A 49,391-nucleotide genomic window follows, 5' to 3' on the forward strand; every position below is an offset into this window, starting at 1 on the left:
CGCGAGCGTTTCATTTCAGATTCATTATCGTGGAAGGGCGCAGCGATCCACGACGGACCATCAACGCCGTTACGGACTTCCACAGCTTCCCAGTCCACGCAAGAGTTTGTCCTGTTGCGTCCCACATTCTGTCGAACATACCCTTGAGCGCTGAAATGCGAAGAGGTTCGGTGATGAAATTGCTGAAACGACGCCCGATCAGCCGCTTTGCCTTCATCGTTGGGGCGCTTCTATTCGTCGCGGCGCCCGCTCGCGTCGTCTTCGCCGGCGAACTGTCACGCGCGCAGCTCGAACAAAAACTTGCTGAGACGCATGGCAAGCCGATCGACCTCGCAAATCTAGATCTCTCAGGCGTGGATCTTTCTGGCCTCGACCTGCACGGCGCAGACTTCCTCTCAGCCAAGCTTGTGGGCGCAAAGCTTGGGAAGGCCGATCTTTCGGGGGCCAACTTCACGCGCGCCGATTTACAGAACGCAGACTTCTCGGGCTCCCAGATGAAGGCCGCGACGCTCTATGCTGCGCTTCTCGACGGCGCGAATTTCGCGGCGGCCGACCTTTCAGATGCGCGGATCATCGGCGGCGGAAAGCGCGTGAATTTTCGCAACGCGAAGCTGATCGGAGCCGATCTCGGCGCCGATCCTGCCAATCAAGGCATGGTTCCGGTGCGCGCGGAACTGCCCGAGGCCAATTTCGATGGCGCCAACCTTACGCGAGCCAATCTCACGCATGCGGTTCTAACGGACGCGACATTCACCGGCGCGGTCGTGACTGGCGCGCGTTTCGACTATGCTGTGCTCGACGGCTCGAACCTCTCTGTCGGCCGATAGTTCACGCGGCGCTGATTGTCGCTTATTCCTGATTTTGTCAGGAATTTCTCCGCGAGACGCGAAGAGAGAGCTGCATTAAGAGCACTCCACTATCAACGACGTATCGCCATCATGGACTCCAATCGCTTACGATCGACGCTCGCTAGGCCAATCGCATTGTTTGCATCCTGGTTGATCGGCGCTTCAGCCTATGCGGGCGATGTCGAGCGCGGCCGTTATCTCGTTGAAGCGCTGACGGCCTGTGACAATTGTCATACGCCGCGCGGAGTCTCGGGTTACGATCTCGCCAATCGCTTTTCCGGCGGCGCGCAGACATTCTCCGACAAGACCTATATCGTGCGGGGTTCAAACATCTCGCCAGATAGGGAGACGGGCGTTGGCGGATGGACTGATGAAGAATTGCGCGCTGCTATCGTCGACGGCGTCAGCCGGGAAGGCCGGCTTGCGCCTGTCATGCCGTCGGACTCGTATAAGCCGCTGACCGCGAGCGATCTTGATGCGATCATCGCCTTTCTGCGTTCGGCAAGGCCGATCCGCGCGCCGCTTCAGACGCCACAGCGACGAAACGGCGAATGGGCGCCGCATCCGATGCCCGGCGCGGCGACGGCATTTGACGACGCATCGCTCGCAGACAAAAATACGCGCGGCCTCTATGTCGCATCGCTCGCCCGCTGCATGTCATGTCACGCCGAGGAAATTGACGGCGCGCCCGATTACCGCGATCGCCTTGGCTCGGGCGGCAAAATTTTTCGTAACGCCGCCGGCGTCGTCGTCGCCTCGAACATCACGTCGCATGCAGTGAAGGGCGTCGGCGCCTGGTCAGACGATGAGCTGAAGCGGGCGATCACTGAGGGCGTCTCGCGTGACGGCGCCCCGCTCAGGCCGCCGATGTCAACGCTCTCCAAGGCGCATTTCTCGAAATTGTCGCGCGATGATCTCGATGCGCTCATCGCTTGGATACGGACTATTCCGCCAAAAGAATGAGTTAGCGCGGTCTTGAGGCTGCGTCGCGGATCGCCTCGGCGAGTTCGCCTTCGAACAGCATCGCCGAACCGTAATGCGTTTCGATGTCGAAGGGCCGCTTCTGATTCATGTCGAGCGAAGCGCTATGCATGGCGATCAGCCGACCATCTTCGGTAAAGAGGCCCGAGCCTGAGCCGCCATAGCCGTCATTGCAGTCGTGACGCACGCGACGGACGTGACCTTCAGTCGGTTCGTCGACGCGATAAACGTCGCATGACTCGGTTGTGGCCGGGAGACGGGTGTTTGAATGTCCGGCCGGCGATACCATCACGACCTTTAGTCGTGCGCCGGTAATGATATCGCTGACGTCTGGCGCGGGCTGAGGTCGCACGGCTTCCGGCGTCGGCTGCAGCAGGCGCGCCAAGGCCCAATCGTCGGTGATATGCAGTCCTTTCGATTCGACGGAAGCGCCGATGCGTAAACTCTCCTCATCGAAATAATAGTCACTGCCCGCAATCCTAAAAAAGCAATTCGTCACCGGATGCGTAGGGACCAATCCTCGGTTGACGAAATTATGCGCATTCATCACGACAAGATCGTGCGAACCGACCAGCCAGGCCGCCGCCGCGCGCTCCAGCGTGCCGTAATCGGAGTAGCACATGAGTACGCCGGCGCCGGCGAAGCGATTCATGTCCGCTTCCGTCATCGCTCGCCGCCTATCGTCAGCGTAAAGCGCTGCATGGGCGGTTTGTGCGCCAATGCGGGCAAATGACGCGCCGATGAGCATCAACGCTACCAGGACCATGGCGCAATGAACGCCTGACGAGCTCAGGCTGAGCCGAGGCTTTGCGTAACGACCAGACGTAGATGAATTCCTTGGCGCAAGAGCTTTCAACATTCGATTCTAGATGGGGCAGAGACGGGCTCTCAACAAAATCCGCCAGAAACTCCACGTCAAGCATTCGCTGCGCCGGGAATAATCGGGAGTAAACATGCCAATCTTTCCCGAGACACATTACCGATAAATCGTGAAGACTCGGCCTTGCGCTTAAATTTATATGCCGGCGGATCGTCTCTCGAATTTGCGCGCCGACGCGCAGCGGGAATAAGCGACCATCAAATAAACCATGACGGCTGCATTTTAAGCCGTCTATCTGCGAGGCGATGTCGCCGTCCAAGAAGCCATGAAGGCGTCCGGGCGACGTTGCAGGAGGACTCGTCCATGAGGAAACTGCTGAATTCCGTGTCCCTGTTGTCCGTGCTGCTCGCGGCGCCGGTCGTGACGATGTCCGCCGCGGTCGCCGAAGATAAGCTCGAAGCTCTGACGAAGAGCGAAAACAACTGGGCAATGCAGGGCAAGAACTACAGCTCCAACCACTACAGCACGCTGAACCAGGTCAACGCCGACAACGTAAAGAATTTGAAGGTAGCCTGGTCGTTCTCGACCGGTCTGTTGAGCGGTCACGAAGGGTCGCCGATCGTCATCGACGGCAAAATGTATGTTCACACGTCATTCCCCAACAATACTTTCGCGCTCAACCTCGACGATCCGACCCGCATTCTCTGGCAGCATAAGCCCAAGCAAAACGCCGCGGCGCGCGCCGTCGCGTGCTGCGACATCGTCAACCGCGGTCTTGCATACTGGCCCGGCGACGGCAAGACGCCCTCGCTCATCGTGAAGACGCTGCTTGATGGCCATGTCGTCGCGCTGAACGCCGACACTGGCGAGGAATATTGGAAGATCGAAAACTCCGATTTCAAGGTCGGCTCGACGCTGACCGTCGCGCCGCATGTCTATAAGGACATTGTGCTCATCGGCAGCTCGGGCGCCGAGCTCGGCGTTCGCGGCTATATGACCGCCTATGACGTGCGCACTGGCGAACAGAAGTGGCGCGCCTATGCGACCGGTCCGGATTCGGATGTGCTGATCGGCGACGACTTCAACAAGGCCAATCCGCATTACGGCCAGAAGGGCCTCGGCACGGCGACTTGGGAAGGCGACGCCTGGAAGATCGGAGGCGGCACCAATTGGGGCTGGTTCGCTTACGATCCGGGCACCAACCTTGTCTACTACGGCAGCGGCAATCCGGCGCCGTGGAACGAGACGATGCGGCCCGGCGACAATAAGTGGACGATGACCATTTGGGGCCGCGATCTCAACACCGGCGAGGCGAAGTTCGGCTATCAGAAGACGCCGCACGACGAATGGGACTACGCCGGCATCAACTTCATGATGCTCAGCGAGCAGAAGGACAAGGACGGCAAGGCGCGCAAGCTCTTAACCCATCCGGACCGCAACGGTATCGTCTACACGCTCGATCGCACCGACGGCACGCTGATCTCCGCCGACAAGATCGACGACACGGTCAATGTATTCAAGAAGGTCGATCTGAAGAGCGGCCTGCCGGTGCGCGATCCGGAATATGGCACGCGCATGGACCATCTCGCCAAGGACGTTTGCCCGTCGGCGATGGGCTATCACAACCAGGGTCTCGACTCCTATGACCCGACGAAGGAGCTGTTCTTCCTCGGCGTGAATCACATCTGCATGGACTGGGAGCCCTTCCTGCTTCCCTATCGCGCCGGTCAGTTCTTCGTCGGCGCGACGCTGAACATGTATCCGGGTCCCAAGGGCGATCGCCAGAAGGGTGAAGGCCTCGGCCAGATCAAGGCCTACAACGCCATCACCGGCAAGTTCAAATGGGAGAAGATGGAGCGCTTCGCCGTTTGGGGCGGCACCGCCGCCACCGCCGGCAACGTCGTCTTCTACGGAACGCTCGACGGCTTCATCAAGGCCCGTCACAGCGACACCGGCGAACTGCTGTGGAAGTTCAAGCTTCCGTCGGGCGTCATCGGCCATCCGATCGTCTATCAGCACAAGGGCGTCGAATATGTCGCCATCATGTATGGCGTCGGCGGTTGGCCGGGAGTTGGTCTCGTGTTCGACCTGCAGGATCCGACGGCCGGTCTCGGCGCGGTCGGCGCGTTCAAGCAGCTCGCCAACTACACCCAGATGGGCGGCGGCGTGATGGTGTTCTCGCTCGACGGCAAGAGCCCCTACGACGATCTGAGCGTGGGCGAATACAAGGCGAACTAATCGCCCGTCGCTCCATCGATCTCTCCAGCCGCAAGCGGCTGCGAGACGCCTGCTCGGACGCGCGCCCCCGAGCGTCCGAGCAAGCGACCGAAATGATTACGGAAAAAAGCCATGTCGCGTATCACTCGCTTGTCTTTCGGCAGCGCGCTCTTCATCGCTCTCGCGAGCATCGGCGCGAAAGGCGCTTCATTTGGCGGCTCCGGCGACGCCGTGTCGAATAACGCGCCTTCGTCAGCAGTGGAGCAGGCGCCGCCGGCCGATCCCAATGCGCTGCGCATCTGCGCGGCGAAGAATCAGCCGCCGCTGTCGATGGAAGACGGCTCCGGACTGGAGAACAAGATTGGCGTGGCGCTGGCGGACGCCATGAAGCGCAAGGCGCAGTTCGTATGGTCGCAGCGGCCAGCGATCTATCTCGTGCGCGATTCTCTGGACAAGAAGCTCTGCGACGCGATCATCGGCCTCGACACGGGCGATCCACGCGTCGCGACGTCAAAGCCCTATTATCGCACCGGCTATGTCTTCGTGAGCCGCGCCGATCGCGACCTCGACGTCAAATCCTGGTCGGACGCTCGGCTAAAAAAACTCGGCCACATCGTCGTCGCATTCGGTTCTCCCGGCGAAACGCTGCTCAAAGACATGGGCCAGTATGAAGACAACATGACCTATCTCTATTCGCTGGTGAACTTCAAATCGCCGCGCAATCAATACACGCAGATTGACCCAGCCCGCATGGTCGGCGAGGTGGTCAGCGGCGCAGCCGACATCGCGGTCGGCTTCGCGCCCGACGTCGCCCGCTACGTCAAATCGTCGACCACGTCTCTGCGTATGAGTTTGATCGAAGACGACGCGGCGAAAAGCAACGGCGAAAAAGTCACGCAGCGTTTCGACCAATCGGTCGGCGTTCGGCGCGACGACAAAGCGCTGCTCGCCGAAATCGATCAGGCGCTTATCGCGGCGCGGCCGAAGATCGACGAAATCCTTAAGGCGGAAGGCGTTCCCCTTCTTCCCATCACCCAATAGATGCGCGGCGCACCAACGAAAACAGGACGAGAATTAAGTGTTGAAAAGCAAAAGAAGACTTTCCCTGTCCCTGATGGGCGCCGCGGCATCTCTCGTTGCGCTCGGCGCCATCGCGCAGACCGCAGGGATTACGTTCCGCAACACCATCACCGGCGAAGTGCTCAAGTTCGACGATGCGCTGCCTGAAGGAAAGGACACTGCGGGCGTCAAGCAGTTCATGGAGACCGGCAAGAATCCCTATAACGAGGATGCGAGCTGCCTCAAACAAGGCGAGCAAATCTTCCTTTCCGCCTGCTCCGGCTGTCACGGTCATATTGCAGAGGGAAAAATCGGTCCCGGTCTCAATGACGCCTATTGGACCTATCCGCAAAACGAAACCGACGAAGGTTTGTTCTCGACGATCTATGGCGGCGCGCAGGCATCGATGGGACCACAGTACCAGAACCTGACGCTCGACGAGATGCTCAAGGTGATGGCCTGGATCCGGCATCTCTTCAAGGAAGCGCCTGAAAAGGCAAGTTGGCTGACGGACGACCAGCGCAAGGCCTTCAAACCGTACGCTGGCCACGAGACGCTGCCGGACAACCCGCCAGGGAAGTGTCAGGCGAAATAAGTTCCGCGCCGCCGTCGCCGGGGGCGAAAACAAGGGGCGCAAGCCTCGTAAATGGAGGAAACTGGGATGCGTAAGATGCATTTCGCCGCGGCGCTCACCGTCGGCATTTTGTTTAGCGCCGGCAGCGCGCTCGCCTATGACGGCACCAAGTGCAAAGCGCCTGGAAACTGCTGGGAGCCGAAGCCCGGTTTCCCCGACAAGGTTGAGGGCTCGAAATATGATCCCAAGCACGATCCGAAGGAGCTCGCCAAGCAGCAAGCGTCGATCCAGGGCATGGAAGAGCGCAATAAGAAGCGGGTCGAGAGCTTCAAAAAGACCGGCAAGTGGGAATATGACGTGAGCAAGATCGCTCAATAAGTTTCATCGCGAGGGCGCGATGAATCTAGCGGCCACGATCTGGAGCCAGCGTATTCGACAACAGCGCAACGGCTCCATTCCCGAGATCGTGGCCGCCTTTTCCTTTCCGCGGCTAAGGTCAGGCCTTGAACGATACGCTGCACGTCGTCCAGAAGCTTTCCGATTGGCGCGAACGCGCCCTTGAATTCGAGCAAGAAATTCAAAAGGCGGTCGTCGGGCAAGCGCGCGTCATCAGGCTTGTGACGATCTGTATCTTCGCCCGCGGCCATGTGTTGATCGAAGGCGATGTCGGCGTCGGCAAGACGACGTTGTTGCGTTCAGTGTCGCGCGCGCTTGGCGGCGATTTCGCTCGTGTCGAAGGCACGGTCGACATGATGCCGAGCGACATTCTCTATCATACCTACATTGGCGAAGACGGTCGCCCGCGCGTCGATCCATCCGAGCTGCTGAGGTTGGCGGAAACGCTGCCCGTGTTCTTTTTCAACGAGATCAATCGCGCGCGCCCGCAGGTTCACTCGCTGTTGCTGCGGCTCATGGCCGAGCGAAGCGTGTCGGCGTTCAATCACGTGCATCATTTTCCATATCTTAATGTGTTCGCCGACCGGAACATGGTCGAGCGAGAAGAAACATTTGAACTGCCGGCCGCCGCTCGCGACAGATTCTTCATGGAAATCCCTATGAGGGCGCCGACTGATGAAGAAGCGCGGCGCAGACTCGTCTTCGATCCGGCGTTCCATGATACGGAAACGCTTATCGAGAGGGTGAGCTCTGGTTCATTTGATTACCGGAAGACGCCTGAAGTCGCGCGCGCGATTCAGACGCATGTGAAATCGAGCGAGGCGCTCGAACGCTATGTGCTCAATCTTTGGCAGGCGCTTATCCAGCCCAGTTCCGCCGGCGTATCTCTGCCCGATATTGACCTCAGCGCTCTGATCAAGGGCGGCGCGAGCCCGCGTGGCCTTGCGGCGCTTGTGCGTGCCGCGCGCGTGCGCGCCTGGCTTGAGGGCCGCGATTATCTAATTCCCGAAGACGTGCGTGACGTGTTCATCGAGGTGATGTCCCACCGTATCTTTGTCGATCCGATCCATGCTTTGCGCGGCGACGACATCGTCAAGCGGCTGTGTCACGCAGCTTTCGACGCGACGCCAGTTCCATGAATAGCGTTGTAGATATTCTTTATCGACCGCGTGGACGTTTCGTGTCCAATCACGTCGGCGCGCATACGTCGAGCGAAGTCGGCGGCTTCGGAGTCTTTCGCGACCAGGCGCCTTTCATACGCTATCCCGACGCACGTCGCATCGACGTTCGTGCGACCTTGCGTGATCCGTTTGGCGGAACCTATGTGCGCCGCTTCGAGCAAAGAGCCGCGATCGACGTTTACGCGCTCGTCGACCTCTCAGCCTCCATGGGCTTCGTTGGCGCGGTGGATAGGTTTCGGGTCGCTGTGGACCTTTGCGCTGCGCTTGCCTATTCAACGACGCGAGTCGGCGATCGCTTTGGCCTGTTCGCTTTCGAGCGCAACTTGATTGATCGAGCCACGCTTCCCGCCACGCGTTCGAGAAAGGCCGCGCTCGGCGCCGTCGAAAGGCTGGCCCTTGAAACGCCGCGCGGATCGAGCGCTAAAGGCGTTCTCGGCGCCGCAGCGGCTCTCGGCGCCACGCGCAAGCTGGTATTTCTCATCTCCGACGTTCGATGGCCCGAGTCACTGATCGAGCAAGCCTTCGATGCGCTTGCGCTGCATGATGTCGCGCCGCTCGTTCTGATCGACTCGGTTGAGACGGCGCCCCCGAAATGGGGCTTGATGGAGCTGCGTGACAGCGAGAGCGGCCGCCGTGAACTCCTGTTGATGAGGCCCGCGCTCCAGCGGCGTTGGATCGAAGCCGAGCAGGCGCGTCGGCGAAGTCTCGCTCGTCTCTCGTCGCTACGCGGTCGTGCGCCGATCTATGTCAAGGACAGTTTCGACCCTATCGATCTCAGCATTCGTCTGACGGCGGCGTGAGGCGCGCGATGTGCATTGCATGTCTCGCTTTCGCGCTTTACACAGCGTTTTCCGCCTCCGCACAGGACGTGACGGTTCGCATCCACTTGGCGCGCCCGTTCGGCTATTTCGTCGGCGATCTCATTCATGCGCGCATCGACGTTTCGGCGCCTCCAGAGGCCTTACTCTCGCGCGCCTCCTTGCCAAATCCAGGTCCGCTTACCGGCTCGCTTGAGCTGCGGGACGTCAAACTTCGTGAGACGGTCGAACATGGCGCGCGCCTGTGGCGTCTCGATCTCACTTATCAAAATTTTTACGTCGCACTTGATGTGCGCGAAATCGAGATTCCTAGCTTCGATCTCGCCATTTCGACCGCCGCGGGCGCAGAGACCGTCAAAGTTCCGGCTTGGCGCGTAGGCGTCTCTCCCTTGCGTGAGATTACGCCGCAGAAGCAGGAGGAGGCGACCGATTATATGAGGCCGGACGGTTCGGCGGTTTTTGTCAACGAGACCACGCCGCGCAATCTCGCGATCGGCGCGGGCGCCGCCGCCCTGCTGGCGCTCGCTCTCGTTGCGCGCGATCGCGCCTGGCCTCCCTTTCAACGGCGCAAAGTGCGCGTCTTCTCGGCGCTCGCGAACGAACTTTCCGCGCGGCGCATTGAGTCTGGCGATGGCGATTTCGGCGCGGCGATCCAGTCGGTGCATCGCGCGCTTGATGCAGTCAATGGCGCAACTTTACTTTCCGCAGATCTTCCTGATTTCCTGCGCAGACGTTCTGAATTCGGGCCACTGCGGGCGGATTTCGAGCGGTTTTTCGCAGCGTCAAAACGACGCTTCTTCGGAGGCGAAAGGTCAAGTGATGATTTTCGCGCCGATGAGCTCACGCGATTCGTGAGCGCGCTCGCCAAGCGGGAGCGCGCAGGATGAACGGCTTCGGCTTCGATCACATTGAGCCGCTGTTCCTAGCGCCGCTGGCGTTGCTCCCGTTTCTGCGGTCCGTTTTGCGGGACTCGACGATACCCTCGCTCCTGTCCGCGCCCGTCGACGGACTTTCCGCTTTCGCCAGCAATATCGTGAAGCTCAGCGGCGCCGTTGCGATCGGCGCGAGTCTGCTGGGCGCCGCAGGACTTCATGTCGCGGGGACCGAAGTCGAACGTATCGCCGAAGGCGCTGAGATCGTCATGCTGATCGACCGCAGCGGCAGCATGAACGAAACCTTCGCGGGCCGAACGCCGTCCGGAGGAGAAGAATCGAAAGCGGCGGCGGCGAAACGCATTCTCAAGCGCTTCGTTGAAGCGCGTCGTCACGATCTCGTCGGGGTCGCGGCATTTTCGACGGCGCCGATGCTGGTGACGCCGATCTCTGATCATATCGACGCTACTGAGGCCGCTATCGACGCGATCGACCGTCCCGGTCTCGACTATACGAATATTGCGCGGGGTCTGGCGATGGCCTTGTCGATGTTCAAGACGAGCGAGGCCGATCTGTCGCGCGCAATTTTGCTCATTTCCGACGGCGCCGGCGTCATCGATCCGAAACAGCGCGATGACCTTAAGGCTGAGTTCCGCAAGACAAACGTCAGCCTCTACTGGTTGTTTCTGCGCACTGAGGGCAGTAGAGCCATCTCCGATCAACCGGCGGGCGAGGACGAGTCGCCGCAGGCCGCGCCAGAACGCCATCTCGATCTCTTCTTCAAATCGCTCGGCGTCCCTTACCGCGCCTTTGAGGTGGAAAGCGCCGAAGAGACTGAGGAGGCGTTAAAGCAGATCGACAAGCTAGAACGTCATCCCGTTCGCTACGTCGAAAAATCGCCGCGCACAGATTTGAGTGCGTCGGTTTTCGCGCTGGCGCTTGCCGCCGTGGGCCTCCTTGTCGTCGCGAAACTCGGCGAGGTTCAACTCGGCTTCGGAGACCGCGGGCGATGATGCCTATCGCTGAGAGGATTGCGGTCGGACGCGACAAAATGCGCGCGCTTTGGCGCCAAACGCGATCGTCGATTCTGGTTGCGCTTTGTCTGGCGCTCACTATGGCGACAGCCGCATCGCTCATCGACTGGCGCGGTGCGGTTGACGCCAATGACGCCGTTGAGTCGCTGCGGCAAGGCCGTGACGTCGCCGTCGACGTGAACGCCAGGCCGGAAGCGCTTGTCGCCCGCATCGCCTTTCTTTCGGCGCGAAGCGACATTGATCGAGCGCGCGCCCTGATCGAGGCGCTCGATCGAAGCGGAAGCATCGAATTGCGCGCGCGGGGACATTACCTCCTCGCGAACGCGCTGCTACGCAAGGCGTTGGATCAGATCCAACGCTCCGAGCTCGAAGCGGCCAATCCTTTTGTCAATCTGGCCAAACGCGAATATCGCCGAGCCTTGCAGCTCGCACCCGAATACTGGGACGCGAAATACAATCTCGACGTAGCCGCTCGCCTTGTCCGGGATTTTCGGGATTTCGAGAGAAAGAGCGGCGACGAACTGAGCGCCGACCCCAAAAAACTCTGGACCGATATTCCCGGCAAGCCAAAGGGGCTTCCGTGATGCGATCGGATTTGCGCGATCCACGACTCATTTTGCTTGCGCTGGCGATGCTGTCGCTAGTCGCCACCTTTTTGGCGCCGAAGATTACGATCCAGCGTCCGTCTTTCGATTTCGTCGCCATCGTCGACATTACCGGCAGCATGAACGTTCGCGATTATGCGGCGTCTGGCCGGCCGGTCAGCCGGCTCGAGGCCGTAAAGACGGCGCTTCGCACGACGCTCGCCGAATTGCCCTGTCCGTCGCGTGTTGGTCTGGGAATTTTCAGCGAACGCAGGACATTTCTGCTGTTTGCGCCGATCGACGTCTGCGCCGATTTCGCTCCGCTCGTATCCGCGATTGATGCGCTCGACTGGCGCATGGCCTGGGAAGGCGACAGTCGTGTGTCGGCTGGCCTTTTCCGCGCTATCGAAATCGCGCGTGATTTAAAAAGCGATCTCCTGTTCTTCACCGACGGACAGGAGGCGCCGCCGCTCCCGGCGCGTGGCGCGCCGTCTTTTGAAGGGCGCGCCGGCGAAGTGCGCGGGCTCATCGTCGGCGTCGGCGGTTATGATCTTTCGCCAATCCCGAAATTTGATGACAGAGGACGTGAGATTGGATTCCTCGGCGTGGACGACGTTCCACATGAGAGCCGCTTCGGATTGCCGCCTGAAGGCGCTGAGCGGCGCGAGGGCTACAACGCGCGCAACGCGCCATTCGGCGCAACTGCCGCAGTCGGCGTCGAGCATCTGTCTTCGGTGAAGGAAGACTATCTTCGTTCGCTCGCAGAGAAGACCGGTCTTTCCTATGCCTATCTCGAAGGCGGAAAGGGATTGTGGAAGGACTACGCCGCAGTAGCCTCCATTCGGCCGCGTGACGCGACGTTTGACTTAACTCCGTTCTTCGGCGCGGCGGCTGCGCTTTTTACTTTTTCGGCGGCGGCCGGACCTTTGCTCGCGCAAGCTTTCGCTCAAGCGCGCCGAACCGCGCCCTTCATCCATCATCCTCAGCTAGGGAGATCCAAATGAGAAAGTTGTTGGGGCTTGTCGCTCTTCTGATTTGCGCGCCCGCGCTCGCCCACGGGCCGACGCCGATCAAGGTCGACGAGTCGATCGTCATCGCCGCGGATCCCAAAGCCGTGTGGGCCGTTGCTGGAAAATTCGATGGGCTCGCAAAGTGGAATCCTGACGTTCAGAGCGTAAAGGCCACGGGCGGAGATGCCCCGGGCGCCGAGCGCGAAGTCACTTTCAAAAAAGGAGGCGTTTTGAAGGAAGGGCTCGATGAATATGATCCGGCGGCCTTCAAAATGTCGTGGCGTATGTCAGATCCAAACCTCGATGCGATGCCGGTGAGCTCCTATACGCTCACCGTCACGATCGCGCCCGCGTCGGGCGGAGCGAGTCTCGTGAAATGGTATGGCCGTCTCTATCGAGGCGATACGAGCAATGAGCCGCCGGAAAACCTCAATGACGATGCGGCGCGCGCGGCGATGTCGAGCTATTTGCACGATGGTCTTCAAGGTCTAAAGCAGAAAGTGGAAGGGAAATAGTGGCAGCAAATGCGTTTCCGCAGAGCGATCATTCTTGCAAGCGCCTGCGCGCTCCTCGCCTCTTGCGGCGAAGAGAAGCACGGCGCCGAACAGGATGATGTGATTGAGCCGGAGAGCCGCAAGGGCGCAGATATATGGCTGCGCCCAACCGATCGAACAGAGCCTGCGCTCTGGCTCGCACGGCGTGAAGCCGGCGCGGAGATCGAGGAAGGCGAACGCGTTGTCGAGCGGATACGCGCAGCCCTGCTCTTGGCGCAGGCGCATTTCTTGGAGACCGACCGCATGCTTGCCAATCGCACGGCGCAGGTCGGGGAGATGCTTGCGGCGGACGGTCACGCGGAAGACTTCGCGCGATTAATCAGATCGCTTGTCGAGGTCGCGGCGACGGCGGGACAAAAGCAGACCTATGGCGAACTCTGCCAACACTATTACAATCTGCGCCATAGCGGCGTTGAACGCGAGCTGGCGCTGCAGATGCTCGCTTCGCGCTATCGGACGCAAAAGCAATTTAGATAGCCGCCTAAACAAGCTTCATCGCGACTTTGTTTTCGACGGCGATGCGCAAAAGGTCCGCTTTGGAGCGCGCGCCGAGCTTGCGCTTCAGCAAAATGCAATTATTCGCCACGGTCTTGTAAGAGACCTTCAGAATATGGGCGATCTCGGTCATATCCTTGCCCTCGGCGAGATTACGCAGGATCTCGATTTCGCGGCCGTTCAGCGCGTCGAGGGGATTGCTGGCGTGGCTCTGATCGGCGAATGCGAGCTTTAGTGCGAGAGTGTTGGAGAGATAGCGTTCGCCCCCAGCTACGGCGCGGATCGCCTTGATGAAGACGCGCGGATCCTCGTTCTTTGCGACATAACCGCGTGCGCCGCCCTCTATGGCGCGCGCCGCAAATACCGGATCATCGTTCATGGTGAAGACGATGATTTTGGCGTTCACGTCCCGCTTCAAAATCCGCCGCAGCAATTCGAAGCCGGAGACGCCGGGCAGGTTGATGTCGAGCACCACAATGTCCGGCGGCGCAGAGGCATAGGCGTCAAGCGCGTCGTCGGCGTTATGCGCCTCCAGCACTTCGATGTCTTTTTGTCCCGAAAGCATGCCGCGGCAGCCCTCGATCACCATGGGGTGGTCGTCGACGATGAGAACGCGCATCCTTTTTTCGCTTGTTTGAGAGCCAGAACTTATGTTGTGGGTACCGGCAGTCTTGTCAATCGACTGTCGGCGTACGTCAACGGCAAAGCGTGGGACGCGGACGAGGGCGCTCATCATGCGCGGTTTTTCACTCAAGGCCAGACTCGGCTGGTTGATCGGCGTCGTGCTTGGCGCGACGTTGCTGAGCAATCTTGCAATACAGCTCCTTCACGCCGGACCGCGCGTGCGCGCGGAAGCGGGAAGCAATCTCAGATTGATGCGGGAAGTTGTCTTGGCGACGATAGCAAATCTTCCCGAAAATGAAGATCCGGCGCCGGCGTTGCAACGCCTCTATGCGTCGCTCGGCAACCTTCGCCATGCAGATGTTGAGATCCTCGCCGCGAATGCAACGCCGCCGGCGGATTGGCTGGAAAAAATCCGTCATTCCGATCGAGATGTTCCGGAATGGTTTGCGAAGCTGGTTGGCGCGTCGCCAAACGTGATGACAATCCCCGTAATCGTCGGTGGACGCGCTTATAGCAACATTTTGTTGATCTCGAATCCATTCGACGAACTCGGAGAGATCTGGTCGGATATGGTGTGGCTTGCGGCCATTAGCCTCGCAGTCATGCTCGTTTTCCTGACGATCGTTCTCCTGTTCCTGCGCCAATCGCTTGCGCCCTTCGACGCGCTAAAGTCCGGGCTGGCGCAATTGGAAACTGGCAAGAGCGGCGTACGCCTGCCGCTCAGCGGAGCGAGCGAATTCAGATCGATAGCCGCCGCTTTAAATTCGCTTGGCGCAACGCTCGACCGCATCAAGCAGGAGAACCGCGAACTCGTTGATAAGTTGATTCAAGTGCAGGAAGGCGAACGCAAGGAAATCGCGCGCGATTTGCATGATGAGGCGGGCCCTTGCCTGTTCTCCATACGCGCCACGTCGGCGGCGCTACAGGAGCTGGTCTCGCATCCCTCGCCAGACATCGGACGATTGAGACAGATGAGCGCAACGATCGACAAGGCGAGCGAGTCGCTTCAGTCGCTTTTCAGAGGCCTGCTTGGCCGGCTGCGGCCGAAAGGCCTCGAAGAACTCGGTCTAGAGCCGGCGCTGAAGGCGCTCTTTGCGTCATGGGCGCTCACCCATCCTGAGGTCGATCTACGACTCACCGTCCGTCACGATCTTTCTTCGCTCGATGAGGAGACGGCGCTCGCCGCTTATCGAGTCGTGCAGGAGGGCGTAACCAATATTTTTCGCCACTCCGGCGCGAATAGGGGCGCGGTCACTTTAGAATTCGGCTTGGAGGCGTCTTCCCATGAACAGGATGGCGACGCGCCGCAACTAAAAGTCACCATCGAGGACAACGGCGTCGGCATTTCAGAGCGCTTTGCGCCAGGCATGGGACTGCTCGGCATGAATGAACGCGTGCGCGCGCTGGGCGGCGAGCAGCGGATCGAAAGTCCGGAGTCCGGCGGCACGCGAATTATTGTATCGCTTCCTTTGCGGGACGACGAATGACGTGACGCAGTCCGCATGCCCCCATTTGCGAGGTGGGAAATTTTGAAAGCGCGAATGGCGAAAGTTTTGAAGGTGAAAGGATACGCGCCCCTCATTCTTCTCGACCGGAGCCGCCATCTCGGCGGCAACAAAAAAGCCCGGCCCGCAACCCGCCGCGCGTCATCTTGGAAAGGACAAGAGAACGAAATAGGTTATCGCAAGTTGGCGTCACTGTTCGCCGCTGGTGAAGGAAGCAGGATGCTGTCAAGAACTCGCTTGGCGCCTGAATTGATGTGCGTGGGGGCTTAATGTCGCAGGCGATTGAAGTTCAGCGCGTCGACGCATCCTGCCGCGCGGCGCTTGACGAAACAGCGGCCCTCCTCGTCGACGCTTTCCACGACGGCCCGCTGTTCGTGACCGCCTTTCCCAGCGAGCCGACGCGCGAGTCCGTATTACGGACGCTGTTCGACGCGCTTGTCGAGGACACTGCGCGTTTCGGCGGCCTCCATATCGCCTCCTGCGACGCGGCCATTGTCGGCGCGCTTCTGTGGTACCCGCCCGGCGCCTATCCGATGACTCTTTCGCGCATTTTAAGGCAGCTTCCGCGGTTCCTCGCCATCGCCGCGACGAGTCCGCGCGGCCTGCTCGAACTGCGACGCGCGCAGCAGGCCTTCGAGCTGCGCCGCCCCAAAGAGCCGCATGCGCAGGCCTGCTGGCTCGCCGGACGGGCGGGAGAACGCGTCGGCGTGCGGCTCGCGCGCGCGCTGATGCAGGAAGCCGACAACAATGACTGGTCGATTTATCTCGAAACGCAAAACGAGCGCACGATGAGTTTCTATCGCCGCATGGGCTGCGAACTCATGGCAGACGGCTTCGAGTGTTTTCCCGGCGCGCCGCTGACATGGATCATGTGGCGCCGGCCCGGCGCGGGACTCGCGCGCCACAGGCGACGTCAGGATTTGGCGCCGGCCGAACATCCGGAAAACGAGAAGATCGCGTGCTTCTAATCAGGGCCTGTTGGGATTCATCTTGAGTTTATTACGGCGCCGCCGCCGTCCCCTGGACCTTATGTCCTCCTGCATTGGGTAGCGGCCGCAGGGAAGATCGCTTCTGCTTTCAATCCGCGCCAGCCGGCGAATATCCCGTTTCGCGCGCCAAAAATTACATCTGTATTTCAATAACAGAGGTGTTCGCATCTTTGTCCTGACCTTAGCGCCAGCAAAACGCGATACGAAACGCCAGAGGACCGGCTCCCACTTGCGCGAAGATTGCCGCGCGACCTCGCCGAATTCGCTGGAAGTTAAATACAGTGATCAGGAGAGCAGCGCGCACGCCGCCCGGCCAGATTCACGGCTCCTCCTCGCGGCGCTTCTACTGCGGGGCGGTGATAATGCCGACGCCGCGGTCAAGCGGCGTAGCGGTCGCCGCCAGCTCTTTGGTGCGTGCGTGTGCGACCAGATTGTGAATCACGAGATTAGCCGATGCATTGACGTTCCCTGACGCGCGCAGCGATTGCCACCAAAGGGCGGACACGCCGGCGACGTGCGGACACGCCATGCTGGTGCCGCTCATCGTCATTAGGCCCCCGCCTGGCTGCGCCGAGAGAATGTCGACGCCCGGCGCAGCGATTTGAGCCATGGTATTCGAAAAGTGGGCCACATCGTACGTGCCATCGAAGTTTTTCGTCAGCGCAGCCACCGAGACGACATCATTGGCTGCGGCCGGTAGAGAGGCTGCGATTGTGTAATTTGGCCGGTCACTCTCATTTCCAGCGGCGGCGACAACGACCGCCGTGTCCTGAAAAGCCGCGCGCGCCTTGACCATCGTCATGAGCGCGTTGAAAAAAAGAAGGTTAGAGCGATACCCTTCAAGGGCCGTTGAAACCGCCGGCCTTTGCGCCATGCCCGTCATCACCATGCGATCGACCGCAGTGACGAAGTCAAAGCCAAGCGACATGGAAATCACATGAGCGCCCTCATTGAGCGCCGCTTTTTCAGAGCGCGCAATTTTTCGCGTATATATTGTAATATTTGCGGTTCCAAAGACTCACGGTTTCTCAAGCAGCGACTGTTTACAACGCATAGCGTGCGAACAGGCCACATTAGAAATTATGAAAGAGGATCTAGAAAAATGCAACTCACAGTTGATAAAAATTTTCCCTCTACTCAATTTGAATCATCAACTCGACATAGCGCGTCACCGCGGGCGCCCGTCAGGGTTTCTGAAGGCCGGAGCATTTTGACGGAAGCGCGCGTTAGGGCGTGTTTGATTGGAGCGTCAGTTGCGACGCCTGCAGCGCGTTGGATCTTGATCTCCGTACACTGACGTTTGCCGGGCGTTTACATTATGCGCCCAGTCAACACATCCCCTTTAAAGTTTGGTCGCCTCTGCTGATCGCCTTCAGTGTCGCGAGAACATGCACGCGCGCTTCTTTGCGCACTCATTTCGGCGATGGCGGGGATTCGAGCGGGCCGAGATAGACCGTAATCTATTCATGAGTTGAAGCGGGCGCGCATCACCGCCCTGCCGAATGTTCGGTTCAGTGAGCGCTGCTCGCCACGCCAAATTGGCGACAGCAGGTCACCGCAAAGAATCGCTGTTGCAGATTTGGCACATTCATCACGAAACGACGTAAAAGAGCGTTCGAAGAAGAACACTTGATTGCGAAAAGCCGCCGACCTTGCTCAGTTGCCATCCGAATTCGTTTGCAACGGCGAGGACCAGTTAATGGCCAATAGATTTTTCACGGGCGCGATAATGTCGCTGGCGCTGGCGACGGGATCGGCCCTCGCCGCAGATCTGCCTTCCCTCAAGGCGCCGCCGGCCTACATGCCGCCGCCGCCAATGTGGACCGGTTTCCATGTGGGTTTGAATGCGGGCGGCGCATGGGGCGCGAGCACGGCGACCAACTTCGCCTCGGCGCCTTTTCTAATCAATGGCGCCGATAACGTTCCGTGGGCGGCGGCTATGGCGATCGCAGGCACGGGCAGCCTCTCGACGAATAACGCCGGTTTCATCGGCGGCGGACAGCTCGGTTATGATCTGCAGGTTAGCGATCGCCTTCTTGCGGGAATTGAGACTGACGTTCAAGGACTCGCCGGCGCCGCCAACAACAACGCCGCCGCAGTGACGCTTTCGCCCACGCCATTGTCGTCGGCAGGGCTTAACCTCCTGACCAGCGTGGCGAGCGGCAAGTCGCTCGATTTTCTCGGCACGGTGCGTGGGCGGCTCGGCTATCTCATTACGCCGACATTGCTCGCCTATGCGACCGGCGGACTTGCTTACGGCCATGCGACGTCCACGACGAGTTTCTTCCAACACGTGCCCAATGATACGCCGGGCTTTTTGCTGATCGGCGCCAGCCAGGGACGATTTTCGGACATGCGGCTCGGTTGGACGGCCGGCGGCGGATTGGAATGGATGTTCTGGCCGCAGTGGAGCGCCAAGATCGAATATCTCTTTTACGATCTTGGCGTGGCCGCTTATCCAGTCGCGGTGACCACGGATTGGCATCTTACAAATCTCCAGGTCGCCAGCGCCACTCAAGCGCGCGTGCGCTTTGATGGTCATGTCGTTCGAGCGGGCGTGAACTATCACTTCAACTGGGGCGCCGCGCCGGTCGTTGCGAAATACTGAAGCTGGGCCAAAAAAAGCGCTCGGCCAGGTTGACCGAGCGCCAGTCCAAGGGGGAGAGGGAGCTCCTTACGGGTGAAAAACCCGGCGGGCTGGGGATTGTTCCAAAACGCGCAACATTCGCGTGTAAACGCCGCGACTCAGGTCGATTGCCTTTCCCGCGACTCCCCGTCTTCTTGACGAGACGGCTCCCTCTATGCCTTTTGGCCGCGATTAAGCCCGCGCCGGCGCACTGCGCCAGGGAGACATAAGCCCATGAATATCCATGAATATCAGGCCAAGGCCGTTCTGCGCGAATTCGGCGCGCCTGTCGCCGACGGCGTCGCCGTGCTGCGCGCCGAAGACGCGCGCACCGCCGCTGAAAAGCTCCCCGGCCCGGTCTATGTGGTGAAGGCGCAGATCCACGCTGGCGGGCGCGGCAAGGGCAAGTTCAAGGAAGCGAGCGCTGGCGAGAAGGGCGGCGTGCGCATCGCCAAATCCATCGACGAGGCCGAAGCTTTCGCCAAACAGATGCTCGGCGCGACGCTTGTCACGCTGCAGACCGGCGACGCCGGCAAGCAGGTCAATCGTCTCTACGTCGAAGACGGCGCCGACATCGACAAGGAATTCTATCTCTCGATGCTGATCGACCGCTCGACGTCGCGCATCGCCTATGTGGTTTCGACCGAAGGCGGCATGGACATTGAGAAAGTGGCACATGACACGCCTGAGAAGATCGTGACCTTCTCGGTCGATCCCGCGACGGGACTGATGCCGCATCACGGCCGCCGCGTCGCCGACGCCTTGGGCCTTAAGGGCGATCTCGCCAAACAGGCCGGGGAACTCACCGAAAAACTCTACGCAGCCTTCGTCGCCAAGGACATGGAGCTTCTCGAAATCAATCCGCTGATCGTCACCAAGGACGGCAAGCTGCGCTGCCTTGACGCCAAGGTGAGCTTCGAGAACAACGCGCTCTATCGCCATCCCGACATGGTCGAGCTGCGCGACAAGAGCGAGGAGGATGAAAAGGAGATCGAGGCGTCGAAATACGACCTCGCCTACATCTCGCTCCCCGGCAATATCGGCTGCATGGTCAATGGCGCCGGCCTCGCCATGGCCACGATGGACATCATCAAGCTCTATGGCGAGTTTCCGGCGAACTTCCTCGACGTCGGCGGCGGCGCCACGACCGAGAAGGTGACCGCCGCGTTCAAGATCATTACCGCCGATCCGAACGTGAGGGGCATTCTCGTCAACATCTTCGGCGGCATCATGCGTTGCGACACCATCGCTGAAGGCGTGATCGCAGCGGTGAAGGAAGTTGGCCTTAAGGTGCCGCTCGTGGTGCGGCTTGAGGGCACCAATGTCGATCTCGGCAAGAAGATCATCAATGAGTCGGGCTTGAACGTCATTCCCGCCGATGATCTCGATGACGCTGCGCAGAAGATCGTAGGCGCGATCCGGGCTGTGGCGCCGTAATTTAAGGAGCGACCTGCCGTCGCGGCAGGTAGTATAGATACCCGCAATAAATCGCGAAGCTCTCTCCGCCTTGCTTCGGGGGCTCAAAAGAGCCATGTTTGGGCGCGACCTTGGTTTTTCGGCCGCTTTCCCTTTCGGGAGGCGGCCTGTTCGCGCGATCGTCGCCTTTTAGGGAAGCGCCAGTGCCCAATTTAGCTATTTTGCCTGCGTCCTCGGCTAGCCGCGCGAGGCGTGTTCTGGCGCGTTTGTCATGCGCTCTGCTTGCCGGAACGGGCGCCTTCGCGCTCTCCTGCGACAGCAGCCTCGCGGCGCGGGAAAATATTGTCGTCGCCAGACCGTTTGAAGTCGGCTCTAGCCTTTCAGGCAATTATCTCGCCGCGATCGTCGCCGGCGCGCAGCGCGACACATTCGCCGCCTCGACGTTCTTCCGCGAGGCCTTGCGCGACGATCCAAAGAACACCGATCTCGCCGACCGCGCCTTCGTCGCCGCGCTCGCCAATGGCAATATGCCGGAGGCAATGGCGCTCACCGGCCGCGTGATCGCGCATGACCGCACGAATGGCCTCGCGCATCTGGCGCGCGGCGTCGACCAGATCAAGCAACGCAAATATGCCGCGGCGCGCGCCGAACTCACGAAGGGCGGCGGCGACCGCCGTCGTGACATCACTTCGACCCTGCTTACCGCTTGGAGCTACGCAGGCGCCAAGGATACGCGCAAGGCGCTCGCGACGCTTGATACGCTTACTGACGACGCGTTTCTGGTCTTCCGCGACTATCACGCGGCGCTCATCGCCGAGCTCGGCGGCGACAAGGCCGAGGCCGAAAAGCGCTTCAAGTCAGCCTATAGCGCAGAGAGAAACACGCTTCGACTTGTCGACGCCTATGCGCGTTTCCTCGCGACGCACGGACAGCGCGAGGAGGCGAAAAAACTCTACCTCGCCTTCGACGAAGTCGCGCCAAACCATCCGATCGTCCTCGCCGGCCTGGCCGCGCTCGACGAGGGCAAGCCGCTGCCGCCCTTCGTGCGTAGCGCCGAGGAGGGCGCTGGCGAAGTGCTTTACGGGCTGGGCGCCGTCGGCGGCCGCCAGGGCGACGAGCTCGCCTCGCTCATCTATCTGCGCCTCTCGCTTTTCCTTGCGCCGGAGAATGCGCTCGCGATCGTCACGCTCGGCGACGTCTATGAGCGCATGAAGCAAGAAGAGGCGGCGATCGATCTTTATCAAAGCGTGCCGAAAGACAGTCCGCTGCGCGTCAACGCCGACGTTCAGGCGGCGCTTCTTCTCGAGAGTCTCGGCAAATCGAAAGAGGCGAGCGAAAGCCTCGCGGCCATCGTCGCCGCCAATCCGAAAAATCAGGAAGCATTGACCGCGCTCGGCAATCTGCAGCGCTCGCGCAAGTCTTTCGCAGACGCCGCCGCGACCTATACGCGCGTGCTCGATCTGCACCCCAAGGCCGACAAGAGCCTGTGGCTGCTTTATTACTATCGCGGCATCGCCAATGAGCGGCGCAAGGACTGGCCGGCGGCCGAAGCCGATCTCAAGAAGGCCTTGGAGCTCAATCCCGACCAGCCGCTGGTGTTGAACTATCTCGGCTATTCATGGGTCGACAAAGGCTCGAACCTCGACGAAGCCTTCAAGATGCTGCGCCGCGCCGTCGATCTGCGCCAGCGCGACGGCTATGTCGTCGACAGTCTGGGCTGGGCCTATTACCGGCTCGGTCGCTATGACGACGCCGTGCGCGAATTGGAGAAGGCGATCGACCTGAAGCCGTCCGACCCGGTGATCAACGATCATCTTGGCGACGCCTATTGGCGCGTCGGCCGCAAGCTCGAAGCGCATTTCCAGTGGAACCATGCGCGCGATCTCAATCCTGACCCCGACGACCTGCCGAAGATCCTCGATAAGATCAAGAACGGCATGTCGGACGCGCCGACGGTCGTGAGCGACAAGGCGGCGCGAAACGGCGGCTGATCAAGCTTTCTCGCCCGCCATCTCTAAAACGACGCGCCACTCTTCGTCGCTCACCGGCTGCACGGACAAGCGCGAGTTGTTGACCAGCACCATGTCCTTAAGGCGCGGCTCGGCTTTGATCTGCGCAAGCGTCACCGGCTTTTTCAAAGCCTTCACCGCCTTCAAATCGACCATGCCGAATTTGCCGCTCTCGTCGGTGTGATCGGGATAATAGGTCTTGATGATCTCGACGATTCCGACGATCGCCTTGTCCTCGTTCGAATGATAGAAGAACCCTTTCTCGCCCTTCTTCATCGCCATCAGATTGAGTTTGGCCGAGTGGTTGCGCACGCCGTTCCAGAAGGTGCCCTTCTCGCCGGCCTTGACCTGCTGATCCCAGGACCAACTCGACGGCTCGCTTTTTAGTAGCCAGTGCGCCATCAGAGCTGCGCTCCCACCACGCGTTTCCAGGGTTTCAATTCCACCGAGCCGAAGAGACCGGCGACGGCGTAGGGGTCTTCACTGAGGAGCGCGCGCGCCGCCGCTTCGTTCTCGCAGTCGAGAATGAGCATCGAGCCGACGGGCGTTTCACCTTGGAGAAAAGGGCCGCCGAGTTTCACGCGCGAAGCATGTTTTTCGAGAAAGGCGAGATGCGCGGCGCGGGTCGACATGCGCAACTCGACGTGGTCGGGCTTGTCCAGGCAAAGGGCGACGAAGAGCACAAGCGGCCTCGGGTCAACAAAGTGAAGATGGAAGTTCTTCCAAAGCGCGCGCCGCTGGTCAACCGACCCGCCACGATATTCGCAGTCTGTCGGAGCCCCTAAAGAAAACGGCGCTTATTTCAGGCGCGTTTTGCCGGCGCTTCAAATTCCTGCGCGACTACACGGTCGCCGAATTCGATAATCGCTTCACGAAGCGAGGCGATTTCGGCGTCGCTCGCCGCGACCGGAACGACCGACAGCCCGCTGCCGCCGCGACGCAGATTGGCGCACTCCGCCCGCAGGGCCTCTACTGCGCCTTGCAGCATGGCGTTATCCGCGCGCGCCGATTCGAGCTTATTGGCGCTGTCGCTTACGGCGCGCAACGCGTCTTCCAATTGATCGGCGTCGCTCACTTCGCGTTCTTGTACGGCCTGGAGCTGCGCCCGCGCCTGGTTGAGCTCGACGGACAGCGTCTCGTCCAGCGCTCGTGTCGCGGCGAGTTCGCCTGAAACGTGAGCCAACTGATGTTCAAGCTCCGCCGCTCGCGCGCCCGATTGTTCGGCGCGCGCATAATCTTCGCGCAAAGCCTCCAGCGCGCGGTGCATATCGGCGTTATGCTTGTGCAATGCCGAGACGCGCGACTCATAGGCGGCGACGAGCCCGTCCAGCTGCGCCCGCGCCTTCTCGTCGAGCTGCGCCGTCTCCGATTGAATGAGGCGCAGCTGCGAGATGCGGCTTTCGGCGCGATCGGTCATTTCCTGAAGCGCCGCTTCAGTCGAGCGAAGAAGCTCGGTGCGTTCGCTGAAAGCCTTTTCCGCTTCCCGGACACGCATATTCATATCGCGGTTTTCGGCTTCTGCGTTCATGAGCTGCGTTTCGAGATCCACGATGCGCCCGACATGGCGGCCGATGGTCGCAAGGTCATTGGCGCGCACGCCCTGCGTTTCCTCCATCGCTTGTTCCAAGCGGCGCTCGCGGACGGCGAATTCAGCGCGCAGCAGATCACGCTCGGCGAAGACCTCCTCCATCGACATGGGCGCAAGCAATTGCAGCCGCCGCATCGAGAGCCGAAGCGCGCGCCGCCAGAAAGCGGGGAGGAACATCAAGGCGAAAAGCCCGGCGACGAGAAAGCCGAGCGCGAAATACATCGCTTGTTCGATCAAGACGCAGCAATCCTCGATTCGTCTCGGGGCGGACGGCGTGGCGGATTTTGCCACGTAAGCACGCGGAAGGCAAAGCGCGCCCTGGGCGAGGCCGACTCGTCCATTTGGATGACGACTTTGCCGCCGCCGCGTCGCAGAACACTGTTAATAACCCATTAAATCCCGTTGCGCGTGAAGCTCGCGGACCCGCTGGAGAGAGGCATATGGTTTTATTCGTTGGCGTTTCTTGCGACGGCGGCCGCTTGCGCGGCGCGCGGCGATTCGCGGAGCTCAGCCAATGAGCGCCATGCGCTGCCCCGGCGTTCCGGCGCTTATTATCGGCGATGCGCGTAGGAGCAGGGCGCGAGACGCCAATGCGAGAGCCTTCGCCACCACGCTGGCGGTCGACGAAGGCTTTCTCGCCGGGCGCCCGCAGGGCGCGCCGACCGCTCGCGCGCGATTCGCGCCAGCCTGCGTCGAAAATGACTGCGCGCATTGGGGCGATGGCGGATGCGAGCTGCTGGGCCGCATCGCGCAGCTCCTCGCTGAGGCGAGCGCGCCGGTGAGATCAACCCCTGCATATGACTGCAGCATCCGGCAGGATTGCCGCTGGCGCCGGCAGCGCGGCGATGACGCCTGCGGCATTTGCGGTTTCGTCGCGAGAGAGCCGCTCGAACCTTCTTCTGATCGGATCAGAACGGGTTCCAGGTCGATTCAGGCGTGAATTTCAGATAGCCGAGATTGAGACCGAGCCGCGCGCCAAGGCCGGAACGCACCGGCATGACGACGACCTCATCATTGTTGAGGGCGGTGAAGCCGAATCCGCCGACGAGATAGGCCGAGCCGTTGGCGCCTGAGAACCGCCGGTAGATGGCGTCCACCGCCGGCAGATTATAGACGAGCATCATCGTCCGATCGCCGTCGGCGCCGGCGTCGATGCCGATCGACGGTCCCTGCCAAAAGACGCGCTGCTGGCCGGCGTTGCGCGTATACATTGTCCCCTGGCCGTAGCGGAGCCCGCCGACAAAAGCGCCGCTCGCCTCCTCGCCGAGAATGTATGCGTTCGGACTGCCCCACTGGCGTGAAGCGCGTTCGACGCCTTCGGCAAGGCCACGGGAGATCGAGCCGAAAAAGCGGTGGCCGTTTTCGACGATTTCGCCGCTCGAATAAGTATCAGGCCGCTGAGCCGCGCGGGCGAAGGATTGAGGAGCCGCCCACGCGCAGGCCGAAGCGGCGGCGAGGCGAAACAGGTCGCGGCGCGAGGCGGCGTTGAAAGAAGGTTTGCTCATGGCGACGAAACTCCGGAACCGACGTGTTGGACGCAATGCGTCGGCGTCATCGATGGCCGACGCGCGGCGCAGTTGCGTCGCAAAGACGACGCGCAGCGTTGCTCACGCTAAAATCGCGCGCCGCAGTTAAGGAAGCGTTGCGTTTCCGTCGCGCCTGGATGCGTCCGCCCATGCGACGAACGGACCGTTGCGGTAGTCGACGTCTTTCTTGCCATAACGCAGCGGCGCGCCATGCGGATCGAGCGTCGCGCCGCCGGCCGCGCGCAGCACGGCGTCGCCCGCCGCCGTGTCCCATTCCATGGTGGGCCCGAAACGCGGATAGACGTCCGCCTCTCCCCGGGCCAGCAAACAGAATTTGACCGAGGAGCCGATCGGCGCGCTGCGCATAATCTGATGGCTGGAAAGGAACGACTTCGTCTCAGCGTCGAGGTGCGATTTCGAAATCAGCGCGACCAGTCCATCCGCAGGACGGGGCCGCACGCGCAGCGGACGCCAGTCCTGCGCGGGCGGCAGCGATCCGCCCGGGCCCGCCTCCGCCTCATAGCCCAGAGCGCCGGCAAACCAGACGCGCCCCTGCGCCGGCGCGTAAACGGCGCCCGCTCTTGGCGCGCCTTTCTCGGCGAGGGCCACATTGATGGTGAAATCAGAGCTGCGGGCGAGAAATTCGCGCGTGCCGTCAATCGGATCGATCAACAAGAAGACGTCGTTGACGTCGAGCGTTTTGCCGCGGGCGACGCTTTCCTCAGCCAAAAATGGCACGCCGGGCAGAGCGACTTCCAATTCGCGGAGCAAATAGGCCTCGACGCGTTCGTCCGCTTCCGTCACCGGCGACTTATCGCCCTTGAGCCGTGCTTCGATGTCTGGCTTGGCGAAGGTCTCCATAGCAAGCGCGCCCGCCGCAACGGCGATCGTCGCGAACAGCCGGGCGAGGTCTTCGCTTTCGGCGGACACGCCCTTCGATCGAAAACCCTTCTCCGCCGTCATTGCTCGATTTTCCTCAGTCTTTGTTTGCGTTTTAAGCTGCGCGTCATTTGCAATCCGTGCGGCGCCGGCTAGTTTCGTTTAGTCTGCGTGCAGTGATTCGCGCCGAGTCATTCCGCCGCATTCTACAGGAAGACTGAACCGAACTTCCCGTGAGAACATCTCCGCCTTGCCCGCTTTGGATGGCGTCATGACCAAATTTTCGCTCGATCCGCTCGACCTTGCCGCGCTCCTCTCGTCGCGGGTCTGCCACGACGTCATCTCGCCCGTGGGCGCGATCGTAAACGGCCTCGAGGTCCTCGAAGAGGAGAATGACGCCGAGATGCGCGGCCATGCGCTGGCGCTGATCAAATCGAGCGCCAACGAAGCCTCGGCGCGACTGCAGTTTTGCCGGCTCGCTTTCGGCGCGGCCGGATCGAAGGGCGCTTCGATCGACACGGGCGACGCTGAACTGGTGACGCGGCAGCTTATCGCCGACGAGCGCACTCAGCTCCATTGGAGCGTCCCGCGCGTTCTGATGTCCAAGAACAAAGTGAAGTTGCTGCTGAACCTGTGCCTTCTCGCCGACGCGGCCATTCCGCGGGGCGGCGTAATTTCGGTCAGCTCGACGGGCGAGGAAGATACGGTGGCTTTTCGGATCGAGGCAAAAGGCGTCAATGCGCGCGTCGCGTCGAACGTTCCTTGTCTTCTCGAAGGCGAAACGGAAGAGGGCGCAATCGACGCCCGCGCCATCCAGGCCTATTACGCGGGCCTCGTCGCCCAGTCTTGCGGCATGCGGGTCGTCGTTACGAGCGAGACCGAACTCGTGACGATCGACGCGGTTCCAATGCAAGCAGAGGCGGCCGCCGCAGTGAGCGCCGTCGCCTGAAACAAAGGACCCGCGCCAAACTTGGACGCGGGTCCCTCGATAAGCCAACCCTATATCGGCAAGCGCAAACTACTGCGCGGCGCGGGTGCTTCTTTCAACGCCGCGCGGAAGAGCCCTAGCGTCACGCAGGTGCTTCTCCAATGACGGAATGGCGTTCTGCGCCCATCGCTTCAGCTCTGCATTCTGTCCGTTTTTCGCGTAGCTCTCAAAAAGCTTCACCGCTTTTTCATGTCCGTCGATCTGCTGCGTGCGAAAGCGTTCCTCAAAGCGTGCGCCTGTCGTCGAAGACAATTGCTGCAGAAGGTTTTGGTGTTCCTGGTCGAGCGCGTTCGGCGCGTTGAGACCGTCCTTCTGCAGAATTGGTCCGAGGCTGTTGTCGAGGTTGGCGTGATCCCGCACGATCATGCGGGCATAGCTGATAAAATCTTGCGCGCTAGCCTTGTTCTGAGCCTCTCGACCGGCCTGGATCTCGAAGTTGTTGATGTTCCAGGCTTTGTTCACGAAGTTCTGGGTCTTCGCGTCGGGCTGAGTCGACTGCATGGCCGCGCCGGCCCTAGTCGAAGTCTTTGCGAGCAAGCAGTTGGGGGCTAGAAGCGCGAGCGCGATAGCGCCGGCCAGCAGGGGTTTCCTCATCTTCGTTTCCTTAGACGTTGCGCCCCCACTCTAAACCGATCGCGCGCATGGCTGTTCCGCGAGAAGGTTTGATTCACGAAAAGAAAAACGCCGCATCCTGAGACGCGGCGTTTTTTCTTAAGGCGCTGCGCTTGGGCTTTGGCGCCAGAATGCGCGAACTCAGGCGGTGATGCGCTCGTCGGCTTCGCTTGGCTCGCGCAGCACATAACCGCGGCCCCAGACGGTCTCGATATAATTTCTGCCTTCGCTCGCGTTCGCGAGCTTCTTGCGCAGCTTGCAGATGAACACGTCGATGATCTTCAGCTCCGGCTCGTCCATGCCGCCATAGAGATGATTGAGGAACATCTCCTTCGTCAGGGTCGTGCCCTTGCGCAGCGAGAGCAGTTCAAGCATCTGATATTCTTTGCCGGTCAGATGCACGCGGGCGCCGCCGACTTCCACCGTCTTCTGGTCGAGATTGACGGTGAGGTCGCCGGTGATGATGACGGATTGGGCGTGGCCCTTCGAGCGGCGAACGATAGCGTGAATGCGCGCGACGAGTTCGTCTTTGTGGAAGGGCTTGGTGAGATAGTCGTCGGCGCCGAAGCCCAGCCCCTTCACCTTGTCTTCGATGCCGGCGAGTCCGGAAAGAATGAGGATCGGCGTCTTCACCTTTGCGACGCGCAGTGTGCGCAGCACCTCATAGCCGGACATGTCGGGCAGATTGAGGTCGAGGAGAATGATGTCGTAGTCGTAGAGCTTGCCGAGATCGATGCCTTCTTCGCCGAGATCCGTCGTATAGACGTTGAAGTTCTCGGATTTGAGCATGAGCTCGATGCTTTGAGCCGTCGCGCTGTCGTCTTCGATCAATAAAACGCGCATGTTGGTTCCCCACCGAGCTCCATCGTCCGCGACCGGCCCGCGCGAAGGACGCGCGCCGACAGGCCGGCGAGTCCTCGCCCCAGCGACCTGACCGACCTTCCAGGGAAGGTAAGCGGGATTGGTTAATAAACCTTCACTTACGCCTCAAACGCGGCCCAAAGTCTTAATCCTGGGCGCCAAAGCAAGGCGGACGCATTACGCAACGTCTGGAAGGATACGGACGGCGACGCGAATCACGTCGTCGCCAATCTATACGCCGTCGAGAGTCCAGTGGGCAAAGATAAAATTGGCCGCGAAAAGAAATGGCTGCGCGCGCCTCTCAGTCGCAATCCTCGCCCAATGTGCGTCGTGATCTCGCCCAATGCGCGGCGCGAATGAGGCGTCGTTATCGGCACCCGTCCGATATGCGCTTGAAAGGGAAAGGGACCGCTCAACGCCGCGCCCGACTACGGCGGCCCAATACGGCCGGCGGCAACATTGACTTGAACGCGCCCTTTCTCCTATATGCCTGCGATCGGCGCCGCTCCAAAAGGGGCGGCGAATGTTTTGGGACGACTCCGCGTCGTCGCTGGCGCCGAACCATTTTGAGCCGTCTGCGGCGAGGCCGTCTGCGGCGACAGGCAAGACGAGAGCGGAAGCGGGCCAAGAAGTCCCTTTCGCCAGCGGAGAAGAACGGTGAAACGGACATTTCAGCCCAGCAAGATTGTGCGCAAGCGGCGTCACGGCTTTCGCGCCCGCATGGCCACGGTCGGCGGCCGCAACGTTATCGCCGCGCGGCGCGCACGCGGACGCAAGCGTCTCTCGGCCTAATCCGGCTTCTTAAGCGGACGAGGCGGATGGCTGCATGAAGGCGCAAGTCCCCGCCGAAGATGAGAATTCCCAGCGCCCGGAGATCCTCCGCCGTCGTGGAGATTTCGTGCGGGCGTCGCGCGGCGCGCGCGTCGCCCTCCCGGCATTTACAGTGCAGATGGCGCTGCGGGAGCAAACGGATTCCCACGCGCGGGCCCGTTTCGGCCTGACCGTCACGCGGAAGGTCGCAGGGGCGGTGGAGCGCAACCGCATTCGCCGCAGGCTGCGCGAGGCCCTTCGGCTCGGCGGCGCCCTTGGCGCGAAGCCCGGTCGCGACTACGTCTTCGTCGCGCGGCGCGCGGCCCTTTCTGCGCCATTTCCCGAACTGCTCGCGCAGATGACCGAAGGACTCGCCCGATTGAACGATCGGGGCGCGGCAAGTTCAAGACGCAAACAGGAAGACGGGCTCACGCGGCCATGAACGAGAACACCAAAAATATGATCCTCGCCGCCGCGGTGTCGCTGATCTTCATCGGCCTGTGGGATTATTTCTACGCCTTTCCTGAGATGGACAAGCAGCGCCGGGCGCAATCGGAGCAGGCGCGTCTCGCCAAGGTTCCGAAACTCGGCGCGCCCGAACAGAGGGCAGCGGCTGCGCCTCCCGCCAAGGTCGCGCCGAAGACCCGCGCCGAGGCGCTGGCGCTCAGCCCCCGGCTCGCCATCGACACAAGGTCAATCTTCGGCTCGATCGCATTGAAAGGCGCGCGGATCGACGACGTCTCGTTGAAAAACTATCACGAGACGGTCGACCCTTCGAGCCCGATCATCACGCTGCTCTCGCCCGAGGACGGGCCCAGCCCCTATTACGCCGAGCTCGGCTATCTGACCGGCGAGACAGAGAACGCGCCCCCTCTGCCGACAACCGAGACATTGTGGACGGCAGATTCCGATAAGCTCACGACGACGACTCCGGTGACGCTCACCTGGGACAACGGCCAGGGCCTCGTCTTCAAACGCGTCATCGCCGTCGACGACGAATATCTCTTCACCGTCAAGGACAGCGTCGAAAACAAAGCGGGCAAGCCGGTTACGCTTTACAACTACGCGCGCGTGAGCCGCGTCGGCCATCCGCCGTCCGCGGGCTACGCCGCGCTGCATGAGGGCTTTGTCGGCGTCGTCGGCGACGCCGGGCAGGAAGTCACCTACGACAAGATCGAGAAGGAACCCAATGCCGTCAAAACCTTCAAGGGCGTCGGCGGCTGGGTTGGGCTGACCGACAAATACTGGGGCGCTGTCGTCGCCCCCGATCAGAATGCGCCGATGGAGGCGCGCTACGCCTCGATGGGCGGCGCGCTGAAAACCTATCAGGCGGATACGGTCAGCGACCCCAAGACAATCGCGCCTGAGGCATCGTCGGAGGCGACGACCTATGTCTTCGCCGGCGCCAAGGTCGTCGACGTGCTCGACGCCTATAAGGCCAATCCGGGCCTCAAACGCTTCGATCTGCTGATCGACTGGGGCTGGTTCTACTTCATCACCCGCCCGATGTTCCGGCTGATCGACTTCCTTTACAAGCTCCTTGGCAATTTCGGCCTCGCCATTCTGGCGGTGACCGTGATCGTCAAGCTCGCCTTCCTGCCGCTCGCCAATAAAAGCTACCAGTCGATCGCCAAAATGAAGGCGATCCAGCCGAAGATCAAAGAGCTGAAAGAGAAATACGGCGACGACAAGCACAAGTTCAACATGGAGCAGATGGAGCTCTTCAAGCGGGAGAAGGTCAACCCCGCGAGCGGCTGTCTGCCGGTGATCGTGCAGATTCCGGTGTTCTTCTCGCTCTATAAGGTGTTGGTGGTGACGATCGAAATGCGTCACGCGCCTTTCTTCGGTTGGATCAGGGATCTGTCTGCGCCTGATCCGACCAATGTGTTCAATCTGTTCGGCCTGCTGCCCTTCGATCCCACCCATATCGCATTGTTTGGCCCTTACCTCGCGCTCGGCCTCTGGCCGCTGCTCATGGGCGTCTCGATGTGGCTGCAGATGAAGATGAATCCGGAGCCCGCCGACGAGATTCAGAAGACGATGTTCGCCTGGATGCCGGTGATCTTCACATTCACCATGGGCGGCTTCGCCTCCGGCCTGTTGATCTACTGGACATGGAACAATCTCCTGTCCATCGTTCAGCAGGGCGTGATCATGAAGCGCGCCGGCGTGAAGTTCGAATTCTGGGACAATCTGCGCAAGACGTTTCAGAGAGCATAGAGGCGGCAGTCGGGCTTAGGCAGTCGGCAGCAGATAGGCCGATTGCCGACTGCCGATCTGCCGACTGCCGATCTCATGCAAGACACAACAGAGACGGATTTTTCCGAGCAGGGCCGCCTTCTTTTCGCAGGCCCCTGCGACTTCATTTTTGCGAGCGCCAAGGCGAGCGATCTGCCGCCGCTCGGCCCGGCCGAGATCGCCTTCGCCGGGCGCTCTAACGTCGGCAAATCTTCGCTCCTCAACGCCTTGACGAACCGCAAGACGCTTGCGCGCGTCTCGAACACGCCGGGGCGGACGCAGCAGCTCAATTTCTTCGCGCTTGGCGGCGCGCCAGGCGCTGAGCGCCTGCGCCTCGTCGACATGCCCGGCTATGGCTATGCGGCCGTCGGCAAGGAAAAGGTCGCGAGCTGGTCGCAGTTGATGCGCGACTATCTGAAGGGCAGAGCGAGCCTCGCTCGCGTCTTCGTGCTCGTCGATGGACGCCGCGGCGTGAAGTCCCTGGACGAAGAGATGTTTGATCTCCTCGATCAGTCGGCCGTCTCCTATCAGGTCATTTTGACCAAGCATGACGAGTTGAAGGCGGCGGAGCGCAACGAGGTCCTTGCCCAGATAACGAAGGCGCTTGAGAAGCGGCCTGCGGCGTTTCCGGAGATTATTTTCACCTCGGCGCACAGCGGCGAGGGAATTACTGAACTGCGCGGATCGATCGCAAAGCTGATCGCTGAACGAAACGCTTGAAAGCGACGGCCGCAGCGGGCTAGTTGGGTCTCATATAACCTTCTCCCTTTGGGAGAGGATAGCGCCTCGCGAGGCTCCACAATGACCGATGCCGTCGACACTGCGCTCCAGCAAGCCCGCATTCTTATGCAGGCGCTGCCGCATATGCTGCGCTACGACGACGCCATCGTCGTGGTGAAATATGGCGGCCACGCCATGGGCGATGATCAAGTCGCGCGTGATTTTTCGCGCGACATGGTGCTGCTCGAACAATCCGGCGTTAATCCCGTCGTCGTGCATGGCGGCGGACCGCAGATCGGCGCGATGCTGAAGCGGCTTGGCGTCGAGTCGCGCTTCGCGGACGGCCTGCGCATCACCGACGATGAGACGATGGACGTCGTCGAAATGGTGCTGGCGGGCTCCATCAACAAGCAGATCGTCGGCTACATCAATTCGGAGGGCGGCCGCGCCATCGGCCTGACCGGCAAGGACGGTCGCATGGTCACCGCCAAAAAGCTCGAGCGCCCCGATGGCGTCGATCTCGGTTTCGTCGGCGAGCCCGACAAGGTCGACACCACCGTGCTCGATCAGGTGCTGGGCCGTGAGCTCATTCCAGTGCTCGCGCCCGTGGCGCAGGGGCCAGACGGCGCAAGCTACAACGTCAACGCCGACACATTCGCGGGCGCCATCGCCGGCGCGCTTCACGCCAAGCGCCTTATCTTCCTCACCGACGTGCCCGGCGTGCTCGACAAGGATAAGAACATCATCGAGGAGCTAAAGGTCGGCGACATTCCCGGCCTTATCGCCGAGGGCGTGATCACCGGCGGCATGATCCCTAAGGTCGAGACCTGCATGTACGCGATCGAGCGCGGCGTCGAAGGCGTCGTGATCCTCGATGGGAAATTGCCGCATGCAGTGTTGATCGAATTGCTCACCGACCACGGCGCGGGAACGCTGATCACGCGGTGAGCGAACGTTGTTTCCCGCGTTATGGCCGGCCTTGTGCCGGCCATCCACGCCGAGAAGCAGCGACGCAGTCACGGCGAATATGCTGTACGATCCCGTTTGACGCTCCGGACGCCTGCAATGTCCTGGCGTGGCCGCCCGCGTCAAGCGCGGGCATGACGGGAGAAGAACAGACGCTCCGATGAACATCTTCATCCTCACCGGCGCTGGCGTTTCGGCCGAAAGCGGCCTCGGCGTCTTTCGCGGGGAGGGTGCGGCCTTGTGGAAGCGCTACGATCCGATGCAGCTGGCGACGCCCGAGGCCTTTGCGCGCGATCCGGCGCTCGTGCACGACTTCTACAATGCGCGGCGGAACAATCTCATCGCCGCTTCGCCAAACGCCGCCCATTTCGCGCTCGCGCGGCTTGACGCCGGACTCGCACAGCGCGGCGGCGCGTTGACTCTCGTGACGCAGAATATCGATGATCTGCATGAGCGCGCCGGCTCAACAAACGTCATTCACATGCATGGTGAATTGTTGAAAGCCCGTTGCGCCTCATGCGGCGCCGTGTGCGACTGCAGGGAGGACCTTTCAACGGGCGCTCGGTGTGACTGCGGCGGCGCGCTACGGCCGCATGTGGTATGGTTTGGCGAAACCCCGCTTTTTATGGAAGACATTTTTGCGGCGCTTGATGCGGCCGATCTCTTCGTCGCGATCGGCACGTCAGGCGCCGTCTATCCGGCGGCGGGCTTCGTGCGTGAGGCGCGGGCCAGGGGGCTGCGCTGCAGCGAACTCAATCTCGAGCCGTCGGAGAACGCTGCGGAATTCGACGACAGACGCTATGGCCCCGCGAGCGAGATCGTGCCGTCATGGGTGGAGGAGATGTTGGGCTCGTGAATCGCCCCAAGCATCATTCCCGACGCGCGAAGCGCGATCGGGAATCCAGAGCGGCCACGACGATCGCTGGCGCCGCTCTGGGTTCCCGGTTCGCGGGAATGACATGAAACTGGCCGCGCCATGACCAAACTATCGCCCGATAAATCGCGCTTTGCCGAGATCGACACCTGGGTGTTCGATCTCGACAATACGCTCTATCCGCAAACAGCGGATCTCTGGCCAAAGATCGACGCGCGCATCACGCTGTTCATGATGCGGCTCTTCGGGCTCGACGCCATTTCGCTGCGCGCGCTGCAGAAACATTATTATCGTCAATATGGCACGACACTGCGCGGGCTGATGACTGAGCACGGGATCGATGCGGAGGCCTATCTTGCCTATGTGCATGACATCGACCGCTCGTCGCTTGCGCATAATCATTCGCTCGCGGAAGCAATCGCCGCGCTGCCGGGCAGGAAGCTCATCCTCACCAACGGTTCGCGCCATCATGCGATCGAAACGGCGAAGCAGCTCGGCATCGATCATGTCTTTGAAGATATTTTCGACATCATCGCGGCGGATTTCATCGCCAAGCCGGATGAGGGCGCCTATGCGCGCTTCTTCGAAAGGCTGAAGATCGAGCCGAAACGCGCGGCGATTTTCGAAGACATCGATCGCAATCTCATCGTGCCGCATGCCCGCGGCATGACGACGGTGCTGGTGCTGCCGCCCCACGACGAAGGTCCAGAGCGGGAGACATGGGAAATCGCCACCGGCGACGAGCCGCATGTGGATTTCGTGACGGACGATCTCGTGGGGTTTTTGGAGGGGTTGGCGGCGACGCCAAGTTCATGAGCCCCAAAGATTGATGCAGGTCAGGATCATGGTGCAATTCAGACTGAGACCAAATTGCCGGCGCTTCGCCGACCTTGCGCTAGAATCTTTTTGGATAGCGCCTGATCTCCCGACGCTCTGGCGGTGACAACCGCGCCGACCATCAGAGAGAGCAACTCGATCGCCTTGGCCGTCCGCTCCGCCTCGGCGCAGCGAAGACCTGCGGCTATCCATGCGAGAAGGCGATCGACGCCAGCTTCGAATTCAGCGCGGATCGACGCGCTCTCGCGCCCTGCGTCGGCGCCGAAAGCCGGAATAGGACAACCACGCGAAGGCTGATCGACATGCCGTTGTGAGAGATAGCCCGAAATATAATCTTCAAGCGCAGCCGTGGCGCCTTTGCGGGCCGCCGCCTTCTCGAGCCCGTCCAGTATCTCCGCGAATGCGGCGCTTGTCGCTTCGGCTATGAGAGCCTCCTTAGAAGCGAAATGCCGATAAAACCCCCCATGCGTCAGGCCCGCCGCCTGCATCACGTCAGCGACGCCGACTCCCAAAACTCCTCGTTCGCGGAGCATCGTGGAAGCGATCGCGATGATCTCTTTGTGATGGCGCTCCATCGTTTGTTTTGAGACGCGCATGCGGTTCCTGCCGGAACGGGCTTGACAGATAAGATGATATATATAATCTTTATTTTTAGATGGCAAACATCATCTATAAATCGGGAGGTTCTGATGAGGATCGCAAATGAAGCGACTCAACTCGTCGCCGCGTCAGATCCAAAGCCTCTTGATCGGGATTGGCTGCGTGCGATTGCGCTGGAGGCGGGCGCCGATGATGTCGGCTTCGTGTCAGTGGATCGGGACGAGATCGCGACAGAACGCGAACATATCTTCAAAGCGTTTCCGGAAGCGCGCACGCTGATAAGCATTGTAACTCGTCTGAACGTCGACAGTTTGCGCAGCCCCCAGCGTTCGATCGGCAATCTAGAATTTCATCGCAATTACCATCACGTCAATGAAGTCGCCGCCGCCATCGTATGCAAATTGGCGCGACACAAAATTCGCGCGCTCAATCCTTCGGCCGCCTTTCCGATGGAGATGGATAATTATCCAGGACGCATATGGGTAATCGCCCACAAGCCAGTCGCCATCGCGGCTGGACTCGGCCAGATGGGGATTCATCGCAACGTCATTCATCCTCAGTTCGGCAGTTTCATAAATATTTCCACCGTGCTTGTCGCCGCCGAAATCGGCTTGGAGAGCCAACCGATTGAGTTCAACCCGTGTTTTCAATGCAAGCTATGCATCGCCGCCTGCCCGGTCGGCGCGATCGCGCCTGACGGCTATTTCAATTTTTCGGCCTGCTTCACTCACAATTATCGGGAGTTCATGGGCGGGTTTACCGACTGGGTCGAAACGATCGCCGATAGTGGCGGCGCCAGGGCGTTGCGCCGAAAAGTGACTGACGCAGAGCAATCTTCGATGTGGCAGAGTCTTTCATTCGGCGCCAACTACAAGGCCGCTTATTGTCTGGCTGTCTGTCCCGCAGGGACAGATCTGATCTCGACCTACACTGCCGACAAAAGCGCATATGTGAAAAATGTCGTAGAGCCGCTCAGCGGCAAGGAAGAACCGGTCTATGTGGTGTCAGGCTCCGATGCGGAGGATTACGCGCAAAGGCGTTTTCCGCATAAGCAGCTTCGGCGCGTCGGCGGCGGCTTGCGACCCCGTACCATCAAAGGCCTGCTGGAGGGAATGCCCCTGGTGTTTCAGCGCGGAAAGGCGAAAGCTCTCAATGCGAGCTTTCACTTTACGTTTACTGGACGTGAAGCGCGGAAAGCAACGATTTCCATTCGCGACCGCAAACTCACCATCATCGACGGTCATGTCGGGAAGGCCGAAATGTCGGTCACAACGGACGCGACCGCGTGGCTAGAATTTCTTTACAAGGAGCGAAGTCTGCCGCGAATGCTGCTAACGAGAAAACTTCGCATCAAAGGCCGCCCGACTCTGCTCCTCGCCTTCGGGAAATGCTTCGCGGTATGAACGCCATAGCGCGCTGCGACGCTTGGGCGCATTTTTCAAAGTAAAATCATAGGCCAGGGGCTTGGGTAAGTCAGCATTTGACTTAGCCCTCGCCATGTCTACAAACCCTCCCGTCACCGGGAGTTCCATCTTCATGTCGCATACCGGACTTGAGACGCTCATCACCGCCGCTTTCGAGGATCGCGCCAATATCACCGCGGAGACGCAGGGCGACATTCGCCGCGCCGTCGACGGCGCGTTGCGTCTGCTCGACGCCGGCAAGCTGCGCGTCGCCGAAAAGATCGAAGGCAAGGAAGGCCCCGACAGCTGGAAGGTCAATCAGTGGCTGAAGAAGGCCGTGCTGTTGTCCTTCCGCCTGAACGACATGGCGGTGGTTGCGGGCGGGCCGGGCGGCGCAACCTGGTGGGACAAGGTCCCCTCCAAATTCGTCGGATGGGGCGCGGGCGAGCACACGGCTGCGGGCTTTCGGTCGGTACCGGGCGCGATCGTGCGCCACTCGGCCTATGTGGCGCCGGGCGCGATATTGATGCCCTCCTTCGTCAATCTCGGCGCCTATGTCGATAGCGGCACGATGGTCGACACATGGGTCACCGTCGGCTCCTGCGCGCAGATCGGCAAGAATGTGCATCTTTCCGGCGGCGTCGGCATCGGCGGCGTGCTGGAGCCTCTGCAGGCCAATCCCACCATCATCGAGGACGACTGTTTCATCGGCGCGCGTTCTGAGGTCGTCGAAGGCGTCGTCGTTGGAAAGGGCTCGGTGCTGTCGATGGGCGTCTTCATCGGCGCCTCGACCAAGATCGTCGATCGCCAGACAGGCAAAATCCACGTCGGCTATGTGCCGCCCTATTCGGTGGTCGTTTCGGGGAGCCTGCCTGGCAAGCCGCTACCTGGCGAGAACTGGGGCCCCTCGCTCTATTGCGCGGTGATCGTCAAGACTGTCGACGCACAGACGCGCAGCAAGACGGGCATCAACGAGCTTCTGAGGGATTGATGGACGCCGCGCGCCTGCGCTTTCTCTATCAGACCGATCAAGGCCGCATCGATCGTGCGACGTGGCGGCGCGGCGCGGGCGCGCTTCTCGCGACTCTTCTGCCGTTGACGCTGATCTGGTTCGCGCTTCAGCCTTACTCGATCCATGATCTCGCGACGACGCCCTTCTTCGCGCCGATGACGATCCTCGCCTACGCCTATGTCATCTTTTATGCCTTCGTCGTCATGCTCATTGTCGTGAGCTTCATCAATCTTTCGGCCAAGCGCTTTCGCGACCGCGGCCTCGCGCCGCCGCTCGGCCTCGCGAGCCTTGCGCCGCTCCTGGCGCTGCTCGCCGGCGCCGCTCATTTTCTGCAGCCTTACGTCGCCGAGATCATGTCGCGCTGGTATGTCTTTGGCGTCGACGCGCTCTTCGTCGCCGCCGCTTTGTGGACCATCTATGAATTGGGCTGGCGGGAGGAGACGCCCCGCTCGAACTGAACGAAGCGAATTTGACAATGCCGGAGTCCCGCGCCGTCGCGCTTACCCGTGAACTCATCCGTTGTCCGTCGGTGACGCCGGCCGACGCCGGCGCGCTCGACGTCGTCGAACAGGCGCTCAAGGGCTCAGGCTTCGAGACGCATCGCATCGTCTTCTCCGAACCGGGCGCGTCCGACGTCGACAATCTCTTCGCCAAGATCGGCTCAGGCGCGCCGCATCTTTCTTTCGCCGGCCATACCGATGTCGTGCCGCCAGGCGATCTTGCGCGCTGGCGCTTCGATCCCTTCGCCGCGGAAGTCTTCGACGGCCGCATCTACGGACGCGGCGCGTCCGACATGAAGGGCGCCGTCGCCGCCTTCGTCGCGGCCGCTCTCGCCTATGTCGATCGGCATGGCGCGCCGAAGGGAACGCTCTCCCTTCTCATCACCGGCGATGAGGAAGGCATTTCGATCAACGGCACGGTGAAGCTCCTCGAATGGGCGCGAAAGCGCGGCGAGCGATTCGATCACTGCATCGTCGGCGAGCCGAGCAATGTCTCGACGCTCGGCGACATGATCAAGATCGGCCGGCGCGGCTCGCTCAACGGACGCATTCGCGTCATTGGCAAACAGGGCCATGTCGCCTATCCGCAGCGCGCCGAAAATCCGGCACCGATCATCGCGCGCATCGTCGCCGCGCTCTCAGGCCATGAACTCGACAAGGGCACCACGCATTTCGAGCGCTCCAATCTCGAATTTTCCACGATCGACATTGGCAACAAGGCGGTCAACGTTATCCCCGGCGAGGCGCGCGCCGAGTTTAATGTCCGCTTCAACGATGTCTGGACGCATGATTCGCTGAAAGAGCGCATTCTGAAGGTGATCAGGGAGGCGGCGCCGGGCGCGACTGTCGAAGTGGAATTCCCGCCGTCGAACGCCGTGTCTTTCATCACCAAGCCCAGCCCCTTTACCGAACTCGTCGTCGAGGCTGTGCGGCAGGTGACGGGGCTGACGCCGGAACTTTCGACGACCGGCGGCACGTCCGATGCGCGCTTTATCGTCAATTATTGTCCGGTGCTGGAGTTCGGCCTCACCAACGAAACGATCCACGCCGTCAACGAAAACGCGCGCATCGCCGATATAGACGGGCTTTGCGCCGTCTATGCGCGCGTCATCGAGCGCTATTTCGAGCCAGCATCCGCTCGATGAAGGCGGCCCAAACAGGATTGGGCGTCCAAATCTTCTCAAGGTCTGCGCGGGCGCGCGCCTCTTCGACGCCAGCGCCGATCCGGTAAAGATAGACGAAGGCCGAGACCCGGTAGTTCGCGATGCAGTGGATGTGCGTCGCAGATTCGCCAGCGCCTTCGAACGCCGCGCAGAAGCGATCGAAATCCTCTTCCTTGGGATTTTGGAAGTCGACTGGAATATGCGTGTAGCGCAGGCCGAGCGCCGCCAGAATCTCCGCCTCGTTCTTCAGCGCCTTCTCGCTTGTCGCGGGCGCGAGATTGATCACCTCGCGCACGCCGAGCGCGGCGATCTCATCGAACTGCGCTTGCGTCGGCTGGCCGGATGTCGTGGTCCGCGCATCGAGACGCAGCCAATTGTAGATGTCGTTGGGATCGGCCATCAGCCTCGCTCACGCGTTGCGTTTCATGCGACGGCGAGGCTTCGTCCTTACCCCCGCGCGGCGAGCGGCACGACATTATGCAGCTGCGTATCCGCCGTCTCGAAGAAGCGGCGCAGATTGCGCGCCGCCTGTCGGATGCGCTGCTCGTTCTCGACAAGCGCGAGGCGCACAAAACCTTCACCATGTTCGCCGAAGCCCTCGCCGGGCGCGACGGCGACGTCGGCCTTCTCAATCAGCAGCTTCGAAAATTCCAGCGTCGAGATATTGCGGAAGCGCTCGGGCGCCGGCGCCCAGACGAACATCGAGGCGCGCGGCGCCGGGATCGGCCAGCCCGCCTGCGCGAAGCTCTCGACCATCACGTCGCGCCGCCGCTTATAGATCGCGCGCATCTCGCGCACGCATTCGTCGGAGCCGTTCAGCGCCGCGGTCGCCGCGACCTGCACCGGCGTAAAGGCGCCGTAATCGAGATAGGACTTCACCCGCGCCAGCGCCGACAAGAGCCGCTCATTGCCGACGGCAAAGCCGATGCGCCAGCCGGCCATCGAGAAAGTCTTCGACATTGAGGTGAATTCGACCGTCACATCCATCGCGCCCGGCACTTGCAGGACGGAGGGCGGCGGATTGCCGTCGAAATAGACTTCGGCATAGGCGAGGTCGGAGAGAATGAAGATCTCGTGCTTCTTCGCGAAGGCGACGAGGTCCTTGTAGAAGTCGAGCGAGGCCACTTCCGCCGTGGGATTGGACGGATAGCAGACGACGACCGCAATGGGCTTGGGGATCGAATGCACGATCGCGCGTTCGAGCGCGCCGAAATAGTCGGGCGTCGGCGCCGAGGGCACCGAGCGGATGACGCCGCCGGCCATCAGAAAGCCGAAGGCGTGGATCGGGTAGGAGGGGTTTGGCACGAGCACCACGTCGCCCGGCGCGGTGATCGCCTGCGCCATATTGGCGAAGCCCTCCTTGGAGCCGAGCGTCGCGACGACCTGCGATTCGGGATCGAGCGTCACGCCGAAGCGGCGCGCATAATAGCCAGCTTGGGCGCGGCGCAGCCCGGCGATCCCTTTACTTGCCGAATATCGGTCCGTGCGCGGCTTGCCGGCGGTCTCGACCAGCTTCTCGATGACATGTTTGGGGGCGGGCAGGTCGGGATTGCCCATGCCGAGATCGATGATGTCGGCGCCGGCGGCCCGCGCCTTGGCCTTGAGGCGGTTCACCTGCTCGAAGACATAAGGGGGCAGACGCTTGATGCGATAGAAATCCGACATTTTCAGTCTTTGTTCCGAAAGGCGCGAAGCTGCGACTCTAGCCTATTTTGCCGGCGCGAGGGAGAGGTCAGCCTAGGGCCGAAATCGGCGAGCGAGGGGTAAAGGCGGAGCCCTTGCCCCCTGCAAAGCTGGCTCTAAGTCCATATTAGGCCTCTAACTACAGGGGCATAATCGTGGAGGAGACCATGATATCCGCCAAGGAACACATGACAATGGCGACTGTCGGCGCGATCGTCGGCGCGGCATTGGGCGCCGGAATTGGCGGCGCGCTTTTTGGGCTACCGGGCGCCATGGCCGCTGCAGTGCTGGGGGGCATGGGCGGCGCCTTCTTCGGGTCGTTTCTGTAATCGGGAGGCGACGCCATCGCTGTCATGAGACAATAAGCGCCGCGCTATCTTTGGCGCGGCGCTGCGGCGATGTCGGCACATGGTGCCAACTTTGTTTGGCAGCGCCGGGCGCGCGCCTTAAGACGGTTCACCTGCTTAGGCATCGCCATGAACAACCGCGGCTTCGGAGCGAAAGGCAAAGCGTCGCATGCCGGCGTTCGTCTCGTGTGAGACCTCTACGAGGTACCCTTGCGGTCCTGCGATCTTTAACACCGCCCGGAATTCGCTCTTCCTCGGCCTTTCGAATTCTGAGAGCGTGATGAGTTTACCCAAGCCCGTCTGCGATGAATTAAAATGCGTGGCGATCTGTTCCTTGCCCCAGTTAGGCTTACTGACGACAAGTCCCTGGAGATCGTGGATATAACTGCTCACATAGCGACGCAGCACGCTTTCAGTGTCGACCGGCGGCTTAGCCGGCAGCATCTCGATGCATTTAAACAACTCGCCATATCTCTCCGCCAGCCCGTGGTCGACAGTACCGGTCGCAAGCAACGCGATCTCCGCCGCGACGGCCTTTTTCTTGGCGCGGTCGTTCAGCGCGTACCGTTCGCCTGTATATGACGGCAGGTAGTGCTCAAGCGCGCCGCCGCCTAGAAGAAAGATGTGCTTCTTCTGAAGCGCTGCCTGAACCTGGCGCAATCGTCCTTCGATATTAGCGATCAGCTGGTCAGTTAAAACCGGCAGCAGAGCGTTGCGGTTCCCCGCCATCTCCGCGAGCACGGCCACGCGTTGGCGCGCGAGCTTCTTAGTGTCTTGGAGCAACGTCCCAAAATAAGTCTGAAGCGCCGCGACCGCGCCCTGCGCGTTTGCAATGGATTCGATAGCCCTGACCGCCGTGGTCAGCTCGCGGTCAAGCGCGCCACAATATATGGCGAAATCGGTGCCGAGCCCCAGGCCCGCAAGAAATTCGGCGATGCTTCCGTCCTCACGAAGACACTGGCGAAGACTACCCAGGAAGAGGCTGTCGAGATCGAAGAGGAAATACGCCTCCTTGCCATAGTGGCGGCAGAGCTCAACATATTTCGTTACTTCCTCGCAGCCACCAACATCGATCAGGCAACTGCCGGCCGCCGTTATCGACGCCTTGCGCCGCTCCTGAATCGCCTCGATCAATTGCGCGTCTGAAACGCCTTCCACGAAAATCGGGTTGTCAGCGAAGAACAGCTGCTTGTGATGGACATTCAGTCGCGGGATCAGCGAGACAAGGCGGTCGCTCTCCGCCTCCTGCAAGGCCCCGATGAATCTCGGCGGACTGTGGTCGGCCGAAAAGCAGAACACCGACTGCATGTCGTCCATCGTACGCAGATCGAGAATAAACGGCGAGTGCGTGATCAGGAGCACACCCTTCCGGCTGGTGCCCGTAACATGCGGTCCGGCGATCTTGCGCGCCTCCTGGATGAAGAAGGACTGAAATTGCGGGTGAAGGTTGAGCTCGGGTTCGTCTATAATTAGAAATGCGTGCTCATCGTTATGCAGGTGCGTCAGCAGGACCAGAAGCTCGCGGATGCCATGGCATTCCTCACGGTCCATCCGGTAGGCGTCGCCAGTGCGCGCGAGACGAGCCTTGGGGATTAAGTTACCGGAATCCCATTCCAGCGTGATGTCGCGGTTGAACAGCGAGCTTAAGGTTGCCTCGACAATGACACGAATGTCGGGGCGCTCTTCTAGAATAATGAAGGCGTCAATGCCGGAGCCGGTACTGCCTGCTTGGCGGAAGTGAGAGAACTGGTTTTTTTGATAACCGCCCGCGAAATGATCGCCGAAAAAATTCGGCATCGCACTCCGCGACATGCCTTCGAGTCGGTCCGTTCCAAGCAGCCGCGTATTCGGAAGTGCCCCTCTCAAGCTGTTTGCGAAACGCGACTTGCCGCTACCGTTGGGGCCTACGAGAAACGATAAGTCGCCTAAGCGCTCGAGCGTGAAAGGCTGCTCGGCCCAGGGCTTGGGTAAAACGAAAGTAATCGGTTGGTCGATCATCTCGAAGAATCCCATGGAAAAGTTGAGCGCTAGACAGGAAGGCCCTGACCGTTACGGACCACTTATCACACGGGGCAGGTTCAGCTGTAGCCGAATGTGCCGATCTCGTAATCTCTTCAAAGCGCTGGGCCAAAATGGAGTCCGCGCGAATGATGACTCTTGGCGCAATACAGACATCGAATGAAGGGTGAGCTGGTATCGTATCCCTACGCCACTTCGCTCGACCAGCGTTGCGAGCGAAAGGCGAGGGCGATCGCCTCGGCGCGGGCGCTCTGGCGCGCTTCCGCTGAGCCATTCTCCTTAATTTCGGCGCAGGCTTTAAGCGCAATCTCCAGCAACGCCGCTTTCGGATAGGACTGATCCTCGCGGCCGGCGTGCGCGCAGTAATCGCAGGCGCAGACCATCATCAACTCGCGGAAGCGCTCAGGCGCGTCAAACGCCACGAGCCGTTCGAGCATCATGGCGACGGGGCCGGCGCGCATTTTCGTCACGCGATGCACGCGCTCGCATTCGGCGAGCGCCAGCAGCGCGAGATCCTTGCATTCCGCCGGCGCGCCGAAGCGCGCACACATCTCTTCGATGCGCGGGCGCCCGCGCTCGACATGTTTGTAATGGACGGGGAGATGTTCGCGCGGCGAATCCGACTTGCCGACATTCATCACGAGCAGCGCGAAACGCACGGGCAGGGAAGCGCCGCGCCTCGCCGCTTCATCGAGCGTCTTCATCAGATGTGTGCCGAGATCGACCTCGGCCTCGCCGTCGGAAATATCCGGCACGCCGAAGAGCGCCGCGACTTCGGGGAGGATTTCGACGAGCGCGCCGCAGCCGCGCAGCGTCTTGATCAGCTTCGACGGCGCGGGGCTCATCAGCCCGCGAATGAGTTCAGGCCACATCTGCTTAGGGTCGGCGTCGACGAGATGGCCGGCCTCGACCTGTTCGAAGAGGAGATCGAGCGTGTCCTCGTCCGGGTCCGCCGCTCCTTCGGCGATCAGCGCCGCCATACGCAGAACGGCGAGGCCGGGATCGGTTTGTCCGAAGTCGGACAGGAATTCGGGTTCGGAGGCCATGGCGATGTCGACAATCACGAGACGATTCAGGCGACATGCAAAGGCCTTGCCGCGTGCGCCAGGAGAGGCGCGGGACAAAATCCGCTCAGAGGCGCTCCGCACGGGAGGCGTCGTGAACGGACCGAAATTCTTTTTATGAGCAGATGAAAACGCCGGCTCGTCTCAGCCGGCGCCTGTCGTCAATCGCCGGGCGTATGGTCAGGGTTGTAGCCCCCGTAACCGTAGTAGCCCAACGCGCGGGGCGGCGTAACCGGCACGCAAAGGCGGAAGGGACGCGAAGGCCCCGACTCCCACCAGCACCGTTCGAAGGGGGCGCCGGTGCTTTCCCAGGAAGCGAACGGATAATAGGGGCTAGCCTGGGCGGCGCCGGCGAAGGAGCCGACGATGACGGCGGCCGACAGCAGCAGTTTGATTCTAGACATGCAGATATCTCCCCAACGTCTGAAATGACGTTAGAGAGATTATGTTCCGACACCGGATATTATCAAGAGTCTGTGACGCTTAAATGACACTTATGACATGGATCGGAAATGCTGAAATAATTCAAATCTTGCGATGAGATGGGGAATAGCGCCAGGATGCTGCGGCGAACAAAACCCGCTCCGCGCCGACGAGGCGAAGCTGAGCGGGCGTGAGCTAGCGGGCGGCAGGCTTTACTGGCGCGTCAGGCGCAGCGACGCGGGCCGCCTTGCGCCGGTTTTCGGCGGCCGCCGCTTCGAGATCCGCGCCCATGGCGCGCAGATCGGCGGCGGTCTTGCGCTTCGGGTCTTTCTTGGGCTTCGGGTCGAAGGGGCGATAGTCCATGTGCTCGGGCCGCGACTCGCGCACAAAATCGGCGGCCTGCGGCGGCGTGGTCCGCAATCCGGTCGCGTCGAAAATCCGCCCGATGAATTCGCCGCCGCTCGAAGGCGCCTCTTGGGCGAGCGCCGCGCCGGCGACAAGAGCGCTAATCAGAACAAGGGCGATGCGCGCGAGGATCATGGAAGCGAATGGGCCATGAAAATGCGGCGTGAGTAGGTCCGAGGCGGGTCAGGCGATTTGCGCGTAAACCGCGTCGATCCTGGCGCCGCGGTTGAGACCACGATGGATCGATATGTCGAGCCCCTCTTCGCGCGCCTGCGCCCCGTGGCGGCCAAGCAGGCGCCGCGCCGCGTCGTCGCTCTCGATAAAGACAAAGCCTGTCGGTCCCCAGGAGGTCTGTCCGCCGCCGGTCGCGCCATCGGCAAGAAGGCGGGCGATGGTCGCCTCGACCTTGCCGCTCGTGAAACGGCGCCCGCCCTGCGCGGGGGCGAAGTGATCGCCGACAAGCTCCTGAATGCGCGTCACCGCCGCGCCGAAGGGCGCAAGATCCTTTTCTGCCAGCGCCGGCAGGATCTGCATCAGCACCAGCCGGCAGACTTCGCCGCTCGTCGTTGCATCGAAAGGCGGCAGTTCGGCGAAGGCGTCGCGCTCGTCGGCGCCATGCAGGCCGACATTCTCCGGATCGCTGACCAAGAGGACGCGCCACGCATCGGGAAACTCGGCGCGGGCGACGACAGGCGGCGTCGTCGTATGGGGCCCGCGTCCGCCGTCGACCACGACGCCGCCCAGTTGAAACAGCCCGGCGCCCAATCCGGAGCGCGCGCCGCGCGCCATCAGCGCCGCGTCGGCCAAGGGATCATGCGGCAGGTCCTCGAGCCGGCGCAGCGCAGCGCTGACCGCAAGCGCGAACTGCGTGCCGGAGCCCAGGCCCGCATGCGCGGGGATGGCTTCTTGAACCGTCAGCCTGTGGCGGCGCGCGACGCCGAGCGCCTCCTGCGCGCGCTCCAGGAGAGCTGCGGCGCGCGCGCTTTCCGGACCTTCGACAAAATTTCTGTCGGCGTGCGTCAGAGTCAGCTGCGTCGCCGGCGCGTCGATCGCCATGCCGACGCCGCCGAACTTGCGCCCTAAGCCGCCGTTCATGTCGAGAAAACCCAGATGCAGCCGCGCGCTTGCCGCGACGCTCACACTAGCCGGCATAGCGCCTCTTTGGTCCGACTGAAGACTTTGAGTCGGTTTAGGCTATAACGCATCTCGACGAAAGAATGTTGCGCCGCAGGGGCTCTTGCGCGCGGCGCAGGAGGGAGCCGGTCATGGCCAAGGAAGAGCGCGCCTATTCGGAAGACGAGATCGTCGCGCGGCTGAAGCGCGAACTGCCGCACTGGCGCTACGAGAACGGTTGGATCAGGCGCAAGTTCAAGACGCACAGCTGGAAGGGCACGTTGATGGTCATCAATACGGTCGGCCATCTCGCCGAGGCCGCCTGGCACCATCCAGACATCGCCGCATCCTACGCCTGGGTCGAGGTAAAGCTCATGACACATACGGCGAAGGGAATTACGGACAAGGATTTCGAACTCGCCAAGAAGATCGAGGAGGTCGTCTCCTGGCGCCCGGGCAAGGCCGGCGGCGCGCTTGAAGGCACGCCCGAGACCGATCAGCGCTTCGCCTATTTGAAATACGACGACTGACGGAACGCGCGCTTGGCCCTCGATATCGAAGCGATTGCGACAGCGCGCGATCGCTTTCTTTCTCTGATCGGGACGCGCCCGGTCATCATGGGAATCGTCAACGTCACGCCGGACTCTTTTTCGGACGGCGGCCTGTTCGCGACGCGCGAGGCGGCGCTGGCGCAGGCGAAGAAGCTTGTCAGCGAGGGCGCCGACATCGTTGACGTCGGCGCCGAGTCGACCCGTCCCGGCCACACGCCGCTGACCGCCGACGAGGAATGGGCGCGCCTTGCGCCGCTGCTCGCCGCGCTCGTCAATGAGGCCGGCGCGCCGGTGTCGATCGACACCTATAAGGCCGAGACGGCGCGGCGCGCGCTCGCGCTCGGCGTCTGCCTCGTCAATGATGTGTGGGGTCTGCAGCGCGATCCTATGATGGCGCCAATGATCGCGGAAGCCGGCGCCGCCGTCGTCATCATGCATAATCGCGAGACGACTGCGCCTGAGATCGACATCGTCGCCGACATGAAGCGCTTCTTCGCTCGCTCTCTCGATATCGCCCGGCGCGCCGGCGTGCCGGAACGGCATATCCTGCTCGATCCCGGCATTGGCTTCGGCAAGAGCCGCGAGCAGAATTATGAGGCGCTGCGCGCTATTCCAGAGTTGCTCGCGCTCGGGTTTCCTCTGCTGATCGGCGTCTCGCGCAAGTCGCTGTTTAAGGGGCTTGGCGACGGCCTTCTCGAGGGACGGCTCGTCGGCACGCTCGCGGCCAATCTTCTTGCCGCGCGCGAGGGCGCGCAGGTTTTTCGCGTGCATGACGCAGCCGAGCATCGCGCCGCCTTCGACGTGTTGCGCATTCTTACCGCGCGACCGCGAGGCTGAGATGATGCGGGTTGGATTTGGGCTTGGCAGCAATCTTGGCGACAAGCCGCAAAACATTCGCGAAGCATTGCGCCTCATCGAGGCGCGCGGGCTCGCGCGGCTTGCGGCGGTGTCGCGAATCTATCGCACGCCCCCTTGGGGCGATCTCGACCAGGGCGATTTCGCCAACGCCTGTGCGATCGGCGACACAACGCTTACGCCGTATGAGCTGCTTGCCGCAGTCAAGAAGATTGAAGCCGACATGGGCCGGGCGCCGACGCGGCGCTGGGGGCCGCGGCTGATTGACGTGGATATCCTGTTTCTGGGCGACCACGCGATCGATGATCCCGAGCTGACTCTGCCGCATAAGGAGCTCTTCCGCCGCGGCTTTGTTCTCGCGCCGCTCGCCGAGATCGCGCCGGACCTCGTATTGGACGGGATCGCCATGCGCGATGCGCTAGCCGCCGCTGATGCGACAGGCGTGCGTCCGTGGTCGGACGAATAGAAGCCCACCCCTGATGGTTGTCAGTCTTCGCAGCGCAACAATAATCTGCGCCGGGAGGTCAGGAGCGGAGGCGTGATCAATATTTCGTTTTTAAAATTAGTCATATAGAGTTAATTGTGCATTGCGCCACGCTGTTACTCAGAGCCTGCAAGGGGTAGCCTATTTCCTATTCACTAGGGTTGCATTGGCTATTCGATAGATTGTTTTGCTCTATACGGATGGGTATTGTGTGCGGAGGGGGTTATTGGAATTGTTGCGGCACGCTGAGCTGGGTCT

55 protein-coding genes (1 of these 55 running past the window's edge) are annotated in these 49,391 nt (G+C 61.2%); 36 read left to right on the top strand and 19 right to left on the bottom strand.

The window, feature by feature from the left end:
* Positions 1-14 carry the start of a DUF3617 family protein gene (locus FEV16_RS08415; protein WP_138167172.1) on the bottom strand. 433 nt of this gene lie to the left of the window's left edge, so the window shows 14 of its 447 coding nt (coding positions 1-14); the start codon lies at positions 12-14; its stop codon lies beyond the left edge, outside the window.
* 159 nt (positions 15-173) lie between these two features.
* Here FEV16_RS08415 and FEV16_RS08420 point away from each other — a divergent pair, with 159 nt between their 5' ends.
* Positions 174-827, top strand: a complete 654-nt coding sequence (locus FEV16_RS08420; protein WP_138167173.1) for a pentapeptide repeat-containing protein — start codon at positions 174-176, stop codon at positions 825-827.
* 111 nt (positions 828-938) lie between these two features.
* The gene (locus FEV16_RS08425) at positions 939-1,811 is read left to right on the top strand and encodes a c-type cytochrome (RefSeq protein WP_138167174.1); all 873 of its coding nucleotides are present in this window, start codon (positions 939-941) and stop codon (positions 1,809-1,811) included.
* Position 1,812: 1 nt separating this feature from the next.
* On the opposite strand, the gene FEV16_RS08430 is transcribed toward FEV16_RS08425, so the two are convergent.
* Complete coding sequence (locus tag FEV16_RS08430; RefSeq protein ID WP_138167175.1) at positions 1,813-2,595, bottom strand: serine protease; 783 nt, start codon at positions 2,593-2,595, stop codon at positions 1,813-1,815.
* A gap of 417 nt (positions 2,596-3,012) precedes the next feature.
* Between FEV16_RS08430 and FEV16_RS08435 the strand changes: the two genes are divergently transcribed.
* From FEV16_RS08435 to FEV16_RS08490, 12 genes are all read left to right on the top strand, one after another.
* Complete coding sequence (locus FEV16_RS08435; protein ID WP_138167176.1) at positions 3,013-4,887, top strand: methanol/ethanol family PQQ-dependent dehydrogenase; 1,875 nt, start codon at positions 3,013-3,015, stop codon at positions 4,885-4,887.
* Positions 4,888-4,998: 111 nt separating this feature from the next.
* Positions 4,999-5,907, top strand: coding sequence for a methanol oxidation system protein MoxJ (moxJ, locus tag FEV16_RS08440; protein ID WP_138167177.1), 909 nt, complete (start codon positions 4,999-5,001; stop codon positions 5,905-5,907).
* A 40-nt stretch (positions 5,908-5,947) separates the two neighbouring features.
* Positions 5,948-6,520 (top strand): cytochrome c(L), periplasmic, encoded by a 573-nt coding sequence (moxG, locus tag FEV16_RS08445; RefSeq protein ID WP_138167237.1) that lies wholly within the window; start codon positions 5,948-5,950, stop codon positions 6,518-6,520.
* A gap of 66 nt (positions 6,521-6,586) precedes the next feature.
* A complete protein-coding gene (locus FEV16_RS08450; protein WP_138167178.1) occupies positions 6,587-6,877 on the top strand; it encodes a methanol dehydrogenase [cytochrome c] subunit in 291 nt (96 codons plus the stop codon).
* A 125-nt stretch (positions 6,878-7,002) separates the two neighbouring features.
* Positions 7,003-8,034, top strand: a complete 1,032-nt coding sequence (locus FEV16_RS08455) for a MoxR family ATPase (RefSeq protein ID WP_138167179.1) — start codon at positions 7,003-7,005, stop codon at positions 8,032-8,034.
* Positions 8,031-8,876 carry a DUF58 domain-containing protein gene (locus tag FEV16_RS08460; RefSeq protein WP_138167180.1) on the top strand — a complete coding sequence of 282 codons (846 nt, stop codon included), beginning with the start codon at positions 8,031-8,033 and terminating at the stop codon, positions 8,874-8,876. The genes FEV16_RS08455 and FEV16_RS08460 overlap by 4 nt, the downstream gene beginning before the upstream one ends.
* 8 nt (positions 8,877-8,884) lie before the next feature.
* Positions 8,885-9,781: a nonribosomal peptide synthetase MxaA gene (locus FEV16_RS08465; protein WP_138167181.1), complete on the top strand. Its 897-nt coding sequence runs from the start codon at positions 8,885-8,887 to the stop codon at positions 9,779-9,781.
* Complete coding sequence (locus tag FEV16_RS08470; RefSeq protein WP_138167182.1) at positions 9,778-10,779, top strand: vWA domain-containing protein; 1,002 nt, start codon at positions 9,778-9,780, stop codon at positions 10,777-10,779. Before FEV16_RS08465 ends, FEV16_RS08470 begins: the two co-directional genes overlap by 4 nt.
* A gap of 101 nt (positions 10,780-10,880) precedes the next feature.
* Positions 10,881-11,384: an MxaK protein gene (locus FEV16_RS08475; protein ID WP_246657231.1), complete on the top strand. Its 504-nt coding sequence runs from the start codon at positions 10,881-10,883 to the stop codon at positions 11,382-11,384.
* Complete coding sequence (locus FEV16_RS08480; protein WP_138167183.1) at positions 11,384-12,388, top strand: vWA domain-containing protein; 1,005 nt, start codon at positions 11,384-11,386, stop codon at positions 12,386-12,388. The genes FEV16_RS08475 and FEV16_RS08480 overlap by 1 nt, the downstream gene beginning before the upstream one ends.
* Complete coding sequence (locus FEV16_RS08485) at positions 12,385-12,909, top strand: SRPBCC family protein (RefSeq protein WP_138167184.1); 525 nt, start codon at positions 12,385-12,387, stop codon at positions 12,907-12,909. The genes FEV16_RS08480 and FEV16_RS08485 overlap by 4 nt, the downstream gene beginning before the upstream one ends.
* 9 nt (positions 12,910-12,918) lie before the next feature.
* Positions 12,919-13,425, top strand: a complete 507-nt coding sequence (locus FEV16_RS08490; protein WP_138167185.1) for a hypothetical protein — start codon at positions 12,919-12,921, stop codon at positions 13,423-13,425.
* Between the two features lie 4 nt (positions 13,426-13,429).
* Here the strand turns inward: FEV16_RS08490 and FEV16_RS08495 are convergent, their stop codons facing one another.
* Positions 13,430-14,062 carry a response regulator transcription factor gene (locus FEV16_RS08495; RefSeq protein WP_138167186.1) on the bottom strand — a complete coding sequence of 211 codons (633 nt, stop codon included), beginning with the start codon at positions 14,060-14,062 and terminating at the stop codon, positions 13,430-13,432.
* 115 nt (positions 14,063-14,177) lie between these two features.
* On the opposite strand from FEV16_RS08495, the gene FEV16_RS08500 reads away from it, so the two are divergent.
* The gene (locus FEV16_RS08500) at positions 14,178-15,554 is read left to right on the top strand and encodes an ATP-binding protein (RefSeq protein WP_138167187.1); all 1,377 of its coding nucleotides are present in this window, start codon (positions 14,178-14,180) and stop codon (positions 15,552-15,554) included.
* 287 nt (positions 15,555-15,841) lie between these two features.
* On the top strand, positions 15,842-16,540 hold the full coding sequence (locus tag FEV16_RS08505) for a hypothetical protein (protein WP_138167188.1): 699 nt from the start codon (positions 15,842-15,844) through the stop codon (positions 16,538-16,540).
* 364 nt (positions 16,541-16,904) lie between these two features.
* Here the strand turns inward: FEV16_RS08505 and FEV16_RS08510 are convergent, their stop codons facing one another.
* Positions 16,905-17,561 (bottom strand): S8 family serine peptidase, encoded by a 657-nt coding sequence (locus tag FEV16_RS08510; RefSeq protein ID WP_138167189.1) that lies wholly within the window; start codon positions 17,559-17,561, stop codon positions 16,905-16,907.
* 699 nt (positions 17,562-18,260) lie between these two features.
* Between FEV16_RS08510 and FEV16_RS08515 the strand changes: the two genes are divergently transcribed.
* The 3 genes from FEV16_RS08515 (at position 18,261) to FEV16_RS08525 (ending at position 22,594) form a co-directional block, all read left to right on the top strand.
* Positions 18,261-19,169, top strand: coding sequence for an outer membrane beta-barrel protein (locus FEV16_RS08515; RefSeq protein WP_138167190.1), 909 nt, complete (start codon positions 18,261-18,263; stop codon positions 19,167-19,169).
* Between the two features lie 252 nt (positions 19,170-19,421).
* Complete coding sequence (sucC, locus tag FEV16_RS08520) at positions 19,422-20,624, top strand: ADP-forming succinate--CoA ligase subunit beta (protein ID WP_138167191.1); 1,203 nt, start codon at positions 19,422-19,424, stop codon at positions 20,622-20,624.
* 257 nt (positions 20,625-20,881) lie between these two features.
* Positions 20,882-22,594, top strand: a complete 1,713-nt coding sequence (locus tag FEV16_RS08525; RefSeq protein ID WP_138167239.1) for a tetratricopeptide repeat protein — start codon at positions 20,882-20,884, stop codon at positions 22,592-22,594.
* Here FEV16_RS08525 and FEV16_RS08530 read toward each other — a convergent pair whose 3' ends face one another.
* The 3 genes from FEV16_RS08530 to FEV16_RS08540 form a co-directional block, all read right to left on the bottom strand.
* Complete coding sequence (locus tag FEV16_RS08530) at positions 22,595-23,014, bottom strand: EVE domain-containing protein (protein ID WP_138167192.1); 420 nt, start codon at positions 23,012-23,014, stop codon at positions 22,595-22,597. It lies immediately after the preceding gene.
* The gene (locus FEV16_RS08535; protein WP_138167193.1) at positions 23,014-23,295 is read right to left on the bottom strand and encodes a YciI family protein; all 282 of its coding nucleotides are present in this window, start codon (positions 23,293-23,295) and stop codon (positions 23,014-23,016) included. Before FEV16_RS08535 ends, FEV16_RS08530 begins: the two co-directional genes overlap by 1 nt.
* A gap of 119 nt (positions 23,296-23,414) precedes the next feature.
* Positions 23,415-24,437, bottom strand: coding sequence for a hypothetical protein (locus FEV16_RS08540; RefSeq protein WP_246657233.1), 1,023 nt, complete (start codon positions 24,435-24,437; stop codon positions 23,415-23,417).
* 277 nt (positions 24,438-24,714) lie between these two features.
* On the opposite strand from FEV16_RS08540, the gene FEV16_RS08545 reads away from it, so the two are divergent.
* Entirely contained in the window at positions 24,715-25,140 is a 426-nt protein-coding gene (locus FEV16_RS08545; protein ID WP_138167194.1) for a hypothetical protein, read from the top strand.
* Here FEV16_RS08545 and FEV16_RS08550 read toward each other — a convergent pair.
* Both FEV16_RS08550 and cysQ read right to left on the bottom strand, forming a co-directional pair.
* Complete coding sequence (locus tag FEV16_RS08550; protein WP_138167195.1) at positions 25,109-25,705, bottom strand: DUF1134 domain-containing protein; 597 nt, start codon at positions 25,703-25,705, stop codon at positions 25,109-25,111. The genes FEV16_RS08545 and FEV16_RS08550 overlap by 32 nt on opposite strands.
* 126 nt (positions 25,706-25,831) lie before the next feature.
* The gene (cysQ, locus tag FEV16_RS08555) at positions 25,832-26,689 is read right to left on the bottom strand and encodes a 3'(2'),5'-bisphosphate nucleotidase CysQ (protein ID WP_138167196.1); all 858 of its coding nucleotides are present in this window, start codon (positions 26,687-26,689) and stop codon (positions 25,832-25,834) included.
* Positions 26,690-26,876: 187 nt separating this feature from the next.
* On the opposite strand from cysQ, the gene FEV16_RS08560 reads away from it, so the two are divergent.
* Positions 26,877-27,554: a histidine phosphotransferase family protein gene (locus tag FEV16_RS08560; RefSeq protein WP_138167197.1), complete on the top strand. Its 678-nt coding sequence runs from the start codon at positions 26,877-26,879 to the stop codon at positions 27,552-27,554.
* Positions 27,555-27,623: 69 nt separating this feature from the next.
* Here FEV16_RS08560 and FEV16_RS08565 read toward each other — a convergent pair whose 3' ends face one another.
* Positions 27,624-28,187 (bottom strand): DUF4142 domain-containing protein, encoded by a 564-nt coding sequence (locus FEV16_RS08565; protein WP_138167198.1) that lies wholly within the window; start codon positions 28,185-28,187, stop codon positions 27,624-27,626.
* Between the two features lie 159 nt (positions 28,188-28,346).
* On the bottom strand, positions 28,347-29,048 hold the full coding sequence (locus FEV16_RS08570; protein ID WP_138167199.1) for a response regulator transcription factor CtrA: 702 nt from the start codon (positions 29,046-29,048) through the stop codon (positions 28,347-28,349).
* Between the two features lie 675 nt (positions 29,049-29,723).
* Here FEV16_RS08570 and rpmH point away from each other — a divergent pair.
* The 7 genes from rpmH to FEV16_RS08605 all read left to right on the top strand — a co-directional run bounded on the left by rpmH (position 29,724) and on the right by FEV16_RS08605 (position 35,490).
* Complete coding sequence (gene rpmH, locus FEV16_RS08575) at positions 29,724-29,858, top strand: 50S ribosomal protein L34 (RefSeq protein WP_083858773.1); 135 nt, start codon at positions 29,724-29,726, stop codon at positions 29,856-29,858.
* A gap of 34 nt (positions 29,859-29,892) precedes the next feature.
* Positions 29,893-30,318 carry a ribonuclease P protein component gene (gene rnpA / locus FEV16_RS08580; protein WP_138167200.1) on the top strand — a complete coding sequence of 142 codons (426 nt, stop codon included), beginning with the start codon at positions 29,893-29,895 and terminating at the stop codon, positions 30,316-30,318.
* A complete protein-coding gene (yidC, locus tag FEV16_RS08585) occupies positions 30,315-32,096 on the top strand; it encodes a membrane protein insertase YidC (RefSeq protein ID WP_138167201.1) in 1,782 nt (593 codons plus the stop codon). Before rnpA ends, yidC begins: the two co-directional genes overlap by 4 nt.
* A gap of 75 nt (positions 32,097-32,171) precedes the next feature.
* Positions 32,172-32,834: a ribosome biogenesis GTP-binding protein YihA/YsxC gene (gene yihA, locus FEV16_RS08590; RefSeq protein WP_138167202.1), complete on the top strand. Its 663-nt coding sequence runs from the start codon at positions 32,172-32,174 to the stop codon at positions 32,832-32,834.
* A gap of 81 nt (positions 32,835-32,915) precedes the next feature.
* Complete coding sequence (gene argB, locus FEV16_RS08595; protein ID WP_138167203.1) at positions 32,916-33,782, top strand: acetylglutamate kinase; 867 nt, start codon at positions 32,916-32,918, stop codon at positions 33,780-33,782.
* Positions 33,783-33,960: 178 nt separating this feature from the next.
* Entirely contained in the window at positions 33,961-34,656 is a 696-nt protein-coding gene (locus tag FEV16_RS08600; protein ID WP_138167204.1) for an NAD-dependent deacylase, read from the top strand.
* A gap of 120 nt (positions 34,657-34,776) precedes the next feature.
* Positions 34,777-35,490, top strand: coding sequence for a pyrimidine 5'-nucleotidase (locus FEV16_RS08605; protein ID WP_138167205.1), 714 nt, complete (start codon positions 34,777-34,779; stop codon positions 35,488-35,490).
* A 38-nt stretch (positions 35,491-35,528) separates the two neighbouring features.
* On the opposite strand, the gene FEV16_RS08610 is transcribed toward FEV16_RS08605, so the two are convergent.
* The gene (locus FEV16_RS08610; protein ID WP_138167206.1) at positions 35,529-36,107 is read right to left on the bottom strand and encodes a TetR/AcrR family transcriptional regulator; all 579 of its coding nucleotides are present in this window, start codon (positions 36,105-36,107) and stop codon (positions 35,529-35,531) included.
* Positions 36,108-36,200: 93 nt separating this feature from the next.
* Here FEV16_RS08610 and FEV16_RS08615 point away from each other — a divergent pair, with 93 nt between their 5' ends.
* The 4 genes from FEV16_RS08615 (at position 36,201) to dapE (ending at position 40,171) form a co-directional block, all read left to right on the top strand.
* Entirely contained in the window at positions 36,201-37,514 is a 1,314-nt protein-coding gene (locus FEV16_RS08615; protein ID WP_138167207.1) for an SCP2 sterol-binding domain-containing protein, read from the top strand.
* A 133-nt stretch (positions 37,515-37,647) separates the two neighbouring features.
* Positions 37,648-38,505 (top strand): 2,3,4,5-tetrahydropyridine-2,6-dicarboxylate N-succinyltransferase, encoded by an 858-nt coding sequence (gene dapD, locus FEV16_RS08620; protein ID WP_138167208.1) that lies wholly within the window; start codon positions 37,648-37,650, stop codon positions 38,503-38,505.
* Entirely contained in the window at positions 38,505-38,984 is a 480-nt protein-coding gene (locus FEV16_RS08625; protein WP_138167209.1) for a hypothetical protein, read from the top strand. The genes dapD and FEV16_RS08625 overlap by 1 nt, the downstream gene beginning before the upstream one ends.
* 17 nt (positions 38,985-39,001) lie before the next feature.
* Complete coding sequence (gene dapE, locus FEV16_RS08630; RefSeq protein ID WP_138167210.1) at positions 39,002-40,171, top strand: succinyl-diaminopimelate desuccinylase; 1,170 nt, start codon at positions 39,002-39,004, stop codon at positions 40,169-40,171.
* On the opposite strand, the gene FEV16_RS08635 is transcribed toward dapE, so the two are convergent.
* Positions 40,134-40,589, bottom strand: a complete 456-nt coding sequence (locus FEV16_RS08635; RefSeq protein WP_138167211.1) for a protein tyrosine phosphatase family protein — start codon at positions 40,587-40,589, stop codon at positions 40,134-40,136. The two genes, dapE and FEV16_RS08635, sit on opposite strands and share 38 nt — an antisense overlap.
* 47 nt (positions 40,590-40,636) lie before the next feature.
* Entirely contained in the window at positions 40,637-41,854 is a 1,218-nt protein-coding gene (locus FEV16_RS08640; protein WP_138167212.1) for an LL-diaminopimelate aminotransferase, read from the bottom strand.
* Between the two features lie 185 nt (positions 41,855-42,039).
* Between FEV16_RS08640 and FEV16_RS16895 the strand changes: the two genes are divergently transcribed.
* Positions 42,040-42,201: a hypothetical protein gene (locus tag FEV16_RS16895; protein ID WP_171015172.1), complete on the top strand. Its 162-nt coding sequence runs from the start codon at positions 42,040-42,042 to the stop codon at positions 42,199-42,201.
* Between the two features lie 135 nt (positions 42,202-42,336).
* Here the strand turns inward: FEV16_RS16895 and FEV16_RS08645 are convergent, their stop codons facing one another.
* From FEV16_RS08645 to FEV16_RS08665, 5 genes are all read right to left on the bottom strand, one after another.
* Positions 42,337-44,217, bottom strand: a complete 1,881-nt coding sequence (locus tag FEV16_RS08645) for a TOPRIM nucleotidyl transferase/hydrolase domain-containing protein (protein ID WP_138167213.1) — start codon at positions 44,215-44,217, stop codon at positions 42,337-42,339.
* 206 nt (positions 44,218-44,423) lie between these two features.
* Positions 44,424-45,284: a tRNA nucleotidyltransferase gene (locus FEV16_RS08650; protein ID WP_246657234.1), complete on the bottom strand. Its 861-nt coding sequence runs from the start codon at positions 45,282-45,284 to the stop codon at positions 44,424-44,426.
* Positions 45,285-45,463: 179 nt separating this feature from the next.
* Entirely contained in the window at positions 45,464-45,706 is a 243-nt protein-coding gene (locus FEV16_RS08655) for a hypothetical protein (RefSeq protein WP_138167214.1), read from the bottom strand.
* A gap of 214 nt (positions 45,707-45,920) precedes the next feature.
* The gene (locus FEV16_RS08660; protein WP_138167215.1) at positions 45,921-46,265 is read right to left on the bottom strand and encodes a hypothetical protein; all 345 of its coding nucleotides are present in this window, start codon (positions 46,263-46,265) and stop codon (positions 45,921-45,923) included.
* 48 nt (positions 46,266-46,313) lie between these two features.
* Positions 46,314-47,282: a beta-ribofuranosylaminobenzene 5'-phosphate synthase family protein gene (locus FEV16_RS08665; RefSeq protein ID WP_138167216.1), complete on the bottom strand. Its 969-nt coding sequence runs from the start codon at positions 47,280-47,282 to the stop codon at positions 46,314-46,316.
* Between the two features lie 113 nt (positions 47,283-47,395).
* Here FEV16_RS08665 and FEV16_RS08670 point away from each other — a divergent pair, with 113 nt between their 5' ends.
* From FEV16_RS08670 to folK, 3 genes are read left to right on the top strand one after another with little or no spacing between them, the layout of a single operon-like run.
* Entirely contained in the window at positions 47,396-47,773 is a 378-nt protein-coding gene (locus FEV16_RS08670; protein WP_138167217.1) for a 4a-hydroxytetrahydrobiopterin dehydratase, read from the top strand.
* 12 nt (positions 47,774-47,785) lie between these two features.
* On the top strand, positions 47,786-48,631 hold the full coding sequence (gene folP / locus FEV16_RS08675) for a dihydropteroate synthase (protein WP_138167218.1): 846 nt from the start codon (positions 47,786-47,788) through the stop codon (positions 48,629-48,631).
* Positions 48,632-48,635: 4 nt separating this feature from the next.
* Entirely contained in the window at positions 48,636-49,115 is a 480-nt protein-coding gene (gene folK, locus FEV16_RS08680; protein ID WP_138167242.1) for a 2-amino-4-hydroxy-6-hydroxymethyldihydropteridine diphosphokinase, read from the top strand.
* The last annotated feature ends 276 nt before the right edge of the window (positions 49,116-49,391 follow it).

It is taken from the genome of Methylocystis sp. B8 (assembly GCF_005771425.1).
Classification (GTDB): Bacteria; Pseudomonadota; Alphaproteobacteria; order Rhizobiales; family Beijerinckiaceae; genus Methylocystis.

Excerpts from the sequence above, each read along its gene's own strand:
- FEV16_RS08420 (WP_138167173.1), top strand. The coding sequence starts at position 174 with ATGAAATTGCTGAAACGACGCCCGATCAGCCGCTTTGCCTTCATCGTT.
- FEV16_RS08425 (WP_138167174.1), top strand. The coding sequence starts at position 939 with ATGGACTCCAATCGCTTACGATCGACGCTCGCTAGGCCAATCGCATTG.
- FEV16_RS08430 (WP_138167175.1), bottom strand. The coding sequence starts at position 2,595 with ATGGTCCTGGTAGCGTTGATGCTCATCGGCGCGTCATTTGCCCGCATT.
- FEV16_RS08435 (WP_138167176.1), top strand. The coding sequence starts at position 3,013 with ATGAGGAAACTGCTGAATTCCGTGTCCCTGTTGTCCGTGCTGCTCGCG.
- moxJ (WP_138167177.1), top strand. The coding sequence starts at position 4,999 with ATGTCGCGTATCACTCGCTTGTCTTTCGGCAGCGCGCTCTTCATCGCT.
- FEV16_RS08450 (WP_138167178.1), top strand. The coding sequence starts at position 6,587 with ATGCGTAAGATGCATTTCGCCGCGGCGCTCACCGTCGGCATTTTGTTT.
- FEV16_RS08460 (WP_138167180.1), top strand. The coding sequence starts at position 8,031 with ATGAATAGCGTTGTAGATATTCTTTATCGACCGCGTGGACGTTTCGTG.
- FEV16_RS08465 (WP_138167181.1), top strand. The coding sequence starts at position 8,885 with ATGTGCATTGCATGTCTCGCTTTCGCGCTTTACACAGCGTTTTCCGCC.
- FEV16_RS08470 (WP_138167182.1), top strand. The coding sequence starts at position 9,778 with ATGAACGGCTTCGGCTTCGATCACATTGAGCCGCTGTTCCTAGCGCCG.
- FEV16_RS08475 (WP_246657231.1), top strand. The coding sequence starts at position 10,881 with ATGGCGACAGCCGCATCGCTCATCGACTGGCGCGGTGCGGTTGACGCC.
- FEV16_RS08480 (WP_138167183.1), top strand. The coding sequence starts at position 11,384 with ATGCGATCGGATTTGCGCGATCCACGACTCATTTTGCTTGCGCTGGCG.
- FEV16_RS08485 (WP_138167184.1), top strand. The coding sequence starts at position 12,385 with ATGAGAAAGTTGTTGGGGCTTGTCGCTCTTCTGATTTGCGCGCCCGCG.
- FEV16_RS08490 (WP_138167185.1), top strand. The coding sequence starts at position 12,919 with ATGCGTTTCCGCAGAGCGATCATTCTTGCAAGCGCCTGCGCGCTCCTC.
- FEV16_RS08495 (WP_138167186.1), bottom strand. The coding sequence starts at position 14,062 with ATGCGCGTTCTCATCGTCGACGACCACCCCATGGTGATCGAGGGCTGC.
- FEV16_RS08500 (WP_138167187.1), top strand. The coding sequence starts at position 14,178 with ATGCGCGGTTTTTCACTCAAGGCCAGACTCGGCTGGTTGATCGGCGTC.
- FEV16_RS08505 (WP_138167188.1), top strand. The coding sequence starts at position 15,842 with ATGTCGCAGGCGATTGAAGTTCAGCGCGTCGACGCATCCTGCCGCGCG.
- FEV16_RS08515 (WP_138167190.1), top strand. The coding sequence starts at position 18,261 with ATGGCCAATAGATTTTTCACGGGCGCGATAATGTCGCTGGCGCTGGCG.
- sucC (WP_138167191.1), top strand. The coding sequence starts at position 19,422 with ATGAATATCCATGAATATCAGGCCAAGGCCGTTCTGCGCGAATTCGGC.
- FEV16_RS08530 (WP_138167192.1), bottom strand. The coding sequence starts at position 23,014 with ATGGCGCACTGGCTACTAAAAAGCGAGCCGTCGAGTTGGTCCTGGGAT.
- FEV16_RS08545 (WP_138167194.1), top strand. The coding sequence starts at position 24,715 with ATGAGCGCCATGCGCTGCCCCGGCGTTCCGGCGCTTATTATCGGCGAT.
- FEV16_RS08550 (WP_138167195.1), bottom strand. The coding sequence starts at position 25,705 with ATGAGCAAACCTTCTTTCAACGCCGCCTCGCGCCGCGACCTGTTTCGC.
- cysQ (WP_138167196.1), bottom strand. The coding sequence starts at position 26,689 with ATGACGGCGGAGAAGGGTTTTCGATCGAAGGGCGTGTCCGCCGAAAGC.
- FEV16_RS08560 (WP_138167197.1), top strand. The coding sequence starts at position 26,877 with ATGACCAAATTTTCGCTCGATCCGCTCGACCTTGCCGCGCTCCTCTCG.
- FEV16_RS08565 (WP_138167198.1), bottom strand. The coding sequence starts at position 28,187 with ATGAGGAAACCCCTGCTGGCCGGCGCTATCGCGCTCGCGCTTCTAGCC.
- FEV16_RS08570 (WP_138167199.1), bottom strand. The coding sequence starts at position 29,048 with ATGCGCGTTTTATTGATCGAAGACGACAGCGCGACGGCTCAAAGCATC.
- rnpA (WP_138167200.1), top strand. The coding sequence starts at position 29,893 with ATGAAGGCGCAAGTCCCCGCCGAAGATGAGAATTCCCAGCGCCCGGAG.
- yidC (WP_138167201.1), top strand. The coding sequence starts at position 30,315 with ATGAACGAGAACACCAAAAATATGATCCTCGCCGCCGCGGTGTCGCTG.
- yihA (WP_138167202.1), top strand. The coding sequence starts at position 32,172 with ATGCAAGACACAACAGAGACGGATTTTTCCGAGCAGGGCCGCCTTCTT.
- argB (WP_138167203.1), top strand. The coding sequence starts at position 32,916 with ATGACCGATGCCGTCGACACTGCGCTCCAGCAAGCCCGCATTCTTATG.
- FEV16_RS08600 (WP_138167204.1), top strand. The coding sequence starts at position 33,961 with ATGAACATCTTCATCCTCACCGGCGCTGGCGTTTCGGCCGAAAGCGGC.
- FEV16_RS08605 (WP_138167205.1), top strand. The coding sequence starts at position 34,777 with ATGACCAAACTATCGCCCGATAAATCGCGCTTTGCCGAGATCGACACC.
- FEV16_RS08610 (WP_138167206.1), bottom strand. The coding sequence starts at position 36,107 with ATGCGCGTCTCAAAACAAACGATGGAGCGCCATCACAAAGAGATCATC.
- FEV16_RS08615 (WP_138167207.1), top strand. The coding sequence starts at position 36,201 with ATGAGGATCGCAAATGAAGCGACTCAACTCGTCGCCGCGTCAGATCCA.
- dapD (WP_138167208.1), top strand. The coding sequence starts at position 37,648 with ATGTCGCATACCGGACTTGAGACGCTCATCACCGCCGCTTTCGAGGAT.
- FEV16_RS08625 (WP_138167209.1), top strand. The coding sequence starts at position 38,505 with ATGGACGCCGCGCGCCTGCGCTTTCTCTATCAGACCGATCAAGGCCGC.
- dapE (WP_138167210.1), top strand. The coding sequence starts at position 39,002 with ATGCCGGAGTCCCGCGCCGTCGCGCTTACCCGTGAACTCATCCGTTGT.
- FEV16_RS08635 (WP_138167211.1), bottom strand. The coding sequence starts at position 40,589 with ATGGCCGATCCCAACGACATCTACAATTGGCTGCGTCTCGATGCGCGG.
- FEV16_RS08640 (WP_138167212.1), bottom strand. The coding sequence starts at position 41,854 with ATGTCGGATTTCTATCGCATCAAGCGTCTGCCCCCTTATGTCTTCGAG.
- FEV16_RS16895 (WP_171015172.1), top strand. The coding sequence starts at position 42,040 with ATGATATCCGCCAAGGAACACATGACAATGGCGACTGTCGGCGCGATC.
- FEV16_RS08645 (WP_138167213.1), bottom strand. The coding sequence starts at position 44,217 with ATGATCGACCAACCGATTACTTTCGTTTTACCCAAGCCCTGGGCCGAG.
- FEV16_RS08650 (WP_246657234.1), bottom strand. The coding sequence starts at position 45,284 with ATGGCCTCCGAACCCGAATTCCTGTCCGACTTCGGACAAACCGATCCC.
- FEV16_RS08655 (WP_138167214.1), bottom strand. The coding sequence starts at position 45,706 with ATGTCTAGAATCAAACTGCTGCTGTCGGCCGCCGTCATCGTCGGCTCC.
- FEV16_RS08660 (WP_138167215.1), bottom strand. The coding sequence starts at position 46,265 with ATGATCCTCGCGCGCATCGCCCTTGTTCTGATTAGCGCTCTTGTCGCC.
- FEV16_RS08665 (WP_138167216.1), bottom strand. The coding sequence starts at position 47,282 with ATGCCGGCTAGTGTGAGCGTCGCGGCAAGCGCGCGGCTGCATCTGGGT.
- FEV16_RS08670 (WP_138167217.1), top strand. The coding sequence starts at position 47,396 with ATGGCCAAGGAAGAGCGCGCCTATTCGGAAGACGAGATCGTCGCGCGG.
- folK (WP_138167242.1), top strand. The coding sequence starts at position 48,636 with ATGCGGGTTGGATTTGGGCTTGGCAGCAATCTTGGCGACAAGCCGCAA.